The sequence below is a fragment of the Nonomuraea recticatena genome, from assembly GCF_039533245.1.
Taxonomy (GTDB): Bacteria; Actinomycetota; Actinomycetes; order Streptosporangiales; family Streptosporangiaceae; genus Nonomuraea; species Nonomuraea roseola.
In genome coordinates, this window is the sequence record NZ_BAAATE010000046.1 from 1 (window position 1) to 57,172 (window position 57,172).

At 65.3% G+C, this 57,172-nt stretch carries 53 protein-coding genes and 2 pseudogenes; 33 read left to right on the top strand and 22 right to left on the bottom strand.

Going from position 1 to position 57,172, the window contains the following annotated elements:
- Positions 1–317: glycerate kinase (locus ABFX50_RS45535; RefSeq protein ID WP_346156212.1), on the top strand; the 317-nt coding region annotated here is incomplete at its 5' end.
- Between the two features lie 185 nt (positions 318–502).
- Here ABFX50_RS45535 and ABFX50_RS45540 read toward each other — a convergent pair.
- Positions 503–643 (bottom strand): hypothetical protein, encoded by a 141-nt coding sequence (locus tag ABFX50_RS45540; protein WP_346156215.1) that lies wholly within the window; start codon positions 641–643, stop codon positions 503–505.
- Positions 644–998: 355 nt separating this feature from the next.
- On the opposite strand from ABFX50_RS45540, the gene ABFX50_RS45545 reads away from it, so the two are divergent.
- The 4 genes from ABFX50_RS45545 (at position 999) to ABFX50_RS45560 (ending at position 7,092) form a co-directional block, all read left to right on the top strand.
- Positions 999–1,439, top strand: coding sequence for a YbaB/EbfC family nucleoid-associated protein (locus ABFX50_RS45545; RefSeq protein WP_346156218.1), 441 nt, complete (start codon positions 999–1,001; stop codon positions 1,437–1,439).
- Between the two features lie 135 nt (positions 1,440–1,574).
- On the top strand, positions 1,575–3,758 hold the full coding sequence (locus tag ABFX50_RS45550) for a hypothetical protein (RefSeq protein ID WP_346156220.1): 2,184 nt from the start codon (positions 1,575–1,577) through the stop codon (positions 3,756–3,758).
- The gene (locus ABFX50_RS45555; protein ID WP_346156222.1) at positions 3,755–4,879 is read left to right on the top strand and encodes a DUF58 domain-containing protein; all 1,125 of its coding nucleotides are present in this window, start codon (positions 3,755–3,757) and stop codon (positions 4,877–4,879) included. The genes ABFX50_RS45550 and ABFX50_RS45555 overlap by 4 nt, the downstream gene beginning before the upstream one ends.
- A gap of 20 nt (positions 4,880–4,899) precedes the next feature.
- Positions 4,900–7,092, top strand: coding sequence for a transglutaminase TgpA family protein (locus ABFX50_RS45560; RefSeq protein WP_346156225.1), 2,193 nt, complete (start codon positions 4,900–4,902; stop codon positions 7,090–7,092).
- Between the two features lie 4 nt (positions 7,093–7,096).
- Here the strand turns inward: ABFX50_RS45560 and ABFX50_RS45565 are convergent, their stop codons facing one another.
- From ABFX50_RS45565 to ABFX50_RS45575, 3 genes are read right to left on the bottom strand one after another with little or no spacing between them, the layout of a single operon-like run.
- Positions 7,097–8,830 (bottom strand): protein kinase domain-containing protein, encoded by a 1,734-nt coding sequence (locus tag ABFX50_RS45565; RefSeq protein ID WP_346156228.1) that lies wholly within the window; start codon positions 8,828–8,830, stop codon positions 7,097–7,099.
- Positions 8,827–10,074 carry a hypothetical protein gene (locus ABFX50_RS45570; RefSeq protein ID WP_346156230.1) on the bottom strand — a complete coding sequence of 416 codons (1,248 nt, stop codon included), beginning with the start codon at positions 10,072–10,074 and terminating at the stop codon, positions 8,827–8,829. The genes ABFX50_RS45565 and ABFX50_RS45570 overlap by 4 nt, the downstream gene beginning before the upstream one ends.
- On the bottom strand, positions 10,071–10,442 hold the full coding sequence (locus tag ABFX50_RS45575) for a hypothetical protein (RefSeq protein WP_346156232.1): 372 nt from the start codon (positions 10,440–10,442) through the stop codon (positions 10,071–10,073). Before ABFX50_RS45575 ends, ABFX50_RS45570 begins: the two co-directional genes overlap by 4 nt.
- Positions 10,443–10,952: 510 nt before the next feature.
- On the opposite strand from ABFX50_RS45575, the gene mycP reads away from it, so the two are divergent.
- The 8 genes from mycP to ABFX50_RS45615 all read left to right on the top strand — a co-directional run bounded on the left by mycP (position 10,953) and on the right by ABFX50_RS45615 (position 16,041).
- Positions 10,953–12,017 carry a type VII secretion-associated serine protease mycosin gene (gene mycP, locus ABFX50_RS45580; RefSeq protein WP_346156345.1) on the top strand — a complete coding sequence of 355 codons (1,065 nt, stop codon included), beginning with the start codon at positions 10,953–10,955 and terminating at the stop codon, positions 12,015–12,017.
- Between the two features lie 131 nt (positions 12,018–12,148).
- Positions 12,149–12,466 carry a WXG100 family type VII secretion target gene (locus ABFX50_RS45585; protein ID WP_346156235.1) on the top strand — a complete coding sequence of 106 codons (318 nt, stop codon included), beginning with the start codon at positions 12,149–12,151 and terminating at the stop codon, positions 12,464–12,466.
- Between the two features lie 60 nt (positions 12,467–12,526).
- Positions 12,527–12,826: a WXG100 family type VII secretion target gene (locus tag ABFX50_RS45590; protein ID WP_346156238.1), complete on the top strand. Its 300-nt coding sequence runs from the start codon at positions 12,527–12,529 to the stop codon at positions 12,824–12,826.
- A 24-nt stretch (positions 12,827–12,850) separates the two neighbouring features.
- A complete protein-coding gene (locus ABFX50_RS45595; protein ID WP_346156239.1) occupies positions 12,851–13,240 on the top strand; it encodes a hypothetical protein in 390 nt (129 codons plus the stop codon).
- Between the two features lie 8 nt (positions 13,241–13,248).
- Complete coding sequence (locus ABFX50_RS45600; RefSeq protein WP_346156242.1) at positions 13,249–14,526, top strand: WXG100 family type VII secretion target; 1,278 nt, start codon at positions 13,249–13,251, stop codon at positions 14,524–14,526.
- 2 nt (positions 14,527–14,528) lie between these two features.
- The gene (locus ABFX50_RS45605; RefSeq protein WP_346156244.1) at positions 14,529–14,897 is read left to right on the top strand and encodes a hypothetical protein; all 369 of its coding nucleotides are present in this window, start codon (positions 14,529–14,531) and stop codon (positions 14,895–14,897) included.
- Positions 14,897–15,598: a hypothetical protein gene (locus ABFX50_RS45610; RefSeq protein WP_346156247.1), complete on the top strand. Its 702-nt coding sequence runs from the start codon at positions 14,897–14,899 to the stop codon at positions 15,596–15,598. The genes ABFX50_RS45605 and ABFX50_RS45610 overlap by 1 nt, the downstream gene beginning before the upstream one ends.
- Positions 15,598–16,041, top strand: coding sequence for a hypothetical protein (locus ABFX50_RS45615; protein ID WP_346156250.1), 444 nt, complete (start codon positions 15,598–15,600; stop codon positions 16,039–16,041). The genes ABFX50_RS45610 and ABFX50_RS45615 overlap by 1 nt, the downstream gene beginning before the upstream one ends.
- On the opposite strand, the gene eccCa is transcribed toward ABFX50_RS45615, so the two are convergent.
- Complete coding sequence (eccCa, locus tag ABFX50_RS45620; RefSeq protein WP_346156251.1) at positions 16,014–19,940, bottom strand: type VII secretion protein EccCa; 3,927 nt, start codon at positions 19,938–19,940, stop codon at positions 16,014–16,016. The two genes, ABFX50_RS45615 and eccCa, sit on opposite strands and share 28 nt — an antisense overlap.
- Positions 19,941–20,151: 211 nt before the next feature.
- On the opposite strand from eccCa, the gene eccD reads away from it, so the two are divergent.
- Together eccD and eccB are read left to right on the top strand one after the other, a co-directional pair.
- Entirely contained in the window at positions 20,152–21,543 is a 1,392-nt protein-coding gene (gene eccD, locus ABFX50_RS45625) for a type VII secretion integral membrane protein EccD (protein ID WP_346156252.1), read from the top strand.
- Positions 21,544–22,034: 491 nt separating this feature from the next.
- Complete coding sequence (gene eccB, locus ABFX50_RS45630; protein ID WP_346156255.1) at positions 22,035–23,447, top strand: type VII secretion protein EccB; 1,413 nt, start codon at positions 22,035–22,037, stop codon at positions 23,445–23,447.
- A gap of 113 nt (positions 23,448–23,560) precedes the next feature.
- Here the strand turns inward: eccB and ABFX50_RS45635 are convergent, their stop codons facing one another.
- The 4 genes from ABFX50_RS45635 to ABFX50_RS45650 form a co-directional block, all read right to left on the bottom strand.
- A complete protein-coding gene (locus tag ABFX50_RS45635) occupies positions 23,561–24,283 on the bottom strand; it encodes a mycothiol-dependent nitroreductase Rv2466c family protein (protein WP_346156257.1) in 723 nt (240 codons plus the stop codon).
- A gap of 306 nt (positions 24,284–24,589) precedes the next feature.
- Positions 24,590–25,582: an agmatinase gene (gene speB / locus ABFX50_RS45640; protein WP_346156259.1), complete on the bottom strand. Its 993-nt coding sequence runs from the start codon at positions 25,580–25,582 to the stop codon at positions 24,590–24,592.
- A 47-nt stretch (positions 25,583–25,629) separates the two neighbouring features.
- Positions 25,630–26,568, bottom strand: a complete 939-nt coding sequence (locus ABFX50_RS45645; RefSeq protein WP_346156261.1) for a polysaccharide deacetylase family protein — start codon at positions 26,566–26,568, stop codon at positions 25,630–25,632.
- A 211-nt stretch (positions 26,569–26,779) separates the two neighbouring features.
- Complete coding sequence (locus tag ABFX50_RS45650; RefSeq protein WP_346156263.1) at positions 26,780–28,240, bottom strand: purine-cytosine permease family protein; 1,461 nt, start codon at positions 28,238–28,240, stop codon at positions 26,780–26,782.
- A gap of 156 nt (positions 28,241–28,396) precedes the next feature.
- Between ABFX50_RS45650 and ABFX50_RS45655 the strand changes: the two genes are divergently transcribed.
- A complete protein-coding gene (locus ABFX50_RS45655; protein WP_346156267.1) occupies positions 28,397–29,989 on the top strand; it encodes a PucR family transcriptional regulator in 1,593 nt (530 codons plus the stop codon).
- Positions 29,990–30,418: 429 nt separating this feature from the next.
- On the opposite strand, the pseudogene ABFX50_RS45660 reads toward ABFX50_RS45655, so the two are convergent.
- A pseudogene (locus ABFX50_RS45660) lies at positions 30,419–31,217 on the bottom strand (IS5 family transposase).
- Between the two features lie 280 nt (positions 31,218–31,497).
- On the opposite strand from ABFX50_RS45660, the gene ABFX50_RS45665 reads away from it, so the two are divergent.
- From ABFX50_RS45665 to ABFX50_RS45675, 3 genes are read left to right on the top strand one after another with little or no spacing between them, the layout of a single operon-like run.
- Positions 31,498–32,496: a winged helix-turn-helix domain-containing protein gene (locus ABFX50_RS45665; RefSeq protein ID WP_346156269.1), complete on the top strand. Its 999-nt coding sequence runs from the start codon at positions 31,498–31,500 to the stop codon at positions 32,494–32,496.
- Positions 32,497–32,507: 11 nt separating this feature from the next.
- The gene (locus tag ABFX50_RS45670) at positions 32,508–32,798 is read left to right on the top strand and encodes a hypothetical protein (protein WP_346156271.1); all 291 of its coding nucleotides are present in this window, start codon (positions 32,508–32,510) and stop codon (positions 32,796–32,798) included.
- Entirely contained in the window at positions 32,795–33,943 is a 1,149-nt protein-coding gene (locus tag ABFX50_RS45675) for a transglycosylase SLT domain-containing protein (protein WP_346156273.1), read from the top strand. The genes ABFX50_RS45670 and ABFX50_RS45675 overlap by 4 nt, the downstream gene beginning before the upstream one ends.
- A gap of 169 nt (positions 33,944–34,112) precedes the next feature.
- Here the strand turns inward: ABFX50_RS45675 and ABFX50_RS45680 are convergent, their stop codons facing one another.
- Positions 34,113–34,643, bottom strand: a complete 531-nt coding sequence (locus ABFX50_RS45680) for a transposase family protein (RefSeq protein ID WP_346156276.1) — start codon at positions 34,641–34,643, stop codon at positions 34,113–34,115.
- Positions 34,644–34,892: 249 nt separating this feature from the next.
- On the opposite strand from ABFX50_RS45680, the gene ABFX50_RS45685 reads away from it, so the two are divergent.
- From ABFX50_RS45685 to ABFX50_RS45700, 4 genes are all read left to right on the top strand, one after another.
- On the top strand, positions 34,893–35,240 hold the full coding sequence (locus ABFX50_RS45685; protein ID WP_346156279.1) for a YbaB/EbfC family nucleoid-associated protein: 348 nt from the start codon (positions 34,893–34,895) through the stop codon (positions 35,238–35,240).
- A 90-nt stretch (positions 35,241–35,330) separates the two neighbouring features.
- On the top strand, positions 35,331–35,594 hold the full coding sequence (locus tag ABFX50_RS45690; RefSeq protein WP_346156282.1) for a hypothetical protein: 264 nt from the start codon (positions 35,331–35,333) through the stop codon (positions 35,592–35,594).
- 57 nt (positions 35,595–35,651) lie between these two features.
- Complete coding sequence (locus ABFX50_RS45695; RefSeq protein ID WP_346156285.1) at positions 35,652–36,248, top strand: hypothetical protein; 597 nt, start codon at positions 35,652–35,654, stop codon at positions 36,246–36,248.
- A gap of 118 nt (positions 36,249–36,366) precedes the next feature.
- Positions 36,367–36,864 (top strand): helix-turn-helix domain-containing protein, encoded by a 498-nt coding sequence (locus ABFX50_RS45700; RefSeq protein WP_346156288.1) that lies wholly within the window; start codon positions 36,367–36,369, stop codon positions 36,862–36,864.
- A 589-nt stretch (positions 36,865–37,453) separates the two neighbouring features.
- On the opposite strand, the gene ABFX50_RS45705 is transcribed toward ABFX50_RS45700, so the two are convergent.
- Genes ABFX50_RS45705 through ABFX50_RS45740 form a run of 8 tightly spaced genes read right to left on the bottom strand, consistent with a single transcriptional unit; the run spans position 37,454 to position 43,739 of the window.
- Positions 37,454–38,695 (bottom strand): MFS transporter, encoded by a 1,242-nt coding sequence (locus ABFX50_RS45705; RefSeq protein WP_346156292.1) that lies wholly within the window; start codon positions 38,693–38,695, stop codon positions 37,454–37,456.
- Positions 38,692–39,393 carry a polysaccharide deacetylase family protein gene (locus tag ABFX50_RS45710; protein WP_346156296.1) on the bottom strand — a complete coding sequence of 234 codons (702 nt, stop codon included), beginning with the start codon at positions 39,391–39,393 and terminating at the stop codon, positions 38,692–38,694. The genes ABFX50_RS45705 and ABFX50_RS45710 overlap by 4 nt, the downstream gene beginning before the upstream one ends.
- Positions 39,390–39,683 (bottom strand): hypothetical protein, encoded by a 294-nt coding sequence (locus ABFX50_RS45715; RefSeq protein WP_346156298.1) that lies wholly within the window; start codon positions 39,681–39,683, stop codon positions 39,390–39,392. Before ABFX50_RS45715 ends, ABFX50_RS45710 begins: the two co-directional genes overlap by 4 nt.
- Positions 39,680–40,534 (bottom strand): class II fructose-bisphosphate aldolase, encoded by an 855-nt coding sequence (locus ABFX50_RS45720; RefSeq protein ID WP_346156299.1) that lies wholly within the window; start codon positions 40,532–40,534, stop codon positions 39,680–39,682. Before ABFX50_RS45720 ends, ABFX50_RS45715 begins: the two co-directional genes overlap by 4 nt.
- The gene (locus ABFX50_RS45725) at positions 40,525–41,478 is read right to left on the bottom strand and encodes a 1-phosphofructokinase family hexose kinase (protein WP_346156301.1); all 954 of its coding nucleotides are present in this window, start codon (positions 41,476–41,478) and stop codon (positions 40,525–40,527) included. Before ABFX50_RS45725 ends, ABFX50_RS45720 begins: the two co-directional genes overlap by 10 nt.
- 19 nt (positions 41,479–41,497) lie before the next feature.
- Entirely contained in the window at positions 41,498–41,833 is a 336-nt protein-coding gene (locus ABFX50_RS45730) for a hypothetical protein (protein WP_346156304.1), read from the bottom strand.
- A 2-nt stretch (positions 41,834–41,835) separates the two neighbouring features.
- On the bottom strand, positions 41,836–42,741 hold the full coding sequence (locus ABFX50_RS45735) for an SIS domain-containing protein (RefSeq protein WP_346156306.1): 906 nt from the start codon (positions 42,739–42,741) through the stop codon (positions 41,836–41,838).
- A complete protein-coding gene (locus ABFX50_RS45740; protein WP_346156309.1) occupies positions 42,738–43,739 on the bottom strand; it encodes a carbohydrate kinase family protein in 1,002 nt (333 codons plus the stop codon). Before ABFX50_RS45740 ends, ABFX50_RS45735 begins: the two co-directional genes overlap by 4 nt.
- Between ABFX50_RS45740 and ABFX50_RS45745 the strand changes: the two genes are divergently transcribed.
- The 10 genes from ABFX50_RS45745 to ilvD all read left to right on the top strand — a co-directional run bounded on the left by ABFX50_RS45745 (position 43,738) and on the right by ilvD (position 54,292).
- A complete protein-coding gene (locus ABFX50_RS45745) occupies positions 43,738–44,292 on the top strand; it encodes a Rossmann-fold NAD(P)-binding domain-containing protein (protein WP_346156312.1) in 555 nt (184 codons plus the stop codon). The two genes, ABFX50_RS45740 and ABFX50_RS45745, sit on opposite strands and share 2 nt — an antisense overlap.
- 233 nt (positions 44,293–44,525) lie before the next feature.
- On the top strand, positions 44,526–45,818 hold the full coding sequence (locus ABFX50_RS45750) for an extracellular solute-binding protein (protein WP_346156314.1): 1,293 nt from the start codon (positions 44,526–44,528) through the stop codon (positions 45,816–45,818).
- Positions 45,819–45,959: 141 nt separating this feature from the next.
- A complete protein-coding gene (locus ABFX50_RS45755; protein WP_346156316.1) occupies positions 45,960–46,796 on the top strand; it encodes a carbohydrate ABC transporter permease in 837 nt (278 codons plus the stop codon).
- 14 nt (positions 46,797–46,810) lie between these two features.
- Positions 46,811–47,644 (top strand): carbohydrate ABC transporter permease, encoded by an 834-nt coding sequence (locus ABFX50_RS45760; RefSeq protein ID WP_346156319.1) that lies wholly within the window; start codon positions 46,811–46,813, stop codon positions 47,642–47,644.
- 10 nt (positions 47,645–47,654) lie between these two features.
- Complete coding sequence (locus tag ABFX50_RS45765) at positions 47,655–48,656, top strand: D-2-hydroxyacid dehydrogenase (protein WP_346156321.1); 1,002 nt, start codon at positions 47,655–47,657, stop codon at positions 48,654–48,656.
- Positions 48,656–49,423: a DeoR/GlpR family DNA-binding transcription regulator gene (locus ABFX50_RS45770; RefSeq protein ID WP_346156323.1), complete on the top strand. Its 768-nt coding sequence runs from the start codon at positions 48,656–48,658 to the stop codon at positions 49,421–49,423. The genes ABFX50_RS45765 and ABFX50_RS45770 overlap by 1 nt, the downstream gene beginning before the upstream one ends.
- A 20-nt stretch (positions 49,424–49,443) precedes the next feature.
- Positions 49,444–50,805: a family 4 glycosyl hydrolase gene (locus ABFX50_RS45775; RefSeq protein ID WP_346156326.1), complete on the top strand. Its 1,362-nt coding sequence runs from the start codon at positions 49,444–49,446 to the stop codon at positions 50,803–50,805.
- 21 nt (positions 50,806–50,826) lie between these two features.
- Positions 50,827–51,675, top strand: coding sequence for a fumarylacetoacetate hydrolase family protein (locus tag ABFX50_RS45780; protein WP_346156330.1), 849 nt, complete (start codon positions 50,827–50,829; stop codon positions 51,673–51,675).
- Complete coding sequence (locus ABFX50_RS45785) at positions 51,672–52,649, top strand: amidohydrolase family protein (protein WP_346156333.1); 978 nt, start codon at positions 51,672–51,674, stop codon at positions 52,647–52,649. Before ABFX50_RS45780 ends, ABFX50_RS45785 begins: the two co-directional genes overlap by 4 nt.
- A complete protein-coding gene (gene ilvD, locus ABFX50_RS45790; RefSeq protein ID WP_346156335.1) occupies positions 52,646–54,292 on the top strand; it encodes a dihydroxy-acid dehydratase in 1,647 nt (548 codons plus the stop codon). The genes ABFX50_RS45785 and ilvD overlap by 4 nt, the downstream gene beginning before the upstream one ends.
- Positions 54,293–55,074: 782 nt before the next feature.
- Here ilvD and ABFX50_RS45795 read toward each other — a convergent pair.
- The 3 genes and pseudogenes from ABFX50_RS45795 to ABFX50_RS45805 all read right to left on the bottom strand — a co-directional run bounded on the left by ABFX50_RS45795 (position 55,075) and on the right by ABFX50_RS45805 (position 57,033).
- Complete coding sequence (locus ABFX50_RS45795; RefSeq protein WP_346156337.1) at positions 55,075–55,314, bottom strand: hypothetical protein; 240 nt, start codon at positions 55,312–55,314, stop codon at positions 55,075–55,077.
- Between the two features lie 299 nt (positions 55,315–55,613).
- Positions 55,614–55,799 (bottom strand): annotated as a pseudogene (locus tag ABFX50_RS45800) (hypothetical protein); the annotation flags it as partial.
- 724 nt (positions 55,800–56,523) lie between these two features.
- Positions 56,524–57,033, bottom strand: coding sequence for a GNAT family N-acetyltransferase (locus tag ABFX50_RS45805; RefSeq protein WP_346156340.1), 510 nt, complete (start codon positions 57,031–57,033; stop codon positions 56,524–56,526).
- Between the last annotated feature and the right edge of the window lie 139 nt (positions 57,034–57,172).

Here is a 57,172-nt window from a genome sequence, read left to right on the forward strand (position 1 = left end):
ACTACCTGCTCGACCTGCTCGGCTTCGACGAGCAGGTCAAGGGGGCGCGCCTGGTCGTCACCGGCGAGGGCTCGCTCGACGAGCAGTCGCTGCGCGGCAAGGCCCCCGTCGGCGTCGCCCAGGCCGCGGCCAGGGCGGGCGTCCCCGTGGTCGCGGTCTGCGGACGCCGGACGCTGTCGGACGAGGAGCTGCGCGCGGCCGGCATCGAGGCCGCCTACGCCCTCACCGACCTCGAACCCGACCCCGAGCGCTGCATGGCAGAGGCGGGGCCGCTGCTCGAACGCCTCGCCGCCCGCGTCGCCGAAGAACGCCTCTGACCGTCACCGATCGTCCACCGTGAGAAGGCAGGAGATGACCGAGTACGACCTCGTGGTCCGGTCCCGCAGGGCCGTCACCCCCGACAGCGAGTACCCCCACGTCGCCGCCCTCGCCGCATGCCGGTTTGCTTGAGAATCTGGCCGAACAATCGACGAGTCCGGTCTGGAAGATCTGCCCGCCGACGTCAGCCGCCCGCGATCGAGACGGTCCGGTCCCCGGCGAGTTCCTTGGCCAGGCGCACGGCATCGGTCACGTTGTCGACGAAGTGGAACGGCGCGGCGGGATCCCATGGTCTCGAAGTCGGGATCGTGACTCTTTCCAGCACTTGGTGCGCTGGAAGGTGAGGGCGTGCCGGTGCAGCAGGGCGTAAGACCTCCGGGCCGAGAGTGAAAGCGCGGTTGGGTTGGCGGTGCAGGTAGTCGAGGAGTTCGCGGATGGACCAGCGGGTGAACGGCTGGCCGAGCTTACTAGGGCTTCGGCGGCGCCAGGCAGCTCTGGCTCGTCGCCCTGAGCTCGCCGGGCCCAGGTGGATTCCTACCGCTCACAACACCTCCTCTTCAGGTGCTGCTCGCTCCCTCCAAGGATCGCTGAAATAGTCGCTCAATCAGCGACTTTTCCAACGCTTCGATTTTCTGGGAAGTGGGATAGCTGACAGCCGGATCTCTGCCAAAGTGCGGTAGGTGGACACCTTTGACATGAATCCTGCTGCCTTCCGGGAGGGTGACCTGGAGAGGATTGCTGCGCAGGCGGAGGAATTGCTGGCCCGAGCCGAGGGTCTCAAAGATGAGATTGAAGGCGTCGTTGGCACCGGTGAGAGCAGGGACGGGCAAGTACGCGTCAGCGTCGCCGCGTCCGGCAGAGTCACTGAGATCGCCCTGGCTCCTCGGGCGATGCGCATGGAAAGTCAAAAACTCGCCGAGGAATTGCTGATCGTCGCTCAGCAAGCCCACGACGACGCCGAGGCCAAGGTCAAGGCGCTGATGGCCGACGTGCTCGGAGACACGCCGTTCGCTGATCCTACCGCTATCGAAGAGCGCTTCGCCGGCGTCCTTGACTCCTACACCGCGACGATGGATGAGCGCCTCCAGGTCATCCATGATGCATACAGGGATCGTGGCTGACACTTCGAATTTCTTCGAAGGATGACCGCTTTGCGAGCGCATGCTTTTAGGGTATCCGCGGATACGCATAGCTCAATATCGCGGAGCGTGAGTCGAGTGGCTATTGGCTGGGAAACGGCAATAAAACGACGCCTTGTGAGCGCCGTGGTGCTCGGCCTCGTCGGCCTGCTGGTAGGTGTATGCCTCCTACTGGGTGCCGGAGTCTCCAGTGCCAAGCCCAAGCTGGCCGACGTCGGCGCATGGCTCGCTAGCGCCCTCAACGGCGAGGTGGTGCACGCCAACGGGATGTCTGGCCAAGTGGATGGTCGTGTAGACCTCGCATCGGCAAAAGGGCGTGAGCTTCAGGTAGTGCAGGACGGTAGCAGCGTGATCGTTCTTGATCAGGCAAGCGGTCAGATCAGCCGTATCGACCCGACACAGCTAGATGTGAATCAGACCAAGACGCTTGGGGCCGGCGGTATGCAGCTCGCGATGGGGGCGGGGAAAGCGTACGCGATAGACCCACAGGCAGGTACTGTCCAGCAGCTCGACCCATCAACACTGGACATTATCGGCGGCGTGATAACCCTTAAAGCTCCGTTCGGCCATGCCGGAGTCGACAAGAACGGCACGCTGTGGGTGCCGCTTCCGGAGACGGGTGAGCTGGCCCATATCAGCGGTGGCCGTCAAGGAAAATCTGTCACCGTTGGCCAGCCCGGCGACCCTCTCACGCTTACCATGGCGAACGGCGTCCCCCTCGTCACCAACTCCGCCTCGGCCTCCGCGATGTTGGTCGGTCCGACTGGGAGCAGGCTTACCGTCAGCTTGCCCAGCACCGTGACCGAGGCGGGTCCCGGTGGGATGCTGGTGCCTGTCGTAGCCGAGGGCCAACTCGTGCCACTCCTGGCGGCCAAGCAGGGCGCCCTGGTTCTGATCGACGTTGCAAGCGGTTCTCTCAGCACAGTTGCAGTGAAGGGCGTCAAGCTTGGCAAGCCTCAGGCACTGGGGCGGCGTATCTACATTCCCGACGAGCACAAGGGGCGGCTCATCGTCTATGACGCCTCCGCGAAGAGGTTCGAGGCTGACCAGGTAGTCACCGGCAAGCCGGGCCCATTGGAGGTCTTCGTCAAAGACGGTCTGCTGTGGGTCAACGACCAGTTCAGCGAGACCGCCCTCGTCATCGAGTCGGATGGCAAGGCGCACAGGATCGGCAAGTATGACGAGGCGCTCGGCCAGAGCGACATCCCCAGCCCCCTGCCCGTGCCGACCACCGTCCCCACGGCCGCACCGCCGACTCCCGCGGCCACGCCGACGAACAGGCCGCCAACCGTCCGACGCACCGGCAAGCCGTCCACGAAGCCGAGCGCAACTTCCACCTCCACGACGCCGGTCCCGACTGTGACTGTGACTGTGACCCCTACCGCCACCCCCACGCCGACCCCTACCCAGACGCAGACAGTCACCCCGAGCCCGACCCCCACACCGACCCCCACACCGACCCCCACACCGACGCCCACGCCCCCCGGACCACCCGGATCCGTCACGGCCAACTCGGGCCCTGGCTGGATGGAGGTGACCTTCACCCCCTCGGGAGGGGGAACGGCCCACGGGTATGTACTGAAGGGCGCTCCCGAGGGGGCAGACGTCACCCCGGGCAAGGTCCAGCCTGATGGCCCCTTCCAGTTCAGGATCACGGGCGGCCAGTGCAACCAGGAGTACACCTTCAGAGTCGCGGCCGAATATGGGAGCGGCGAAGTAACCTCTGAGCCCAGCATCCCGGTACGGCCATGCGTCGCGCCGGGCAAGCCGGCAAGCTTCGAAGCCAAGGGTAAAAACCACGGAGCAGACCTCACGTGGTCGGCGCCAGATAACGCCAAGGACGGCGGTGTCACCTATCTTCTGGAGGGCCCAGGCCAGCACTCTACGTCCGTTGAAGGCACCAGCGCCGAAGTCACGGGGCTCAGCAACGGCCAGGAATACACCTGGACGCTGCGGGCCAAGAACGCTGCGGGCGAAAGCCAAGAGCGCGCGGAGGCCAAGGCCAATCTGCAACCGCCTTCAGGGCAGTATTCCAACGCGCACAACGACCACAGGGACACCCTTATCCGCTCCGCTCCTTCGGCCGCGGCCGAAGCTGGCAGGATCCCCAAAGGCGTCTACATCACCATGACCGTGCTGTGCCAGACGAAGGGTGCTTCATTCACGGACAGCGACACCGGTCTCAGCAGTGATGTTTGGAACCGGGTCGAGTCCAGCCATGGCAGTGGCTGGCTCAACGATGTGCTGATGGCCACGCCGAAGGGCGGGTTTCCAGCTGCTCCGTTGTGGGAGTGTCAATGATCACAAGAGCAGGGTGGGGCACGCTCGCCGGCTCCTTGCTGCTCTACGGCATCGGCGCACCGCTGGGCTACTACCCGTTCGCCCTGTTGGCCCTGGCAGGGTTGGGCGCGGTCGGAGGGGGCCTGCTGTGGACGATTGGTCGTCCCCGGCTGCAGGTCAGCCGCGATGTCATGCCGATGAAGGTGGCAAGGGGCGAGGCGGCGATCGCCATGCTAAGGGTCACCAACGCTGCTCGATGGAGTCAGGGCAACCTCATCGCCCGCGATGCCTGTCGGTCCACCTGGATCACCGTACAGGTGCCATCGCTGGCGGGGGGCGCTTCCAAGACGGCGACATATCGGCTACCCACCACCAAGCGCGGTGAGATGCCGATCGGACCTCTAAGACTGGAGCGCGCAGACCCCTTCGGGCTGGTCCGTCGGACGACGCCGTGTGGGCAAGCTGACACGCTTCTCGTCAGACCGCGCACGGTGATCCTTGAACCCCAGGCGTCGGGGCGCCGGCGGCACCTCGACGGGCTCACCTCACGTTCCGCGCCGCGCGGGGCAACGTCGTTCAACGCAGTACGGGAATACGTGGTTGGCGACGACCTGCGGCACGTCCATTGGCGATCGACAGCGCGTACCGGCGTGCTCATGGTGAAGGAACTCATCGACGTCAATTTGCCGTACACAACCATCGTGTTGGACACGCGCCGAGACTCCTACAGCGGTGATGACGACTTCGAAATGGCCGTGGACGCGGCCGCGTCGGTCGCATGGTCGGCGGCACGCGACCGATTCCCTGTGAGACTGTTTGCCGGCTGGGACAAGCCGCTGGATGTGAGAGGTGGTAACGAGGACGCCGAGCTTGTACTGGACAGGCTCGCACTGGTCGAGAGAGCGCAGGAAGCAGAAGACACGGCTAAGACGCTGCGCAGGACAGGCACAGGCGGAACACTCGTCCTCATCAGTGGCGCCCGCTGGGCACTCACGGCCGCGGCTTCGGCTCGGCGTCGCTTCGACAAGGTCGTTTGCGTCTGGATCAGAGATCCTGACGAAAGCGATCCGCTCCTCATACCTGGTGTGACGGTCATCGAGGCCACCGGATTGGATGAGCTGGCGGCCATGTGGCCTCGATAGCCAGCGGCTGGAGGCGATCGATGGCCTCGCCCAGGACTGAAACAGCAGCAGGTGAAGGCTTGCCCATGCTTCGCCGAGTGGCCTCAGTAGCCTTGACAGGTCTGCTTGCGGGCACCTCAGGCCTGGCGTTCGACGGGGTGTTTCCTCTCGACGCACTTGTGCCCGTGGTCGTCGTGGCATCGCTGGTGCCGTCGTTGTTGGCGCTGCTCATATCGGGATGGCTCCCACTGTGGGCGTCATTGGCAGTCAATGCGTTCGCATGGCTTGTCGCGGTGTCGATCATGGTGTTCAGAACTGAGGCGTGGGCCGGCTTCTTACCAAGCTTTGCGAGTGTGCGTGGCGCGTTGCTTGGCGTGCGGGATGCCTGGAAGGCACTGCTCACGACCATTCTGCCGGTGGAGGCGGACAGCGAAACAGTCGTGCTCGCGCACTTCCTGGTCTGGGCGGCGGCGATGGCGGGAGCGGAAACCGCCTTGCGGACAAGAGCAGCCGTACTCCTGATGGCACCGGCCTTGCCCGTGCTAGCCGCCGCCGTCGTACTGGGCGTGGCAGGACCAGGATCCTCACTGCCCGTCGCGACGGCGTTCGTCGGACTCGCACTACTCCTAGCGCTGGTCAGGTCCGCCAACTCTGCCAGGACATTCATGGCCGGCATTCCAGTGCTCGGCAGTTTGCTGGCGACCGCCGCACTGATCGCCCCTGCACTACCGATGGCGGCTGAACCGTACGACGTGCGGGAGTTGGTCAACCCTCCGCCGCCCACGCCGCTGCGCGCGGTCAGCCCACTTGACCAGATTTCCGCTTGGTTGCAAAACCCGCGCAGGAAGCTCTTCACGGTCAGTTCAGCGACGGCGACGAACTGGCGGCTGGCCACTTTCGACCGGTTCGACGGTGTTACCTGGTCCTCGAGTGCTGGCTACCTGCCGACTGGCGGCAGAATCCCCGCCCAGGCCAACGACAGGCCACGTGACCTTCTGGATCAGCGCTTCACCCTGCAGGAGTTGCCCACTCCTTGGCTCCCTGCGGCAGACCGGCCAGTGCGGGCGAGCGTAAAGGGCCTCATGGTCGATCCTGCGACCGGGACGCTGGCGAGCATGCTCGCGCGTGAGAGCACCACCTATGAGGTGACCTCGGGACTTCCCCGCTACTCCGCTCAGGAATTGCGCGAGGCAGTTCCCGCCGGCAACCCTTCCGCACTACTGCTTCCTGAAGGGTTGGACGGTCGCAACACCACACAGTGGGCACGGCTACGGAGGATCGCTCAGCGCGCCACTGCAGGCGCGATCAGCCCCATGCAGCAGGCCGTGCAACTCGCCGCTTACCTGCGCAAGCACGCCGTCAACGACGTGAACAGTCCACCGGGGCACAGTTATCGCAGTATCGAGTTCTTCCTGACCCACGCCCGCAAGGGCACGACCGAACAGTTCGCGACCTCTTACGCGCTCCTGGCCAGGAGCCTAGGGCTGCCCACTCGGGTGGTAGTGGGCTTCAGACCCGGCACGCCGATGGGTCCGGGAGATGTCAGGCAGGTGTTGGGAGGACATGTACTGGCCTGGGCTGAAGTGGAGTTCAAGGAGATCGGCTGGGTGCCGTTCTACCCGACCCCTTCACGTAGCCGTTCCGGCGAGACCGGAGATGCAGCCGAGGGCGTGTCCAAACAGCGGCAGGAAATCGAGCGGCAAATCAGCGCCGAACCCGCCCCCGCTATCCCTTCCCCAGCACCCTCCGCGACCCCCACGCCAGCGTCCCCGTCACCTCCGGACGGCCGCGGCAGGCTTGACACGTGGAGCCATGTTTCGGCAATCACTCTCGCCGGCGCGGCGACCGCATATCTGCTCGGGGTAGCGGCGCTGCCACCGCTCAGACGAGCGCACCGACGCCGGGCCGGCGTACCTGCAGTACGTGTCGCCGGCGCATGGCGGCAGACCGTTTCGCGACTGCGGGTCGTCGGAGTTCTCGCCTCGCCCGAGGCCCTAACGGCGCACGAGGTGGCTTCCCTGGCAGCGTCTGCGCTTGGCGTACAGGCGCATAAACCGCTGGTAGCACTGGCCGAGGTGGCCAACTTGAACCGATTCGGCGGGACGGCCATGAGCCAGGAGGAAGCAGATGCGGCATGGCGGCACTACGAGACGGTGGATGCGCTGGTAAGGCAGGCCATCCCGGTCTATCGGAGACTGATAGTACGGCTGAGGCCAAGTTCCTTGATCCGCTGAGCTGTCAAGAAGGCGGAACGGTCGCGGGAGGGAACACGATGGGCGGTTGAACCTCGCTGTCGTGGTGGGTGTTCGGGTCGGCAACGGCCGCGCCTCGGATGCAAAGGGCAGTCGACCAAGCAACTACAGAAGGCTGTCCCAGGCTCACCACCGCCCCCACCTTGAAGCAATAGCCAATAGCGGGGTCAAGGTTACCGACGGTGAATGTAGTACTGCCGCTTTCCAAGGGAACAAGTCGTTCCCCAGGGGATTGCTGGATCACCATGGGGTAGTCGCTCTTCCGTGCCGTCTTCCACGTAAGCGTGACGGTGGAACCGCTATCGGTGATCATGGTCAGATTCGTCGGACGGTGAGCCGCGACAGTGGCAGGATCGACGGGCTTGACGTGAGCCGAGTGCTTGGCCGCCGGCGTGGTCGAGGGGGCGGCTGGTTGGGTCGTCTTCCCCACAGTGCCTTGCGACTGATCGTCCTGGAGATGGCCGGCACCCTCGGTCGGATCGATGATCGCGGCATCCTGACGGTGCCCGATGGGGGTCATTCCGCTGTTCATGGCGGCGGCGATGCTGCCTACGCCGATGAGCACCACGAGTGCGCCGATGCCTCCGATGAACAGCAGCGTCCTTCTTTCACGTCTCGCTGTTGGCTGTGGCTGTCGTGTGACGACCTCGGGGTGGTGGTACGGCTCCGGCAACGGGGGCGGGGTTACCGGCTCCTGGGAATTGACCGCCCATACCAGTTGGGTGGTCGCCTCATCCGATGCCGCGGGTCGAGCCGACTCAAGTTCGGCCGACCGGGTGCCCGCGACCCACACATCGCTCGGCAGCGATCGCCAAGCCGGGCGGCCCTTGTCACCTCTCGTATCGCCGGTGGGCTGGTCGCCAGGCTGGAGACGTTGAGTCGCTGGATCGGTGAGCGGTAACCGCCGAATGCGGTTGTCTACGTCGAAGAGGGCGGCGGCAAGGGCGGCCGAGGTGGGTCTGGTCTCCGGGTCTTTGGCCATCGCCCACGCGACCGCCTCCCCGAGTCCTGGTGGCAAATCGTGCCGAGTCAGCGGCCGGGGCTCGGTGCTGAGGACGGCCAGCACGAATTCTGCCGTCGTTTCGGGCCCATCCTTTGAATAGGCCGGGCTGCCCGTCAGCAGTTCGTACAGCATCGAGCCGAGGGCGTACACGTCCGACGCGGGCGAAGCCGCGCGCCCCATGAATACCTCGGGCGCGGTGTGAACCGAGGCTGACGTCCCGTCGGGCAACTGGGCCAGCGACATCAGACTCGCCGTCGCGAATCCGGTGAGCATGGGCTCACGTCCCGCTGGGAGGACTACATGCTCCGGCCTGACATCTCCATGAATACTCTCGGCCGCGTGAGTGGCCGCAAGAGCCGATGCCACCGCCTTAGCGACGCTGAGGGTTTCGCCCAGTGGTGTCGGTACCCCTCGAGCGCGCCACTCGGCGAGGATGGAGCCGTCTAGGAGCTCTGTGACCACGTACGGCCGGCCTGCCGTTGTCGCACCGATGTCCAGCACGGGAACAACGCATGGATGGACGGCTAGATCGTGAGGAAAGCGGAAGCCACGTGTGAGCCGTTTGAACGCACGCTTGTTCACACGCTCGCATGCGAGCGTCTTCAGCAGGACCTCACTGTCTGTACGGTCGGCAACCGCCAGGTAGGCGGTCCAAGGGCCGTCATGTCCCACGCGTTCCAGCAGCCGATAGCCGCGAACCTTCTCCCCTATGGTCATGCGATCACTGCAGGACCGCCCAGGTCGTCGGTGTCGAACACCTCGTCCTCGACGTAGGGGAACCTAGCGCGTTCACGGTCCTGGTCCTGGCCAGAGGGTGCGCCGCCCATGGGCGGGATCATCCCCATCGGCATGCCCAGCGCAGCGGCGCGTCCGTGGCCGCCTTGCGGGGTAGAAGGGCCAAGGCTCTGCGCGACGGTGGAACTGCCGGATGGGTTTTGAGGGCCGGCGGTCGGCAGGGACGTGTCGGGATGCATCACCGGTGCAGAGGGTGTGGTGAGCGTCGGCAAGCTGGACAGGTTTGTGGCGTTGGCCTTGGGCATATTCGGGGTATCAGGGGTGTTGAAGTCGGGAGTTTTGGTGTCCGGCGCTTTGAAGTCGGGCGCTTTGAGGTCGGGCGTGTTAAGGTCGGGCGTTTTCAAGGCCGGTGTTTTGAAGTCGGATGGCTTCATCTCAGGCGTCTTCAGGTCAGCGGGTGCTCTCAGCTCGGGCGTCTTCAGGTCAGCGGGTGCTCTCAGCTCAGGAGAGGTTCCCGTTGGCGGTGAATACAGGTCCGAGGTTTTCAGATTTGGCAGGTTGCCAGCGCCTAGCGGATCCCGACCGGCCAACCCAGCGCCCTGATAGGGGTCATGCAGCCCGTCCTGACCTCCCTTGTTGAAGGGCACGTTGCCATCCGTACCAGGAGTAGACGAGGAACTCTGCTCCAGCTCGGGATCGATAGCGTCATAAACGGCGCGAATGAACGTGTTGAGCTGGTGAAGATGGTGGCGGGCGAGGGCGTGCGCATTGGTATGGGTGCCGAACGTGTCGCCGATGGCGTCATCGGCGTCAGCTACCAGCCACGCCTCACCCGTCCTGGGCACGTTCCGCTGGAACCAGGGCAACACGTGTTCGCCATACCAGACAAGCGGCGTACCGACGGACCGCGCGGCCTGCTGTATACGCGTGAGGTCCTTTTGCAGTTCATCGATCTTCTTGAAGATCCCTTCAAGGGGTTCGCCTCCAAGGTGTTCGGCGATACGCTGTGCCTCCCTGTGCAGGATCTCCACCGAGTTGGCGCACAGCGAGGCGATGCTGTTGTAATTGGCGCCAGCTGCAGCGACCTTGTCGGGATTTGTGGCCTCCAGCAGTTTCACGACGCCTGCGCTGGACTCAGCGTCGCCTTCAGGTGTCAAGGGACGGACGCCCTCGTCCGGTTGAGGTGCCGCGGCGTCCCTGAGCGGATAGAGCGTGTACTGGCTCACGCCGTTTGCTCCTTGCGCTGCTTCAAGCCTTCCGCAGTGGCCCGATCGGCCGCCTTCGCTGCTTTCACGGTGTCCTCGAGCGTCGTCACGATGCTCTCGTAGACAGTGAGGATGTGAGTGATAGCGGTGGAGATGCTGCTGTGGGCGGTGTCAGTCGTGGCTCTCAGATCGGCCGCTGCCTGCCAGGCCCCAAGGTCTCTGTCGATCAGACGGGATCGGTCGGCGGAGATGAGCCTTCGCAAGCCGGGTTGCTGGGCAGAGCTTCCCTCCTGAAGGTAGGTGAGGTCGCGCTTGAGACACTCGATGGGCGAATCATGCAAAGGCTTGCCCGTGGCGGGATCCTCGAATGCGCCGATGTCGATGAACATGTCTTTTTTGGGCGCTGGGGGATCGACGCGGTTGAGGAGCGGCTGGGCCTGGCTATCGCCAGTGGATAGGCCAGGCGGCGCTGGCGGCGGATAGTCGCCCTCGCGGTACTGGTGAATGTAGTCAGCGTACGCGTCCTCGACAGAGTCCGGCGACCCGGCGACCGCGGTCCCTGTCTCAGTCCGGACCGGACGCTCGGCCGCGGGAGTGCCAATGCCGTCTCTGCTTGTCCCGTCCGGATTGCCGCCCTCTTGTGGCGCCGGCATGAGTTCCTCCCACGATGTCCACCTATGCGGTAAGAGCACATACCGCCATCTATCATCCGTTTCGTATCTCGCCACATCCGGCATTGGCGGCCATTTCAAGATATTTCTAACCAAGTCGGGATCTCTAGGGAGAGCCTGTTCGATGCGGCAGACTGCGTTGCTGTGCTCACCACTTGTGGCGCAGCGGCCTTGGCTAGCGTGCTTAGCTTGATCCCGGTCCAAGTAAGCGTGGACGGCACGCCGCCCATGTGCGCTCCCGAGCCCGGAGTGAGGGACATCAGCGGCAAGCCGTGGCCTCAAGAACGACTGAGATTCCAGCAAGTGTGGCGGCTCAGCAAGGGAGAAGGCGTGACCGTCGCGGTCGTCGACAGCGGCGTGGATGCCGACCACGCACAACTCACTGGCCTCATCGCCGGATCGCTCGACCTCACCGGCACGGGAAATCGTGACTGCGTAGGCCATGGCACGGCGGTGGCGGGCATCATCGCCGGACGCGACCTCACATCGCGTGGCGTCGCTTTCATGGGCGTGGCTCCCCGTGCTCGCATCCTGTCCATCAAGCACACCGCCACACAGCACGGCGATGTCAACAAGCTGGCGGAGGGCATCAGACGGGCTGTTGATCTTGGGGCCTCGGTCGTCAACGTGTCGGCGCAAGCCCATGATCAACCTGCGCTGAAGGCGGCCGTCGTCTACGCGCAGAGGAGAGACGTGGTGATCGTGGCGGCCGCAGGAAACGTCAGGCAGGAAGACGGTGCGATCACGCCTGCCTATCCGGCCAGCTATCCAGGGGTGATCGCGGTGGGTGCCGCCTCGCCCGACGGGACGAAGTCGAAGTTCTCCAACGATGCCACCAGCGTCTCGGTCACCGCGCCGGGTGCTGGAGTTACAAGCGCGTGGACAGGGGGCGGCTATCGGACCGACCTTGACGGCACTAGTTTCGCTGCGCCCTACGTTTCGGGCGTCGTGGCCCTGGTGCGGGCCAGACATCCGGAACTCGATCACTGGCAGGTCAAGCGCAGGGTGGAGATGACGGCCGAGGGAGGCGGAGCCAGCGGCACCGGCGCGGGCATGGTGAATCCGCTGCTCGCTGTGACCGCCATGATCGCGCCTTCAGAGCAAGCGCAATCGGACGCCGCTCCTATTGTCGTGACCAAGGTCGCTGTTCCAGACATGAGAGCCAGGATGGCTGCCTACGGCATCGCCGGGGCGGCGAGCGGTCTCACCTGCTTGGTGGTCTTCGCAGCGCTGACACTGCCCAGAGCGCGGCGGAGGAACCGGCGCACGGGCCACCCCTCGATTGAGCAGTAAAGCGATTCCGACGTTTACAGGATCATTGAAATCGTGGCGATCCGCAGCGAGACATGCTGTTATGTGTACGCCAGCATGGCACCTGTTTTTCAGGTGCCGATACCGACCTGTTCAAGCTCTCGAGGTGAAAAGTGTCACAGCCGACGCAGTTTATCGAAGGCAGCCAGCATGATGCGGCAGCGCGCGCTCTGCTCGCGTACGAGCACATCACGCAAATCCATAATAGGCTCATTCAGATCCCTGAACAGCTCGGCGCTTCATGGATGGGGCAGTCGGCGAGCGTCTACACGCAGGTTCTCAACGAATGGAATCCGCAGTTCAAGAACGTCGTCGAGGCGCTTCACAGAATTTCAGAGAACCTCAAAGACTCCGGAATCCAGTATCAGGAAGCCAGCACATCCTCACACGCGGTAACGCAAAATCTTATGGCCGCGCTCAACGCCAGCTAGGCTCCATAGTCTGCCCCACTGAGCACGAACTGCCCAAGACTCAAGAACGGAGAAACAACGATGGCAGGTGGCGGAGACATCATTCTCGCCAATTTTGACACGATGGACGAGATCGCGGCGGAGCTCGGTCGTGCCTATACGAATCTGGTCGGTGAGCTCACCGACCTGGAGAATGACCTGAAGATTCTCGAGACGTGGGAGGGCTCTGCAAAGGTCGTCTATATCGAGGAGAAGCAGAACTGGAATAAGGCCATTGTCGCCATGGGTGACACCATGCAGCGTTTCGGCCCTGTACTGCAGAACGCGACGCAGATTATGCGAGAGGCCGAGCACAACAACGTCAGACGATGGGGCACCTGAGCCTGACTTGACCGGAGCTGAACCATGGCCGAAGGCCAGAGCGGCGTACCCTGCGCGGGCGGTCTGTCCAGCGAGTACTTGATCGACCCCGCCCAAGCAGGTGATGTAGCCCGGTGCAGGCCGGATGCGTTGCTCGAGGTGGCCGGGAAGATCGCGCAAGACGTACTCCCTTTGCTGGAGTCGGCTGGGCGCAAGATTCCCGATCTTTCCGTCGCTGCCGTTGGCCACTGGGATGTGGCGCGGGCTTACGTGGAGACCGCAACGAATGCCCGAGTGGCCACGGTTGACGCCATGAACTTAGTCGTCAAGCAGGTCAAACGGTTCATCGACGATCTATGTGCCACCGCCAATAGTGCCAAAGACGCCGATCATCAGGCGAGCGAAGAGGTACGGCGGACCGGGACATCCGGATAGAGGAAGACATGGGGGAACCGAAGGCAGTCAGGGTCGGCGACCTACCTGCAGGCGCGGCCGAGACTTACGGCGGACGCGAGGAGATCAGGGCACTCCTCATGGCCACCATGCCTGAGGAGTTCAGCACTGTAGCTCATGCCTACCAGTCGACGGCCGCCCTGCTCGGTGACACCGTCAAGCGGCTCAAGGACTACGCCACGCGACTCGTCTCCGACGGCGACTGGGGCGGCGAGTCGGCGCGAGCGATGCTCGGTCGTATGGCACTCCTGCAGGAGTACCTCCACTCTTTGCAAGCGGGACTCACTCACATTCCCGATGCGCTTGAGATGGCAGGAGGCGAGCTGTCGGTGGCCAAGGAGAAGTTCGACAAGGCCACCGAGCAGCAATACGTCACCGTGGACGCGGGAGCGACCGTGTCGGCGGAGTTCGTGAACGACCCGAACGCCGATGCCAGGGAGTTCATGCGGCAGCTCAATGGGCGCCTGGCTGAGGCCCACCGCAAGTTTCCCGAACGGCTGCCATGGGACGCAGAGCTGGCATCGGCCGCTCCCGCTCCAGACATGCTCACGCTACGTGAGGGCGAGCCAACGATGCCATCTCACCTGTCTATGCACGCGACCCACCACCCCCTCCTGGACGACACGATCGCAGGGGGTTCGGTAGCACATGCGGCGCCGTCATCCGCTGCTACGTCTCTGGCAGGAACTCTCCCGGTTCTCCTGCCAGAGGACGCACCAGGCGGAGCGCCGTCTGTCGGGTCGTCCGGCGGCTCTCACGGCGCTCCTACCGGAATTCACTCGGCCCGCCCGCCCGGCGGGCTGGTCAATGGACCGCCGGGCGGGCTCCCTAGCGTTGCCATGGATGCGCCACACACGACCCCTTCCCCCGCTCCGCACGAAGCCGCTTTCCATGCACCGCCTCCCCGAACAGGTACTCAACGAGCAGACCGTTCGTGGTGGGCCACAGATGATGGAGGCCCGTCCGTCATCGCAGATGCGGCCGCCCCCTCGCAGGGGCGTCGGCCTCCTGGTATGTCCGAACCTGAGACAAGTCCCTCATTCCGGCCGAACATCGTGCCGGTCGTGGACGGAACATCCCCTGCGCTCAACTCGTCGCCGGGAGGCAGCGCAAGGCCCGTGACCATGATGAGCGGCGCGCCATTTATGCCCCCTATCACACAATTCGGCAAGGACGACGTGGTGGAACAACGCTTGTTCTCGCTCCGCGGCGACGATGCGCGCTTCTTCCAGTCAGACGATGACACCGGCACCCCTGTGGTGGCGTAGCCATGAGCGATGACTCAAGAAAGCTGGAAGTGGAAGTCGAGTCGGTCCGCCGGCTGGGTCGAGAACTGACCAACGCTCCCATGCAGCTTCTCGACTCACTTGGCAAGACCATCGCAGCTGCCGAGCTTTCATCCGCCGCCTATGGCGCCTTCAGCGTCTTCGGCGTGATCGGCGGATCCCTTGGAGATGCACACGACGAAGTCAAACGGGCTGCGGAGCAATATATACAGGCCCGCAGGAAAGAATTGTCAGACATGCATAAGAAGGCTTTCGAGACGGCCAACACCTACGTAGAAGGAGACGCTCAGGCTATTGCCGCGTCACCGGAAAAGCCCGCCTCTCCAGCCACGAGGCAAGAGGGAGCGACGTGATGGAACAACCCTGGTCTGTCGTAACGGGATCCGCACAGGCGAGACTCGGTTCCAACCTGCTGGGTATGGGCCGCGCACAGAAGGCCGCGCTACTTCTTCCTCTCCTGGCCGCATTGCCCGCGCTCCAGCGCGAGGCAGCACAAGCTTGGGATGATCTTGGTAAGGAGATGCTCACATATCCGAACACGATGGCCGGAACCCTCGATAACGTCAACTGGACCAGCCCCGCCGCGGCCCTTTTTGAGAAAAATGCCACTTCTCACGCCGACGGCCTGGCGGATAAAGCCGTCTCGCCGCAGGCCATGGCCGACACCCTACGCGCAACCGCCACCGTGTTTGAGGCGCTCGGGTACACAGTCTTAGTGTTCGGCTCCACCGTCTTGAGCTTCGCGATCTTGAACAAGGTCCCGCAGATCAATCCCTTCACCAGAGGGATCGCCGAGGTCGCCGCGACAAATTTCGGCATTCAGGCCGACCGCCAGGCGGGTATGACCGCAGCCAGAACAAGGGCGTTCCTGACGACCACGAATGCCTTGCTCACCAAGATCCTTAACCGACTAGGCCCGAAGAAACTTATTCTGATCGGTGGTGCCGCAGGCGTGATGGGAGGGCTAACCGCTACTTCCGCCATGGCCGACGACCTTCGCGCCCACCAGATCCAGGACGACGACGCGGCCGCCCTTCCTTCGCAGGAGCCGTAATGGACGAAGCCGCCATCGATAAACTCATTGCCCTTGCACAGCAGCCCACAGAGGGCTTGGACCAGGTCTATCAGCAGATGCTCGCGGTGACGGGCGCCGCCGAGGATTCGGAAAAGCTAGTCAGAGTGGAGTGCACTGCCGAGGGGGTGACAGGGCTGGATATCGATCCACGCGCCCTCCGCTGGGGCTCCCGTCGTCTGGCCGAGGTGATCAAGTGGTTGATCGCTGAAGGACTGGACGATCTGCAAAAGAAGTCGGCCGCGTTGCTGTCACAGGCTCTCGGCGCAGACGCCCTCGACCTCTCGGCTCATGGTGATACCGCCGAGCTGCGCCTGCGTGCGACGCAGGAGATCTACGAGCAAGCCATGGACAGTGCGCTGGCCGAGCTGGCCAGCATTGAGCGGCGCCTCGCCAGTCAGCCAGGGTCGGGCGGCGTCAGGTAGGCAGTCTGGATGAGCCGCGAACCCGCCCGCCTGTCCACATACTGCCCGCGCCCTGGAGGCAGAGGCTGGGGCCGCACGTTGCCGAAGAGTTGACCCTCCTCTCTCGGCCCAGACAGCATCACGGCGGGCGTGTTCATCTCCTTCAGCCTGCGTACGACCGGGTCGATCAAGCTGCGACCCGCACCACCCATGGCGCGTGCCAGAATCAGATGGAGTCCGATATCACGGGCTTGAGGTAGCAAGTCGCCAAGTACGGCAAGAGGGTTCGCCGCTGTGGCGACCAGGTCGTAGTCGTCCACGATGACGTACAGCTCCTGACCGACCCACCAGCTCCTGTTACGCAACTGCTCGGAAGTAAGATCAGGCGGCGGCATCCGAGTTTGCATGACCTCATGAACGCCCTTGAGCACCGTTGCGGCCGCCGTAGCCGAGGCCGCGTAGCCGATCCTGTGCTCGGTATCCGCAGTGTCGAGCAGCGAACGCCGGTAGTCGATGACGATGATACGCGCCTGCTTCGGCGTATACCTGGCCACGAGCCCCTCCGCGACGACGCGGAGCAGATTCGTCTTGCCGCTCTCGGTGTCGCCGAATACAACGAAGTGGGGGTCGGCATCGAAGTCCAGCCAAACTGGCGCCAGTGCGGCCTCGTCGATGCCGATCGGGACACGCGGGCCACTCTCCTGCGGACCAGGCAGGCTGAGCACAGGAAGCAGATCAGGTAGCTGTCGCACAGGCGGCGCTGGATGCCCGTGCCAAGCGTCTCCGACCGCCTCTACCAACGCCGCTACGCCATCGGCGAGGTCGTCGACCGTGTGACGGCCATCCACGCGTGGTAGCGCGGCAAGGAAGTGCAGCGACTCGCGGGTAAGCCCTCGCCCTGGCGCGCCCTCGGGTACGTTGGCTGCCGTCTTGCGGTCGATCTCGGACTCGAAGGCGTCGCCAAGCCGCAGCTCGAGGCGGGTGCCGAACATGTCCCGGACATTGGAACGGAACTCCGACCACTTATTGGCGGTGCCGATGACATGGATACCGAAGCCCAGCCCCCGGCTGACCAGGTCGCTCAGCGTCGCTTCCAACGTCTCGAACTCCTGCCGCACGGTCGCCCAACCGTCCACGATGAGAAAGACGTCGCCCCACCCGTCGCCCTCATACTCACCGGAGGCGACCAACCGGCGGTAGCTGGCCATGGTGTCAATGCCTTGCTCGACGAACAACCGTTCCCGCCGCTCCAGGAGAGCCGTTACTTCGGCGACCGTTCGCCGTACACGGTTAGCGTCCAGCCTTGTGGCTACCCCTCCCACATGGGGTAGTTCAGACAGCGCTGATAGCGTGCCACCCCCAAAGTCCAGGCAATAGAACTGCACCTCGCGAGGCGTGTGGGTGAGTGCGAGAGAGGCGATCAACGTGCGTAGCAGCGTGCTCTTGCCCGTTTGGGGTGATCCGACGATCGCCGCGTGACCCGCCGCTCCCGACATGTCGAGCCAGTAGGGGTCTCGGCGCTGGTCAAATGGGCTGTCCACGACTCCTACAACGGCTTGCAATCGTCCTGGTCGGCTGACGTCGGTTCCCGAGACGGTCAAACCGTGCATGGGTGTGACTTCAATCGGGGGAAGAAGCTGGTCGAGGGAGGCCGGTTCCTTGAGCGGGGGCAACCAGATGCGACGGGCTGCGGGGCCCTGTCCCGTCAACCGTTGCACGACCATGCTGAGGAGGGTGCCATGTTGTTCACTGGCGTCGGTGGGTTCGGTGGGCTCAGCAAGGGGAGGGGGCAGCGGCACGTGTTCCGATCCGAACCACACGATTTTACCCTGGTGCCCCTCTCGGACGGCTGATGTTCTGCCCTTCCTGGGAGCAGGCTGGTAGGTGCCCGAAACATAAGCAGCCTTGAATCTGGTCATGCCGGTTGTCTCGAACATCAGGTAGGCGTTGCCCGGTTCGGGCGGAAGCGTATACGCGTCAACAACGCCCAGGACAGCCCTGCTCTCGGCCGCCGAGAACGTACGGAGACTGATGCGATAGGACAAATGGGTGTCCAGGCCGCGCAATCGTCCGGCCTCCAGACGCTGAGACGCGAGCAGTAGGTGCACGCCGAGTGAGCGGCCAAGGCGCCCGATCATGACGAACAGCTCGATGAACTCAGGCTTGGCCGACAGAAGTTCGCTGAATTCATCGAGGACGAGGAATAGCGTCGGCAGTGGACGCAACGGCGACCCTTGCTCCCGCGCCTGCTCGTAGTCGCGTAGCGAGGCGTAATTGCCGGCCGCCCGCAACAGTTCCTGCCGACGAACCAATTCGCCATGGAGTGCGTCATACATTCGGTCCACTAGCGGCAACTCGTCCTGCAAGTTGGTGATGACCGCCGAGACATGAGGGAGGGCGTCGAGACCGAGGAATGTGGCGCCGCCCTTGAAGTCCACAAGGACGAAGTTGAGCGTTTCTGGAGAGTGAGTGATCGCCAGCGCGAGCACGAGCGTACGCAGCAGTTCGCTCTTGCCTGAGCCCGTCGCGCCGATGACCAGACCGTGCGGGCCCATACCGCCCTGCGCCGCCTCCTTGATATCCAGCTCGACCGGTCTGCCGTCGGCGCCGAGGCCGATCGGTACCCGCAGTCGGTTCCGGATCGGGCGCGGCTGCCAGGTGACGGCCGGCGTGATTCGCCGGACATCGCCGAGGCGTAGCAAGTCGGTCAGCGACGTGTCCTGTGCCAGCGCGTCGCGTTCCTCCTCCGTGCCCTGCCGCGTACTCGGCCGTAGTGGCGCAAGCTGCCTGGCCAGCGCGGCGAATGCGGGCAAGCCCATCTGGTCGGGGCGGCCGAGCTTGGTCCTGACTTGTTTGCCTAGTTCGTCCTCTGCGACTCGGATGACCTCCTGGGCAGTTACCTCAACGTGAAGAGTGAGGTGTGCCGGCCCGGCGGGAGCCGACCCGCAGAGGTCGATCACCGTGACGCCCTCAATAACGTCGAAACCGAGCTGACTGCCCGGCGGTATCGCACCTCCGTCGAGGACTACTACGTGGTACGGCAATGAGTCCGCCGACAGCCCCTTGCTGAACCTCGGTCTGTCCTTCACCTCGAAACCCAGCAGGTCATCGAGCTCACCGAGGTCTCGCATGATCAATCGTACAGGGCCGGCGCCATCAGCTTCCGTGGGGTGGAGTGCATGTGGCAGCCACTTGACGTCCTCCCATTCGTGGGCACGATCATGTCCTACGCATACGGAGATTCGCAGGTCCTCGGGCGAATGGAAGGCGGCGGCTTGGGCAAGTGCCGCGCGGACCATCCCGCGAGTGGCTTCTGGGTCCCCTGTCAGCATGATCCTGGCGAAGGAATGCAGCGCCAGCGCGACGGGTAGATCAGGCACCGTGGCATGGGTGCGCACAAAGCGTCGTAGCGCTCCCGCCGACATGGGGTCCAGGTCTTCGACGGGCCGGCTCTCTGGCGGAATGAGAGGCAGCGCCAGGCGCTGCGCAGAGGTCGCAATCCGCAGCAAGCCGAAGTCTTCGTCGCGGGGTCGCCGCTCCCACAATCGCGTGGTCATCACTAGCGACCAAAGCGTCGCGGGGTCGGGATGATCCCACATCATCGCCTTGCGCTGCTGCTCAGCCGCTTTGCGGACACGACGCCGGACCTGCTCCAGATATCGGTAGTAGTCGCGGCGCTGACCATTGATGCGGTTCTTGCGCTCCCCTGAGTTCCTCAGCATCTGGCCCAGTGTCATGCCGACCATCGACACCGCGAACAATCCACTGGAGACCATCATGAGGGGATTGCCGGTCCCGCCGCCGGTGAACATCAGCGCCATGGCGCCCGCTCCGGCGAGCATCGGCAGATATGTCAAGACTTGGGTCAGGCCACCCCCTGCGGCGGCTTCGGGAATCTCCGGTGGTGATTCGAACAGCACCTCCCCGCTCGGTTGTGCGGGCGCTTTGCGTCGCTCAGGACGGTGGACCGTTATCGTGTTGCCGCTCAACGTTGCCGGTCACCGAACCTCTTTGACGAATACCGCACAGAGCTCATGAAAACGCGCCGAAGCGCGGGATCAGCGACATTTCAAACTTTCTGGAACCTTTCAGCTCGCGCGTGGCCTGTGGTCGTTCTTTACACTCATCCGGGTGAGCGCCACCGGAACCAACCTGTGCAAGGTCACCGTCATCACCCCACGGCGGTCCCTTGATCTCGGGCTACCTTCGGACATGCCACTGGCCGACATCGTGCCAACGCTGCTGCGGATCGCGGGAGAAGGGCTAGCGGAGGCGGGCCTCGCCCATGGTGGCTGGGTGCTTCAGCGTATGGGTGGGAAGCCCTTTGATCTCAACGAGTCATTGGCTGAGCTTGCCGTTCATGACGGAGAGCTCCTTCACCTGCGGCCGCTCGGGTATGAGTTGCCCGAGGTGGCCTTTGACGATGTGGCGGACGCGATCGCTACCGGGGTTCGTGAACGCACCATCCGGTGGGCACCGTTTGCTACCAGGGCCTGTGGGCTGGGAACCACAGCATGCGGGCTAGGTGTGGCCGTTGTCACACTCCTGTTCGCCGGACCTCCCTGGCCTCCCGTCGCCGTGATGGCCGGGGCAATCGCGCTAATTCTGCTGATGGTGGCATTGGCGCTGTCCAAGGCAGTTGGTGACCCTGGTGGCGGCGCGGTGCTGGGATACGCGGGCCTGCCGTACGGCTTCCTCGCTGGCCTGCTCGGACCGGCGTCGATTACGCCACTGGCTGGACTCGGCGCGCCCCACCTGCTTTCAGCCTTTGGGGTGACGCTGATGGTCGCCACGACAACCGGATTCGCCGTCACCGAGGCACTGGCCACATTTGTGGGCATTGCTGCCGCCTCCTTCTGCGGATTGGCCGGTACCGCCATAGTGCTGATCTTCGATATGTCCGCCGCGGGAGTGGCCGCAGTACTGGCGACGCTTGCCCTAGCCATGACGACGGTGATCCCCTCGCTGTCGTTCAGGCTCGCGGGCCTGCCCTTACCCACGCTGCCGACGACGGCCGAGGAATTGCGGCGTGAAGTAGGCGAGCTGGACGGCCAGATGGTGATCGATAAGACAGTCGTCGCCGACAGGTTCTGCACAGGGCTGCTTGGTGGGGTCGCCATGGTCGGCATCGGCGCGCAGATCATCCTGGTGGCGGAGGGAACCTCGGTGACGATGGTGACAAGCCTTGCAATCTCCGCCGGATTGCTGCTGCGCGCGCGCGTTTTCGAGGGTCGAGGTCAGCGGCTGTGGCTGCTGACCGCGGGCCTGCTCGGGCTCAACCTACTGGCCATCGCCCTGGCGGTGAACATTTCTAGTGAAGGAGTGCTCTTTGGAGTCGTCCCTTCGCTGGTGGTGATTGCGCTTGTCGTGAGCGGCGTGGCGTTGGGGCTTACCAGAGCCAAGCCCTCCCCCTTGTGGGGTCGGCTCGCCGACATCACCGACATCCTGCTGATGATCTCCCTGATCCCCCTAGCGCTGGCGGTCTTCGACACCTACGAGATGATCAGGGGATTGGTGAGCTGAAACCGATGCGCATCGTCGACGTGTGTATCTGCCAGCGCAAGCCGCCGCGATAGAAGGCGACCTCCCACAGGACTCCTCCTTCACCGCCCATGTTTCCGTGCATGTATTGAAGCTGCCAGAGGGCGAGGACGCCGCTGCCTTTCCACGGCACTGTCGCCGCTCATCCCGTTGCTCGGGAGCATCTCCGCAGTAGCTGGGTTCAGTCGCACCTGCCCCAGTCACTCATTGGTGGTAAGTATGGCGCGGGCAGCTCCATCTTGAGCTCCAGCAGCGCTCATACGGCTTGCTCACTGTCGCCCACCAATCACCCCCATCCTGGTAGCTCCAATCACGACTTCTCTTCAAGAGTCCCTTTTACGGAGGTGAGAATCAAAAGGCGGCATGGCTCATAGGCTTTGGCCGGGCTCCACGGCCGCCCCGTAAAGGACATTCATGAATTTTGCGCGTCGTCGAGCGATACCCCGATATCTTGTTTCTGCTAGGCCCCGAGAATGGGAGGCGGAGTGCACAGCCAGCGCGACCTCTATCAGGCGTACCGGCTCACTGTCCAGAGGGTTGGGCTGGCGCTAATGCGTGCCCAGCCGAACCAATCAGAGTGGCCGCTCAGGCGACAGAACATCGGGTTCCTGGCTGGCGTGATGGTCGCTGTGCTACTGCTGGGCGGCTTCGCGGTGTATGGCTTGCTCAGACCTGGAGGCACCGCAGCTCTTAAGGAACCAGCCACTCTGATCATTGAGAGAGAAACCGGTGCCAGGTACATCTACAGCCAACCTCAGCGCAGACTGATCCCCGTCGCCAACTATGCCTCGGCGAGACTTGTTCTAGGTTCGGCGAAGATCACTGAACGGGTAGTCGCCAGAGAGGCACTGAACGCCTACGAGCGTGGCCCGCAGATCGGAATTGCCGGGGCTCCTGACTCCTTGCCAGCTGCGGGGCAGCTAGCTGGCGGCCCGTGGTCAGTGTGTGTGCAGGAAAGGGACGAGGCGATGGGGCGCAAGGCTTATGTCTCGCTCGTGGCAGGTCGGCAGGTCGACGCCGTCCCCTTTCCTGAGGACACCGCGATATTGGTGGACGTCGGAGGGCAAACATGGGCAATCTGGCGTGGCACGCGTATGCGTGTGTCGGCGGGTATCGCACGCGGCTTGATCGATACCGTTCCTGGGGCGGTGCCCGTGGCTTGGCTCAGCGCGTTGCCTGAGGGACCCGATCTGGCCGCGCCGCAAATCCCTAGCCGGGGCCGACCCGTTCGGAGCCCTGGCGGCGGGACTGCCGCTGTGGGGCAGGTCTTCAGAGCTGATCCCGTCGCTGGAGGCGTGCCCCGCTGGTACGTGCTGCTGGAAGACGGGCTGTCACCGATCACACAGGCGCAGGCTTCCCTCCTGCTCAGTGATCCGCTGAGCAGGGCCGCGTATGTTGGCGGCGCGGTCAAGGAGATCGCCATCGACGCTGCAACAGCCAACGCAGCGCCGCGTTCACGTACGAGCCTGCTGACAGACGGCCTGCCCTCGTCAATGCCGAAGATGGTGTCCTACGATTCGGCACGACCTCTGTGTACCGTCTACGCGGACGCCAACAAGGGCTCCACCAGAGCGAAATTGATGATAGCCAAATTGCTTCCTGTCCAGAGCGCCGACACTCCTCGCCTCGTCCACCTGCCTCCTGGCAAGGCCGTCGTGGCAGGCGTCTTGCCAGGAGACGGGCAACTCAACGCCGTTCAGTCCTACCACATCGTGACCGAAGAGGGGCGACGGTATCCGGTGCCGAGTAGCGAGACCCTGGCCATGCTGGGCTATGACGCGGCTCGGGCGACGCCGGTGCCCGCACACGTGCTGCAACTCATTCCTGAAGGACCAGTCCTCGATCCGGCGAGGGCGGCGAAGCCAGTGAACGAGCAAATGCAATAGCTGGCCTGTGAGTCCAAGCGCTGTGGGATTCGGCTACGGCGCTCGTGAAATGGAGATCGCCGTCCTGACGGACGGTCTGCTTGTGATCGGGATAGCCGTCACGGGTGTTGCGGCTACGACTTGAGGCGGCGACTGCCGCCATGCCAATCTTGCTGGATGCCGATTTGGTCAGAGCCGACCCCAAACGCGGGCAGCTGCGGCAGCTCACGGCGGCTGCGCTTCAGCTCGGCGAATCCAGGGAACCGCGCCAGCCCGATCACGTGATCCCATAGCTGCGCGGCCTGTTGCTCGTTGGGCAATCGGCTGATCACGGGACCGAAGAAGGCGAATCCGTCTGGCGGCTCGAAGTGCAGAATGGGGGTGCCGACGTCCCTGCCGGTCAGGGCGAGCGCCTCGTCGGTCTCGGCTTTGAGTTGGGCGTCCCATCCGGAGTCGTCCAGTGCGTCGGCCAGCTCGGTGGGAAGTCCAGCATCGGCGAGAGCCGGACAGACGAACTCCGGGGTGCCTCGCCGCCCCACGCTGGCCGCGTCGTCCGGAACGAGCTCGCGTTCGAAGGCATGCTCCCCCAAAGCGGCATAGAGCGTACCTACAGCCTCGCGGCCGTGTTCGGCGCGGGTACGCGCGGCGACCCGAAGCAGTCGCAACCCAGCGGTATGGCTGGCCTCGTACTCCGGCGGGAAGTGGGTGTCATAGTCAACGTGCGCATTCAGCAGCCGCAGCGAGATGAAGCGCCAGTCGACCGAATAGTCACGCTGCACTTGCACCATGCGGACCCATTTACTTGTCAGCCAGGCGAATGGGCAGGTCGGGTCAAAGTAGAAATTGATGTCAGCCATGGCTATCAGTAGCTTCTCCTAGGTAGTGGTCAGACGCCCTTTGGGCGCGGGCACAGAGGATGCCGACTTGCCTCCAGCCCTGGATGCCTTCGGGGGACTTGGAGATGTATAGCAGATGGCGGTGAGCCGGTCGGCTACCTATCCACCGCTGGAGCGGCACAGGCGGAACACCAGCGGACCGGTCGACATCAAGCGACTGACTATCGCTGACACTCATCGCGCGGAGCCCTGTGGGGCAACTGGTGCAACCTGAAAGAGGCTTTCGGCGATATGACCGGCCGACACTCCGGCCGGGCCCGGACTGCGTCACGGATTCGCATTCGGTCCAGCACCGGCCATGAGGGCGATGACGTCATAGACGATCGTTGCTGCGGCCAGAGAGGTCACCTCCGCGTGATCGTAAGCCGGGCTCACCTCGACCACGTCGGAGGCGACCAGTGAGTCACCGGGCAATCCCCTCAGGATGTGAAGAAGCTCGCGGGAGCTCAGACCGCCCATTTCCGGGGTGCCGGTGCCCGGTGCGAACGCCGGGTCCAGCACGTCGATGTCCACAGAAAGGTATATCGGCGCGTCGCCGACCCGCGTGCGTATCCGATGCACTACGCCCTCGATTCCAAGCCGGTCGAGCTCGCCGGCACGGATCACCTGGAACCCGAAGCTCGCGTCCTCGACAAGGTCCTGGCCGCTGTACAGCGGTCCGCGGGTTCCCACATGGATGGAGTGGTCCTCGATGAGAAGACCTTCCTCGAAGGCCCTCCGGAAGATCGTGCCGTGGGTGCGGGGCGCGCCGAAGTAGGTGTCCCAGGTGTCGAGATGGGCATCGAAGTGGACCAGTGCGACCGGACCGTGGACCCGGGCCACTGAGCGCAGCAAGGGGAGAGCCACTGTATGGTCGCCGCCGATGGTGATGAGCCGGTGACGCTGTGATAGGAGGTCCGTGGCATACCGGTCGATCTGCTCCAACGCCTCGTCGATCGAGAAGGGGTTGCAAGGAACGTCACCGGCGTCGACGACCTGGAGCCGTTGGTACGGTGCCACGTCGAGATCAGGATGATAGGCAGGCCGGAGGTTACGGGACGCCTGCCGTACCGCGGAGGGACCGAACCGGGCACCGGGACGGAACGAGGTCCCACCGTCGAACGGGGCGCCCAGCACGGCAATCGAATAGTCGGAAACCTCATCGTGGCGAGGAAGACGGGTGAAGGTAGAACTGCCTGCAAAGCGCGGCATCTCTGTGCCCGACACCGGCCCGACGATGCCGACGTTCCCCGAGGCGTGCCCAAGGTCGTTGTTTGTCATGTCATATCCGTTTTGCATTACGTTTCTTTGGCTGTCTGATTTCTCGCTCATTCGATGATCGCTGGAGGGAAGGATCGCGGTTGCAGGTCGAGGGATCGAATGTGACAGGCAACCTCTTCTGCTGTGGCGATCCATAGGGAGGGCAGTGACCGCATCATCTCGATAAGTTGTTCGAGGGCGCGTAGACGTGCGGGTCGGCCGGAGAGGAAGGGATGATTGGTCAGCGAGAAGCAACCACCCTCGCTTGCGAGCGATTGCAACTCCAGCGACCACATCTCCAGTACCTTGGCCGGGCTCTCGATAAGTCCCGATCCGAACACCTCGGGAAGGTAGGCGTACTGCTCCCAGTCGTCCAAGGCCCAATGCACCGGGATCTCGGCCAGCGAACGCGCGCCCGGACCGGCGTGCTCAGCGAGGATGTATGGGACGTCACAGTCCATGAGGCTGCTGTCGTACATGAAGGCACGGTCCATGAGCAGGCTTGGAGTGGCATACGTGGTCTCCCACATGGGTGCTCGGTAACCGGCAGGTCGAAGACCCGCGACACGCCACAGTGCGGCGAGGCCTCGATCGAGCATCTCCGCCTCCTCGGAGGCCGACATGCCGCGGACCCTTTCGTGCAGATAGCCATGGTGGGCGATTTCGTGTCCGGCGTCGACGATCGTGGCGATCGTCTCCGGATAGCGCTCGGCGGTGTACCCCGGCACGAAGAAGGTCGCGCGCAGATCATGTCGCTGCAGCAGCCGCAGAATCCTCGGTACGCCGGTGAGCGGCCCGTATGCCTGATGGGACATTACCGACAGCCGCGTCGCATTAGTGACATCGGAGCTGAGCACCACGGCCTCGGCGTCGAGATCGAAGCTGAGGATGGCGGCCGCGCTCGTGTTTCCGGGCCACGCTATCGGGTCCGCGGAGCGCGTTGCGTTGTGGGCGACGGGAGAGCCCGGCGCGGTATCTGTGGACGTGACTGGTGCCGACTCGCTCATCGGAGCAACTCCGACGCGGCCGGATCGGGGACTCGGATAGCGAACAAAACAACCCCTTACAGTCTGGTCGGCGTCGCCGACGAAAATCCATCGCACTGATCTTTGGGCGGCGTTGCAGCACCGGCTCGACTTCAGCCGATGGACGGGCGTTGCGTACGAGAGATCCGCGACTCCCATGTTGTTCATCAAGTTGGTCAGGGCCGGGGTTCCTTCATGCGGAGGGTGTTGACCGTGCCCGGTCCGGCCTGTATCGGCTACGGCGCCCGCGGGCCGCTGACCGAGGACCAGTGACGTAGTAAATGAGACCCGCGACGACCGATCCCGCCAGCCACGACAGATCGATGTTGCCGATGGCGCGGGCACCCGGCCCCTGCAAGAAGCTTGGAACGGCATAGGAGAAGGCCCAGGTCGTGACGATGCCTACGAGGAAGGCCAGGAGCGCGGACCAGCGAATATTGGGAAGGCGGCCCGTCCCCGGCGGGTCGAACAACGCGTCCACGTCGATGCGTTCGCGGGCGAAGACCCAGTAGTGGATGAGCATCACTGCTCCCCAGGGCGCCACCCAGGTGACCATTCCCGCGAGCCAGCTGTCCAGGGTTTTCGCGAAGTCGTGCTGGTAGATCAAGAAAATCGTGAAGGCGGTGGCGAGCACACCTACCGCGTATGTGAGCTTGCGGCGGTCAATGCTCCAGTCGAGGGTCTGTGCGCACAGGCAACAGGAGTAGACGTTGAGGATATTTGTGGCGATTGGCCCGTGAATGACGAGCAGGATCAGCGGAATGGCCAGCGCACCGAAGGCGTTCACGACGAGCTCTCCCGGGTCGACCTTCTGGCTTACTGTGGCCAGCGTCGCACCCAGCACGCCGAGCCAGACGACCGGAATGAACTGCCCCAATACCGATGCTGCGAACAGTTTTCGTCGAGGCATGTGACGCGGTACGAAGCGAGAGTAGTCAGAGGCATAGGCGAACCAGGTGATGCCCCAGCCGATGCCGATCGCCGTCATGACGGTGCTCATGGCCGACAGGCGGGCGGTTCCCGTCAGATGCTCGCCGGCCCAGTTCCAGTCCACGCCGGCTTGGCCCCAGGCGATGATCGTCATGGCCAGGACGACGACAAGGGTAAGCGGAACCGTCCAGCGTTCGAAGGCAGCGATCGCGCGGAAGCCGTAGGCGGCGATCAAGATCTGAGCCGCCATCACGAACAGCGCCACACCGATCTTGAGACCGATGCCGCCCGAGATGCCGACCATGGCGAACAGCGCGATGAGGAGATCGAGGATGATCCATGTGTTGATTGCGCACCAGCCGATTGCGACCAGACCTTGGAGTGCAGCCGGGAGGTAAGCGCCGCGTCGGCCGAATGCCGCGCGCGAGAGCACCATCTGGCTGACGCCGGTGCGTTGGCCCATGAGGACGAAGAACCCGAACCCCGCCATGCCGACCAGGTTGCCGACGACAAGCACGGCGATCGTGTCCCACAGGCTGAGACCCAGCCCAATGCCGAGTGCGCCGAGCACCCAGTTGATAGGTGCCAGGTTTGCGCCTGCCCAGATCCAGAACTGGTGGGCGGCCGTGGAGACCCGTGACTCATCAGGTACGGGGAGCAAGCGATGTTCTACGGCTTGTGCGGAGTCGGTCGCCCGCGAGGAGAGATCTGCTGAGACGTTCATGTGTGCTCCCAGAACGCTGGGATATTGGCAGGAAGTGACGTACGTCACTCCGTACGGGCCAGTCTCATGCCGGGCTAGTACCTAGACAAGGGACGATCTGTCCATATATGCGGCTCACTCGAGGGACAATCTGTCATGGCCATACGTTTGGCGGACATGATCGGGGACTCGGTTTTTCAGCGGGGCGATCCAGTGGTTCTGTGCGGTGGTGACCTCCTGGACCGGCCAATTCGCTGGTTGCACTCCGGCGACATCTACGAGATCGCCTCACTGCTCCGCGACGGTGACGTGCTCCTGACCACTGGTCTCGGCCTGGCTGAACGGACCGAAACCGAGCGCCGCGCGTACGTTCGGCAGCTGGCCGACCGCGGCGTGTCTGGCGTCGTCCTTGAGCTACGCCGCTTCTTCATGACGGCACCACCAGAAATGCTTGACGAGGCCGAGCACGTCGGACTGCCGATCATCGGCTTCCGTGCCCTTGTGCCCTTCGTCGAGGTGATCGAGGCAGTGAACAGCGTGATCATCGACGTCACGGTGCATCGGCTACGCCTGACAGATCACGTCTCACGCGCCCTCTCGGAAGTGCTCGCGGACGGAGGTAAGGTCGGTGAGCTGCTCGTCCGATTGAGCGCCATCCTCGATCGCCCCATCGCCTTGAACGGGCCGTCTGGTGAGAGGTTGATCGACGCTGGTTCGGGGCCAGAGGGGAGTGAAACCGAGCAGGACTTGCCCGTTCGGACGCCGGTCGTCGTCAACGGAGCTGTCTGGGGTTGGCTGCTCACCAGCTTCACCGACTATGACAGCTCGGTGGGGCAAGCGGCGCTCGAGCGCGCGGCCGAAATCGTGGCCCTCGGACTGCTGCGTGGCGGATGGGGGGCGATGTCTCGCAGCGCGAACCACTATCGGCTGATCTCTGCGCTTCTCTCCGGCGAAGGTGAGCGTGAAGGCCTGAGGATACGAGCGAGCGCCGCGGGGCTGCCGCTGAACGCGGCGGGCTACATTGTGGCCCTGGTGCGCGACGATGATCCTGCCGAAGCGCTGGCCACGCTGGACCGGTCGGCCAGGGCGGCATACGCCACGACACATCGGGACAGCGGGCGATACAAGCCCACACCGACAATCACGGCGGAGGCGGAAGGTATCTGCTGCACGCTTCTCGCGACGGCGGTGTCACCCAGACAGATGGCAGCCCGGCTAGCTGCCGAACTCGCCGACACCCTGACGGCCACGGGCGTGGCGGCGGTGGGGCCACCAGTCCGTACCGTTGAGGAACTGGTCCACTGCATGGCGGAGGCGCGACTCGTGCTCGGAGTCGCGCGCCAGGTGGCGCCACGCACTCATGTCGCCGAAGCTGCCAAACTCGGCGTGGAGCGGGCGCTGTTGCGAGCCTACGGCGTGGACGGACTGGCCCGGTATGTCCACGAGAAACTCGGACCGCTCATCGACTCTGACGATCAGCACGGCACCCGGCTGATTGACACTCTGGATGTGGTACTGACATCCGCGGAGGGCAAGACTGAGGCGGCACGCCGACTCCATTTGCGGCGACAGACGCTCTATCAACGGCTACAACGCATTGCCCAACTACTCGATGCCGACCTCGCGGAACCTTGCACACGGGCCGATCTCCTCGTAGCGCTCCGTGCGCGGCATCTGCTGGGCAACGATCCGGTATCCAGAAGTGTAGGAGTTTCCGCTAATCAGAAGGAAGTGAATTCAGAACACGGTCCCGTCGAGAAACCCGCATAGCAGGCGTCCTCACCGAGCCATTTCCATCCTGAAATGCCAGGTCACAGGCTAATTGCAGGCACCCAAACTTGATCTGTAAGTAGAGAAGCCCCTGGTAGCTGCGTTGTCGACCCAGAGCAACAGCATGCCCGAGTTCAAGAAGCCCAAGGCGTCGAATTGTGGGCGGGGTCGACACCATGCCGACGCTCATCACGCCGCGGTGGTGTTGATAAACGGGCGTCGGGTCGCCGATCGCGAGTTCCCTGCGACCAGAGCGGGATACGCGGACCTGCTGGAGTGGATGCGTTCCTTCGGCCGACTGCATGCGGTGGGGGTCGGAGGTGCCAGCTCCTACGGTGCCGGCCTGACTCGCCACCTGAGCAGCCGAAGGTCAAGGTGGTCGAGGTCAATCGCTCTGACCGGCAGCAGTGCAGGGCTTAAGACGCCGTCTCATTTGGTGAGTCGGCGATAGCAGATAAGGGCCGCGGCGATGGCGGCGAAGGAACCAAAGTGGTCGGCTCGGCGTTCATAGCGGCGGTGCAGACGGCGGCAACCGGCCAGCCAGGAGACGGTCCGCTCGACCATCCAGCGGTGTCGACCCAGGCGGCTGCTGGATTCGATCCCCCGGCGGGCGATAGGTGGAACGATGCCGCGGCCACCCAGGAAGGCTCGCAGATGGGGGTAGTAGCCCTTGTCACCATGGAGCTTGCCAGGCCGGCGACGCCTTGGCCCGCGCCTGGAGCGGATCGGCGGAACGCCGCGCGCCAGCGGCTCCAACGCCAGGCTGTCGTGCGTGTTGGCTGCGCTGATCGCCACAGAGATCGGCAGGCCGGTCCGTTCGGTGATCACGTGGATCTTCGAGCCCTTCTTGCCACGATCGAGCCGATTCGAACCCGTCAGGTCCCCCTTCGGCCGCCCGGACACTGACCGAGTCGATCACACACCGCGACCAGTCCAGCTCACCGCGGGAACCGAGCTCATCCAGGATGACCCGCTACAGCTTGGCCCACACCCGGGCGGCGCTCCAGTCAGCGAAGCGGCGAAGCACCGTCTGCCAGGAAGCGCCGAAGCCCGGTGGCAGCTGCCGCCACGTGCAGCCTGTAGTGGCCACGAACACGATGGCGGCCAGGATCAAGCGATCACCGGCTCGCCGGCGGCCACCACCCTGCGGCCGCTTCGGGGGCGGCATCACGCGCTCAAACAGCTCCCACAACTCGTCAGGAACCAGCTGATCTAGGAACGCTTCCATGATCGATCCAACGAATGATCACCGATCAATACACGGTCTAAAGCCGAAGCCGTCCGCCAGGGCGCGAATGTGACACAGAGACGCCGACCGGTGGCATCTACGGCACGGTCTGACCGCCGCGGTGGAGAAGCCCATGATCGCCCCCAGCCGCTGCCGCTGGCACCCCGGACCGCCATGCCGCACTGGTGCTCACGAACGAACCCGCCGCAGTCCATTCCGGACATTTCAACCTTATTTGAAGCATCCTGCACATAGTTCCAACTGTGACTAGAGTCGACTCGTGGGGGTCCCGGTACTTACAACGAATGTGTGGAGCGAGCTTCGCTTCACTTCCACACCACGCATTGATATCTCCATCTCGCCGAACCTGACCGCGCTCGCCATGATCGCCGACGCTCTGGCAGGCCGTAGGCGAGGCCTGCCCGAGCTATGGCGGCGAGCGATTCAGTCGCGGGTCAGCTCGCCCGGCCATGCAGCGGTTCAGCCGCTTGCGGCGCGCGGCTACTCTGTCGTCCCTGACAGTGTGATGCCTATCACACCTACGGATGACGTCTCTGTACAGGCCCAAGTCGACCTGCTCTGTGATATTTCGCCTGATTCGCTAATTAAAGATCTTGAGCAAGCCTTCGGCCCGGCTTCTCTGCCTGAGCACTGGCGGCTAGCCGCCAGTAAACCCGCGTGCTGGCTGCGCGGGTACGCCACTGCTTTGTCTGATGTATGGAACGCGACTAGCCCTCTTTGGCATCATGCCCGACCACTCCTGGATAAGGAGATCGAGCGCGTGGGCATTGCTTCGGTTCGCGGTGGCCTGGAATTGCTGCTGGGCTCTCTCAGCGAGCGTATCCAGTACGGCGAGCACGGCCTGCAGATCGCCGACATCGAGCCCAGCGTTTACGATTTGGGTAACCGTCGGCTGATCCTTGTGCCAATGCTTGCGGGTAGGGACGCCGTAATCGTCAATCTGGACCATCATGAAGCGGTATGGCTTGCCTATCCCGTGCGAGGAGCTGAGTCGCTGTGGCGCCGTCCTGCAGCACCGGCGACCGACGAGCTCTCAAGCCTGATGGGGCCCATCAGAGCGCAGCTACTCTCATCGCTCGAACAGCCGATGACGATGAGCATGCTTGCGTCGCAGATGAAAATTGCGGCGAGCGGCATCACCTACCACTGTGACAAGCTCTACTCGGCGCGGCTGATCAAAAAGGAGCGCCGAGGACGCGAGATGTGGATCGCCCGCACGAATCGGGCGGAAAACCTCATAGAACTATTTCGGCATTAGGGGAGCGTGCGATGGTTCTTGAATTTCATCGCGACGCATTAGATGGATGTTGCGCAGCGATGAAGAACGCGTCAAGTGCGTTCGCTGGGCTGGTGGATGTGGTCAAAGGCGTGAGTGGAGGCGAGGTGCCTTATGGCCAACTCGATTCTGCAAGGGTGATGTCCGCAGCCGTCGAGAGGGTGATGGAAGTGGTCAGCAACACCTCGGGCAGACTGAGCAGGACTCTGGCAGAGGGAGAGACGGCACTCGAAGCCGTCGAAGCCACCTTCACTGCGGCCGACGATTCAGCGGTCGAGCGATGAGCGCAATAGAGGAGGTGCGGGAAGTGCCGGGCGGAGCGGCGGTCGCCGACGAGGCGGCCAAGCTCATTGGCGACGCTGATGCCGTTGCTGCTGCTGCGGCTTCATGGCAGACCGCAGCAGAGAGCGGAAGGCAGTACATCAATACCGTCAAAATCGCTGTCCGGGAGGTGGATTTCGCCTGGCAAGGTGCGAGCGCTGACGCATTTGTGAACTACATGGGTGATGTCGCACGTCGCGGTGACGCGCTGGAGCATTCCGTGGGCTTGTGCGCGGTTCAGCTCGAGAATGCGGCCGAGGCGTTGCGCCACGCCAAAGATCGAGCGTATGAGATCTGCAGGGGATATGCCGCCGCGGTAGGCGACCTTAGGGCCAAGAATCCGCAGGCCACTCCCGAGCAGATTCTCCAAAGCGTCCAGCCGGTCGCTGGCGAGGCGATCAGCGCGCTGCGGGAAGAGGCCGACACCGCCAATAGCGCTCTCGCCAATGCCGCCATCGGTATCAACGGGTCGCTTGACGCGCTGGAGAAGACATTTGCTGGCCTTCAAGGCCCCAGTGGTCAGTCCTTCGTGCCAGCCGAGAGTCGCTCGCTCGATTGGACGCCAACACCTCAAGACGTGCGTACCGATCGCAGCAGGTCGACGGAACTGGCGGGAACGACCTCCGCTAGCTCGGGCGGCGGTGGAGGCGGGGTTGGTTACGGCGGTGGCGGTGTTTCCTCGGCCGGTGACGTGCCGGCCCCGCGCGCCCAGGTGGTCGAGTGGATCAAGGAGGCGCTCAAGGTCATCAGGTCGCCCGAGATGGCCGGGGTCATGCGTGCGCGCGGTATCGACGTGAGCGATCTCGATCTCAACGATCCCAAGGACATCGAGCGGATCTGGACGATCATCCATCACGAGTCCGGCGGCAACCCGAGCGCGATCAACAACTGGGATATCAACGCCCAGAACGGCGTGCCGTCGCAGGGGCTCATGCAGACGATCCCGCCGACCTTCGACACCCATAGCCTTCCGGGCTACAAGCAGATCCTCGAGCCGGTCGACAACATCATCGCGGGCATCCTCTACACCTACAAACGTTACGGCGACCTGACCCATCACCCCGGCATCGCCTCTCTGGAGCGTGGCGGCGGATACCAGCCGTACTAGGCGAGGCTCGACTGGGCGGAGCTTGACGTCCAGCGCACCACGGACGACGACCTCATGGTGACACATGACGCTGTCCTGCCGGACGGGCGCTACATTGCCGAGATGACCAGCGGCCAGACCGTCCAGCAAGGTCTGGTCCGGCTGGACGACCTTCTGGAGGAGCTGCCGCTCACCCTGGGTGTTCTTGCTGGGTGTGCAGGGCGTCGGCGGTGACCACGACGCTGGTCAGGTCGAGCCCGGACAGCAGGGGTGTGAACGTGGGGATCTCGTTACTCTTGGCCTCGACTTGCCGTTGGGCCACGACGATCTGGGTGTCGTGGCGGGTGGCGGCCAGCAGGTGGACGGTGCCATCCTGGGTGCGGCTGCCGCGCAGGGTCTTACCGTCCACGGCCAGGCCGGTGAGCGGAGTCCGGTGTGGGGGCGCGTTGCCGGGCAGGCCGGCGCGGGCGCGCAGGTCGGGGTCGTACCCGGCGATGAATCGGGTGATCTTGGCCAGAGAGGTCGCGCCGCCGAGGACGGCGAGCAGGGATAACGCCAGCAGGGGGCCGAGCCGGTAGCGGCGTCCCCGGCGGCTGCGCGGATCCGGGATGGTGTCCAGGAGTTCGGCGAGCGTGGGCAGATCGAGTGGCTCGGTGGGCAGGTCGGCGACGGTGACGTGCTCCAAGTGGCGCGAGAGCACGTCGATCGGGGATGATGGCACGCGAACGCGGCCCCTGTTCTTGATCGACTGGCTAGACACCGACGATCATCAGGGGTCGCGTTTGTCATGTGCACCCCGGGGTGCCCTCAACACCTGCCCTCATCGAGCCAGCGAACGTCCATCAACCGAGAACGCAACGGCCCTGCCTCTGAAGGTACGCCGTGCTGAAGATCAAAGGAGCAAAGCGTTCCTACTTCGCAATTTTCTGAAGTGTTCTGCGGCTGCGACATAGTATGAAAAGTTGTGGGTATGCACGAGGTCGATCTAACCCCATCATCTGATCCCTATGGCGGCGTAGTGGCACATGGCCAGGCAGCAGATGGCATGGTCCGGGTCACGGTCAGTATCAGCGGTGGCGCGGACGCCGTCGCCTTCGATCCGCGAGTGATGCGCCTCCCGGCTCCCCTGCTCGCCAAACACGTCTGCCATGCGATGCAGGCAGCTCACCGGGAGTTGCTGAAGCTGATTGCCGGAAAAGCGAGAGCCTCGGCCAACGATCTGCAGAGGCAGATCGAGCAAATACATGTGGATCACATCAATCAGATGGAATATTTTCGCAGTGTTCTTGATCGGATCCAATCTAGAGTGCGAGACTGATATAGAATGAAGATAAATAGAGATGCACTCGAAAGAGCCGCCACTGCAATTGAACACCAGGACTCCCGCGGGAGCATCGACGGAATATTCGTGAAGGAGGCTACCCACTCACACATAACGGCCATGCTAAAAGACGTACAAGTATTTAATACATGGCGCCACGATCACGACTTTATTGAGGAGATAGCCGGGGTTTTCGGTGAAGTGTTTTTTTACAGTAATCGCATCCACTCCGAGATTCGTAACCTAAAGATCGATACCGCCCAAGGGTTGCGCAAGATAATCGAAGCGGTCGAGCGTGGCGAAAGTGAAATCAGCACAAACATCTTCCAAGTCTTGCCGCATCAGAAATAGCCCAGTGGGCGATATCGAGACGACTCTCAGTCCACATAAGGAAGGTTGTTGGGTATCGTGACAGGCGACGCGCCAATCAAACTACCCGAAGAGTTGTTCGGAACGACCGTAGACGTAGATTTCCTGTTCCCGAACGCGAACGAATGTATGTTTGGTCATTCCGCAGAGAAGTGGCTGGAATTCAGTGACATCTGCGCGTCGGTGCAGAGCGGTCCAGCTGCTGCGGTCAAAGAGCTACTTGACACTAGCCAGAGTGAATCCATCGCCGCATTTGGCGATTTCTGGAATAACCATGTGCTTGTGCAGAGTGCGGCGGCAGCGGATACCGCCCAGAAGTTCGCCACTATCCTTACCCTGACGGCCAGCACTATATCGACTTACAAGACTAATGCCATTCGCGAACTGGATGCCCTACACGACTTTTTAGACCGAGCTGTTTGGTGGACATGGCTGCCCTTCGCAGATAGCGCGGAAGAAGTGCAGCAACAGAATAAGGCGACCATTGACATTGCTCGCGATAGGTTGGCTAAACAGACAGCCGACGCGAAGGAGCTGCTGAACCTGTATGCCGATCAAATGCGCGCAGTACAGGAGTCGGTCAAGCAGATAGCGGTGCAGATCCATCAGCTGCGGAAGAATCTCCAGCTGGACTAGGTTCGCATTATGTGCTGCTTCATTGGGCCCTTTTCGTGCGCCCAGCAGGCAGGGCCGAAGCGTTCTCATGTTGTGAAACCGAGTACAGAGGTTGAAAGGTTTAGGTGCCTCGGCGTGGTTGCGTGCCTTTCTGCTGGTCGGTGAGTATGCCGGTGGGATGCGGTATCCGGATGGTGGTGGCCTGCCCTCGGCCGCCCGGGCCAAGCGCGAGCAGGTGCGCCTGCAGGGAGTTATTCGCTGCCGGCGTGGCACCGGCGCAGGTGGCCAAGCGGCTGAGAGTGTCGCGGAAGTCTTCTTATGTCTGGTATCGAGCTGGCAGGCACACGCGTTGGACGCCGGGCCGGCCGCCCATGGGTGGGCCGAGGACCAGCGCTGGACGCTGGCCCGGGTGACCGCGCTGATCGAGCAGTTGTTTCGGGTGTCCTACACCCTGCGCGGCACCTCCTACCTGCTACACCGGCTCGGCTGGAGCCCGCAGATGCCACAGCGCCGCGCCGCCGAGCGCGATGAGGACGCCGTCGCCACCTGGATCAAGGAGACCTGGCCAACCGTGGAAAGACCGCCCGGCACCAGGACGCATGGATCTGCTTCGAAGACGAGGCAGGCCAGTCGCTGAGGCCGCCCAAGGCCCGCACCTGGTCCCGCCGGGGGCGCACCCCGGTCGTCACCGTCACCGGCAAAGGCTCCGGACCCTTAGCCGGGCTGATCTGCCTCAAGCCAGGGCAGCGTACCCGCCTGATCTACCGCATGCTCCTCTAGCGCGCTCGCCGCGGCGAGCCGAAGGGCTTTCGCGAGGCCGACTACGCCCGCCTGCTCGATGCCGCCCACCAGCAACTCGGCGGTCCGCGCCGTAGATGCCACGCGAGCGGCTGTGCACCTCGGCGATACGCCCGCCGAGCTCCATATCTCGTATCGCGCGAGAACCGGGCACGGCCTGGCGCCGCGCGTAGAAGGTGGCACGGGAGACTCCCAGCAGCTCATAGGCCCCTTTGACGTTGTGGCCGCCTGCTTTCCGTCTCGATGAACGGATCAGCGCTCACCGGGTCTCCTCGAAGAAGGCTGTGGCTCGCTTGAGGATGTCGACGTCCTCACGCAGTCGGCGGTTCCCTCACCTCAGTGCCGCCAGTTCTCCCGCTCGGTGCTGGTCAGCCCCGTCGCTGGCGCGCGGTGAAGGCGGAGACAGGCGCCTGCGATACCCGGAGGGGTCAACGGTTACGCCGGCCGGCACGGAGTCGGCACCTTGCCGCGGCTACCTCACCTCGACTGCCTGGGGCGACCGCACTGGACAGGGCTGCGGCTGCCGCCACCCCCAGGAGCACCACGTAGAACGACCGCAGCAGTCCGATGTGCTCCCCCAAGCACCCGAGAAGGGGTGGCCCGACGAGGAAGGCGGTGTAGCCGAGGATCGCGACGGCGCTGACCCTCATCGCCGCGTGGTTCTGGGTATCGCCTGCGGCGGAGATGCCGAGCGGGAAGCCGAGCGCCGCACCTGCTCCCCACAACGCACAGCCGATCATGGCCGGTGCCTGCGCTCCCGCGACGATCACCAGCGACGTGCCTGCGAAGGCCAGCGTCGCCGCAACCCGGAGAACGACGACACGGCCGAAGCGATCCACCAGCCGTCCTCCCAGCAGACGGCTCGCCGTCATGAAGGCGACGAAGACGCCGTAGGACAGCGAGGCCGTCGCCGGGTCGGCGCCGTATCCATCGACGATCGCCAGCGGGAGCCAGTCACTGGCGGCTCCCTCCGCGAACGCCATACCCAGCACGATGAACCCGATCAGAAGCGTGCGGGTCTCTCTCCAGACCACCTGGCGCGGTCCGGCGTCCGCCGCGGGGCGCCCGTGGACGACCGGCTCCTTGCCCGTCGCGTCCGGCAGGCGCGAGATCCCGTACCCGCAGGCGGCGATCGCCGCGGCCCCCAGCACTCCCAGATGGACGAGAACGGGCACCGCGGCCCACGCGGCCGCCGTGCCCAGGGCGGCGCCGACCAACGTGCCCACACTGAAGGCACCGTGCAGAGTCGGCACCACGCTCCTGTCGAGGACGCGCTCGAGCGCCGCCCCCTCGACGTTCAGGCCCACCTCTCCGAGCCCGAACCCACCGCCCGTGATCGCCAGCCCGGCGAAGACGAGCGCGGGGCTGGGCGCGACGGCCCCCACGCCTGTGACCATGATTCCCGTGCCGGTCAGCGTGCCGCCGACGGCGATCATGCGGCGGGCCCCGTGGCGGCCGACGAGTCGCCCCGCCAGCAGCAGGCCCGCGATGGCCCCGGCGGAGAGGCCGAAGATGATCCAGCCCATCACGCTCGTGGTGACACCGAGCGAGGCCCGAATGTCGGGGGTTCGGGTCACCCAGGAGGAATAGGCGATCCCGGTGGCGGCGAAGATGACGAACACCGCGTTGCGCCACCGGGACACCGACGGGGAAACATCGGCGAGCGTCATGACGGGGTCAGGATGCCCCGCCCGATGCGCTGGATCATCGTGTTGCTGATCTGGTAGCGGTAGCCGGCGTCCCTGACCGCCGCGTCCTGGGCGGGACTGGTGCCGTACGGCGTGCCGTACAGCCAGACAAAGGCGGCGGCCTCGCGACCCGTGACACGTTCCACGTCTCGGCGGGGCTTGACGATCTCACGCTCGACGTCCTCGGCGGACAGGACCTTGGCGATCTCCTCATGGGAGCCGGTGTGCGGGATCACGACGTGCCGCTCGGCGATCGCCGCGACCTCGTCCCAGGTCATCGCGAGCCGATCCATGCCGAGCTCCTCCTCGACCAGGTCGATGTGGTGGGCTTGCGCGAAGGCGCGCTGGTCGGGGACGGGGCAGTCGATGAACCGGGTGATCACCGGGAACCAGGCCACGATACCCAGCTCGTCGCAGATGGGGGCGGCGACGGTGGCGTTGTTCAGGTATCCCTCGTAGAAGACGGGGATGAAACCGGGCCGGTCCAGCCGCCATTCCCCCGTGGCGTAGAAGTGGTCCAGGTCCTCGAGGGTCACACACGCGAAGGAGCTGGCGTATGCGGCCAGTTCCTCGCGCAGCTGCCCTGCCATGGAGTGTGGGGTGTTGTGGTAGTTGACCACGCGAAGGTACCTGCCTTCGCGCAGTGCCGTCCTGTGCTGCTCGAAGCCGTGGTCGGTCACGACCGCCCCTCCACGTCGAAGTGCGCCCTGGCCAGTACGGTGATTACCGAGGCCAGAGACTTCAGGTCGTCGTCGCCCGCCTCGGGACGCAGCAGGTCCTGGTAATGGCCGGTCAGCCGCTCCAGCTCCGGGCCCTCGGCCAGCGCCCTCTCATCGCGCACCGCCGGTAGGGCGCCGGTGAGGTCCTCCAGGGCGAGGAACATCGGGATGCCCTCACGTTCGAGCGCGCGCTGCTCGCAGTCGGCCAGTACCGCCGCCGCGTCCGGGTGGGGCGTGTAGCTCGGATTCATCCGTCTTCTCCTTCGTCTGCCGGGTCGAGCACCCGGAGCAGGTGGGCCACCTGTACGGCCACCGCCTCACGCGCCGCGCCCAGGTATCCACGCGGGTCCACGCTCCCGTGCCGCGCGATCAGGTGGTCGCGCGCGGCGGCTGTGAAGGCCTGGTTGAGGTGGGTGGCGATGTTGATCTTCGTCATGCCGTGCCGTACGGCCTCGGCAAGACCGTCGTCCCGCACGCCCGAGGAGCCGTGCAGCACCAGCGGCACGGGCACAGCGGCGCGTAGGCGGGCGATGAGTTCGACGTCGAGCACCGCTTCGCGCGTCAGCATGGCGTGCGAGGAGCCGACCGCCACAGCCAGGGCGTCGACACCCGTCGCGGCGACGAACTCAGCGGCCTCGTCGGGATCGGTCCGCGCCTCCGGCGCGTGGACCCCGTTCTTGCCTCCGACCTCCCCGAGCTCGGCCTCCACGTACCCGCCACTCGCGTGCACGCGGGCCGCCACTCGCGCGGTGGCAACGAGGTTCTCCCCGTACGGCAGCGCGGAGGCGTCGAACATCACCGAGCCGAAGCCGAGCTCCATCGCCTGGTCGATGAGAGCTGGCCCCGTGGCGTGGTCCAGGTGGACCGCCACGGGCACCTCAGACTCCTCCGCGACGGCCAGCAACGCCCGGCCGAGCGGCGCGAGCGACCCGTGGTAGCGGACGGTGTTCTCGCTGAGCTGCAGGATCACCGGCCGGTTCACCCGGCGTGCGCCTTCCACGATGCCCTCGGCGTGCTCGAGCTGGATCACGTTGAAGGCGCCCGCGCCGCATCCCCTGGATCTGGCTCGGGCCACGATTTCGGCAGTCGAGGTCAGCGGCACTGCGGCTCCTTCTCCTGTAGTGCGACGCGCGTCAGGTTGTCGCGGTAGGCGACAAGGTCGACGTCCCCTGCCAGCGGGGCCGGTACGGCCGCCGCCGACAAGGCGGCGGCGTGGACCAGCGTGCGGGGCCAGTCCCACCCCTTGGCCAGGCCAAGGGCGATGGCGGCCACGGCTGCGTCACCGGCACCGGTGGGGTTACCTCCCAAGGTTTGCGGCGGCACCGCCCGCCATCGACCATCGGGTGTGTCGGCATCGAGACCGCCAGGCCCGTCGGAGGCGACGACGGCGCCCGCCCCCAGCCGGCGAAGGCGCGCCGAGCCGTCGGCCAGGTCTGGCAGGCCGGTGGCCCTGGCCAGCTCGGCGGCGTTGGGCTTGACGACCTCGGGTCGCGCCGTGACGGCCAGGCTCAGCGCCCGCCCGTCGGCGTCCACGACGACCGGAACACCGTGCCTGCCAGCCTCCATCGTCAGGACGGCATAAGCGTCGGCGGGCAGACCCGGAGGCAAGCTGCCGGACAGCACCAGGACGGACGCCTCCGGCAGCCGCGCCCTGACCTGTTCGCGTAGGGCCGCCCACGCGCCTCCGCTCACCCTCGCTCCTGGCTCACTGAGCAGCGTGACGGTTCCCGCGCGGGAGTCCACGACCGCCACTGTGCGCCGGGTCTCCGCCTCGACCTGGATCAGATCGTGGGCGATCCCCGCCGCGTCGAGGTCGGCGCGCAGCACCTCGCCACACGACCCTCCTGCCAGACCGAGCGCGATCACCGGAACACCCGAGCCCTCGACGCCTTCGGCGTCCAGGCAGCGCAGCACTCGTGCGACGTTCAAGCCCTTCCCACCGGCCCGTGAGGCTACGGCTGTCACCCGGTTGACCGCGTCTACGTGCAGCTCATCGACCCGATAGGTGATGTCGAGCGCGGGATTGGCTGTAACGGTGACGATCACTCCTGTCCTCCTGACCGCGTCACGATTTCCCGCCGGTGGCGACGACGCCCGGATCGGGCCAGGAGACGAGCACCAGGTCGGGATCGAGCGCGAGCTCACGGGTGAGCAGCGAGGCCGCCCTGGTCACCGCCTCACGCATGAGGCCTGCGGCCCGTGGTCGACCGCGGATCACGGCCACGGCCCCCGTGTCGACCGTCGAAGGGCCCGGGCCTGAGGCGCCGGTCCTCGCTGTGACGATCCGCTGAACGATCACGGCGCCACCGGGCAGGCCGAGCGCCTGGGCGAGTTCCTCCGCCAGCCGCGCCGCGAGTTCGCGAGACACCGGCGCCGTCGTGGTGAGCTGGACGAACGGCACAGCTACTCCACCACGACGGAGCGGGACAGGTGCTCGGGCGCGTCACAGTCGAGTCCGCGGTACCTGGCGTGGGCGACGGCCAGACGATGCACGCGTACCAGCTCGGCCTGCGGGTCTGCGGTGGCCACGCGCAGAGTCGCCCCGGTTGCGCTGACCGCTTCCACGACATCCTCGGGCAACGGCGACAGGGACCAGACGAGGCTGCGCGGGCCCGCGCACGCGATCGGGCCATGGCGGTATTCCAGCGTCGCGTAGGACTCCGTCCACAGGCGCGCCGCCTCGCGGCACTTGAGCGCCGCCTCCTCGGCCAGGCCACGAGCCCACCCCGAGCCCAGGAACACCAGGTGGTCGTAGTCGGCGGGATCGGCCACCAGTGGCTCGGCCAAAGCCGCCCTCGCCTGGTCGGGCAGGCCCCGCAGATCTTCGCCGATCGAGGCGCGCAGGAGGGTGAGCGCTGACGTCGCGTACCGCGTCTGGACGACCGACCGCTCGTCGGCGAAGTCCAGCAGCACCTGGCGGTGGGTGGCTTCGACGATCGGGGACGAGGGCGTCCCCGTGATCGCGATCGTGGTGGTGTGCGACGACAGCTCTCTCGCCAGCCGTACCAGGTCACTGGTGGTGCCCGAGCGCGACAGCAGCACCACCGCGTCGTAGCGGTCGGGGTCGTCCAGCTCGGTGGCGATGGCGGCCCTGGTCTTGCCGTGGCCCAGCACCTGCCGGCGGCGGGCATAGGCGTCCAGGATGTAGTAGGAGGTCCCGCAGCCGACCGCCAGCACGGCAGCGCCGCTGGACGGCAGAGCGCCGCGGAGATCGTCGGCGGCGTCGAGTACCCGCTGCCAGATCTCGGGCTGGCTCCGTACCTCGCTCTCCGTGCGGTTGGCGAGGCCGTGGTCGGTCGTGGTGGTCACTGGTGCGTCTCTCTTCCTGGTTGGGTGGGTCCGGTGAGTCCTCGCTGCGGATGACGGGCGGCGACCGTGAGCGTTTCCGCGAGCGCGCCGGCCTGCTCTGCCGTCGCCTGCGCGGCGGTGCCGCCGATGCCCTGCGTGGACAGCGCGCCGCACGCCGAGGCTGTACGCAGTGCCGCCGCCAGATCACCACCTGCCAGCAGGGTGGCGAGCAGGCCCGCGTCGAAGGAGTCGCCCGCCCCCGTCGTCTCGATGGGGCTGACGCGGGGAGCGGTGACGGTGAGGACCGTGCCGTCGGGGTGATGGAGGAGCGCGCCGTCCTCTCCGCGCTTGACCACTGCGCAGGCGCCGCGAGCGGCCAGCGTGGCGGCCGCGGACTCGACGGTGCCCTCGCCGCTGATACGGAGGGCCTCCGCCTCGTTGGGCAGCAGGTAGTCGATCAGCGGCAGCAACTCCGGCAGGCCGTGCCCGAAAGAACGGGAGGGGTCCCAGTTGGGGTCGACGGACGTGGTCACGCCCCGCCGCCGGACACCGCTGAACAGCGCGGGCAGGCCCTCCCACAGGTCGTACTGAAGGAAGTAGGAGCTGACATGGACGTGTCTGACCGCCGACAGCGCCGCCTCGGGCACGTCGGCGGCGGACAATCGGCCGATCTCGCCAGGGAAGGTGAGGATCGATCGGTCGCCACGCGCGCCGAGCACGATGCTCATGCCGGTGCGCCGCCCCGGCCTGCGGACGCAGTACGTGGTGTCCACGCCGCGATCGCGTAGGTGCTCGAGCACGAAGGCGCCCAGCCAGTCGTCGCCCACGACACCCGCCATGGCGACGCGCGCGCCGAGACGTGCCGCGCCGCAGGCGGTGATCGCCCCCGAGCTGCCGAGCACGATGTCGGCGTCCTCCACAATGTCCTCGACCTGTCCGAAGGACGGACGCACATCGCCGCACTCGACGATGACGTCCGCGTTCAGCTCGCCCAAGACGAGGAGATCGATGTCAGCCATGCCACCTCACGTTCTGGTCATCGGGGGTACAGGCATCCTCGCGCCCGCCGTCGGAACCCTGGCGAGACGCGGGACGGTCGTGTCCGTCGTGTCCCGCTCGGCCGCCCGGGTGGCGGCTTTGCGGGACGGCCTGGCCACGGCCGGCGGCGCACGGGTCAACGGCGTGATCGCCGACGTCACGGATCCTCCCGCGCTTGCCGCAGCTCTCGACGAGGCGGCGGGGACATGCGGCCCGATCGGCCTCGCGTTGGTCTACCAGCCGTTCGCGCCCGCCGAGGCGTGGGACACGCTCGTCCCACGAGTCGGCGAGCTGCTGGTGACGGTCCTGGTCAGCAACTACGCCGCCGAGGACGCTCCCCCGCCCCCGCTGCGCGAAGGCCATCACGAGCGGCTGCTCGTGCGACACCTGTTGCTCGGCTGGCATCGCGATGTCAATGGCGTGCGCTGGCACACCCCCGAGGAGGTGTCCACCGCGGCGGTCGGCGTGGCCGACCGCCGGGCCAGCACAGTGCTGGGTGCGGTACGTCCCTGGACCGAACGCCCAGGAAGCTGACACCACGTGCACCCCCCGCATGCTTCTACCCGGCCATCCAAATCAAGCATATTCCTTCAAAACGCTCAAAACTCTCAGCAGGAAGACGCTACGAAGGGAGACTCGAACTGTCAAGCGCCACGACTTTCGGATAAAGAGTCAAGAACGTGACGATCAAATGAAAGGTATTGACGTTTTCTGGATGAAGTTGATAGGACGGGCCCTACCTGGTTGTGCCAGCCGAGGAGGCCCCCATGCATCTCAACCGTCGCCAGTTCCTGCGAGCCGCCATCGGTACGGCCGCGGCGAGCTCCCTTGCCGCCTGCGGCGGATCATCGTCGACGGGAGGCGCCTCCGCCGACACCCTGACGTTCTCCGTCTGGGGCTCGGACGCCGAGCTCGGCTCCTTCAACGCCATCGCCAGGGCTTTCGAAAAGCAGAACGCCGGCATCACCATCAAGGTTGAACAACTGCCCTACCAGCAGATGCGCTCCACCCTGGACGCCCGCCTCCAGTCCGGCCAGGGCCCCGACCTGTTCAGGGTGACCTACAACGACATCGGCATCTACAGCTCCCAGGGCGTCCTGCAAGATCTCAGCGCCACGATCGGCGGTGAGAGCTCCGCCTTCATCGACGCCCTGTGGGCAGGCGTTCAGTACGAGGGCAAGCCGTACGGCGTGCCGCACCACACCGACACCACTGCCGTGCTCTACAACAAGGAGCACTTCGCCAAGGCCGGCATCAAGGAGGTGCCCGCCACCCTCGAGGAGGCGTGGACCTGGGAGCAGTTCCTAGAGGTGGCCGGAAAGCTCAAGGCCGCCAACCCCGGCGGCACGGCGTTCGGTGTCAACTGGCAGCAGTTCGGCGCCTTCCGCTGGTTCAACTGGCTCTGGCAGGCGGGTGGCACGGCGCTGGGCGCGGACGGGAAGACGCCGACCCTGGACTCTCCCCAGGCCCGAGAGACGCTGGCCTTCACCAAGTCCTTCTACGACAAGGGCCTGATGCCCAAGAACATGCTGGTGAAGACCAACAACAGCCCTGACCTGGTCTTCCCCTCCGGGAAGATCTCAATGGCATTCGTCGGCGACTTCCTGCTGCCCGACATGTCCACCAGGGTCACCGATTTCGAGTTCGGCGCCACGTACCTGCCGCGCGGCGCGGGTGGGGCCGCGACAGACCTTGGCGGCAACGCGGTGGTGGTCACGACGCAGAGCAAGAACCCGGAGGCGGCCGCCGCCTTCGCCGCCTTCCTCGCCTCGACCGACAACATGAAGCAGTTCTGCGAGAAGACCACCGTCCTGCCCGCCCGAAAGGACCTCGCCGGCCAGCAGTTGGACTACGCGGTGCGGCCCGACCTGATGCCGGTCTTCCAGCAGCAGGCCACCACGATGCCGCCCGACCTGGTGAAGCTCGTCACGCTGCCTGCCTTCTCGGGTGTCAACGATGCCCTCGTCCAGCATCTGGAGGCCTTCTTCGCCGGAGGCCAGTCACCCGACGACACCATCGCGGGGCTGACGACGGCCCTCAAGAAGGCCGTCGCGGCCTAGCCACAGAAGGGAGCCCTCGGGCAGATGGCATCAGTGACCAGCCCTGCGAGCACGGCTCCGCCGGTCCCACCTCCGAAGAGCGCGCGATCATGGGCAGCTGCGCTGCGCACGCGCAGAGGACGTGAAGCGGCAGCGGGCCTCATGTTCGCCGCTCCCGCCGTCGCGGTGTTCGCGGTGTTCATGTTCTGGCCGCTGATCAAAGTCGTATGGATCAGCTTCCAGAAGACCAGCGGCTTCGGCGTCGCCCGATGGATAGGGGCGCAGAACTACCAGGACATCATGGCCGACCCGATCTTCTGGACGGCCCTGACCAACACGGTTCTCTACACCCTGTTGTCCGTACCCCTGTGCCTGATCGCGGGGCTGGCGGCGGCGCTGCTGCTCAACAAGAAGATGCCGGCACGTGGACTGATCCGGGCGATCTTCTACATGCCCGCCGTCATCTCCGGCGTCAGCAGCGCGCTGATCGCCGCCTGGATGTTCAACGAAGACCTCGGCATCGTCAACAGGATGCTCGGCCCGCTAGGCCTCGAAGACGTCCCGTGGCAGTCGGAGGGACTGCCGGCCATGCTCTCGCTGGTGGCCGTCAGCCTGTGGATCGGGCTCGGCTTCAACATGGTCGTCTATCTGGCGGCACTGCAGGGCATCCCACGCCAGGTGTACGAGGCCGCCCGCTGCGACGGCGCTTCCTGGTGGCAGACACTGCGCTCCATCACGATCCCCTCACTGGCCCCCACGACCTTCTTCCTGGTCGTGATCGGGATCATCAACAGCTTCCAGGTCTTCGACATCGTCTACGTCATGACCGGTGGCGGGCCGGGCAACTCCACGACGATGCTCGTCACCTACGCCTACTCCACCGGTTTCGAGCAGCGTCAGCAGGGCTACGCCTCGGCGATCGGCGTGCTGCTTTACCTGATCGTTCTGGTGCTGACGGTGGTCCAGTGGCGGATCGGCCGCCGCAGGGACACCGCATGAGGAGGGAGGGGGCCATGACGGCCGTGAACACCCACGAGCGGCGTGCCGTACGGCTGCGCCTGGCCTTCGCGGCGGCCGGAGCGCTGGCCATGCTGTTCCCGGTCTATTGGATGATCGTGACGGCGCTCTCCTCGCCCGCCGAGCTGCGCGGCTCACAGTTCAGCCTGTGGCCGACCGCCGCGAACTGGGCGAACTTCACCGGCCCCTGGAGCAAGTTCCCCTACCCGACCTGGATCCTCAACTCCGCGGTCATCGCGGTGAGCGCCGTGGCGCTGACCGTCGTCATCAACCTGATGGCGGGCTACGCCTTCGCCAAGCTCCGCTTCCCCGGCAGGAACGTGCTGTTCCTCCTGATCCTCAGCACGCTGATGGTCCCAGTCCAGGTCGTCATGGTCCCGCAGTTCCACCTCGTCGTGGACTTCGGGCTGCTCGGCTCGAACTGGGGCGTCATCCTGCCCCGGCTGGCCGAGGCGTTCGGCCTGTTCATGGCTCGCCAGTTCATGATGGCGGTCCCCGACGAACTGCTCGAGGCGGCCCAGGTCGACGGCTCGGGACAGTGGCGGACGTTCTTCAAGGTGGTGCTTCCGCTGTGCAAGCCGCTGATCGCCGTCCTGGTGATCTTCACTTTCATGTGGCGGTGGAACGAGTTCGCCTGGCCACTGATCGTGTTGAAGGACCCCGAGAGCTACACGCTGCAGGTGGGGCTGCTGTTCCTAAAGAACCAGTACGGCCAGGACTATGGGGCCCTCATGGCGATGTCACTGGTGTCGATGATCCCCATGCTGATCGTCTTCGCGCTCTTCCAGCGGCACTTCGTCGAGGGCATGGCCCGCTCGGGCATCAAGTGATGGGAATCAGATGATCAACGTCTGCGTGACACTCGACTTCGACGATGCGTGGCTGGCCGACGTGGCGGCCGTCTCGCCCGAGGTGCGTGTGCGCAAACACCTGGCCACCACCGCCGAGCAGATCCCGGCGGACGTGCTGGCCGGCGCCGACGTCCTCTACACCAATTCGGCCTTCCCCACGCGCGACCAGGCGCCTCGCCTGGGCTGGGTCCAGCTCGACACCTCCGGGTGCGACCACGTCACCGGCACCGACCTGTGGGAGGCGGGGACGCCGATCACCACGATCGGCGGCGTGTCGCCCAAGCCGCTGGCCGAGTACGTGCTGATGATGATCCTCGCGCATGCCCATCACCTGCCCCAGATCATCGACCTGCAGCGCCGCACGCACTGGCCCGATCTGGACCACCGATGGAACAGGCTCATGCCGCGCATGCTGCCCGGTTCCACAGTGGGCATCATCGGCTACGGCCGCATCGGCAGGGAGATCGGCAGGCTCGCGCACGCCTTCGGGATGAACGTGCTCGGTATGCGCAGGGGTTCGGCTCGCGACGGCCTGCGCTTCGGCGAGCCGTCCGACGAGGCAGCGGACCCGGCCGAGGTGGTCGGGCCCGAGGGCCTCGTCGGCCTGCTGACCCGCTCTGACTACGTCGTACTCACCGTGCCGCACACCGAGCAGACCCACCACCTGATCGACGAAGCGGCCTTCGCGGCGATGCGCCCCGGCACGACTCTGATCAACGCGGCCCGCGGCGGAGTGGTGGACGAGACGGCGCTGCTGGCCGCGCTGCGCTCGGGCAGGGTCGGCTTCGCCGCGCTCGACGTCTTCGCCGAAGAGCCCCTTCCCGCCTCCAGCCCCTTCTGGCGGGAAAGCAATGTACTGATCACTCCGCACGTGGCAGGATTCGCGCCCGGCTATCGCGATCAAGTGCGCGCTCTTTTCACCGAGAACCTGCGCAGATTCGTCGACGGCCGCCCCCTGTTGAATCTGGTGGACAGAAAGGCCGGGTACTGATGCTGAGCGAGAAGCGCAGGAACCAGCTCCTGGAATACGTGCGGCACAGGCGCTCCGTAGGTGTGGAGGACCTCGCCGAACTGCTCGGCGTCAGCCTCTCCACCGTCCGCCGCGACCTCGACGAGATGGACGAGCGCGGCCTGCTGCGACGCGTGCACGGTGGCGCGGTGGCGATCGACGACCACGCTCCTCGCGAGAACTCCGTCGACGAGCGCGCCGTGCGCAACCTCGAGGAGAAGAAACGGATCGCCGCGCGCGCCGTCGAACTCATCACTCCCGGCAGCACCATCCTGCTGACCGGAGGATCGACGACGGCCCAGATGGTGCCGCACCTGAGCGCCGTACCCGACATCACCGTGGTCACCAACTCCGTGGCCATCGCGCACGCCATCGGCACCACATCGGAGACCCTGCAGGTCCTCGTGCTCGGTGGGCTGCTCCGCAACCTGGAGCTCTCGCTGCTCGGGCACCTCACCTCCCAAGCCCTCGCCGACATCCACATCGACCTGGCCTTCTTCAGCGCCTACGGCATCGACCCCGGCTACGGCATTCTCGGCGCCAACCTCGCCGAGGCGGAGACGGACCGCAACATGATCAAGGCCGCCAGACATCTGACGGTCCTCGCCGACCACAGCAAGTTCAACCAGCGCAGCGCCGTCCGCATCGCCCCCATCTCGGCCGTCGGCACCGTGGTCACCGACAACCGCGCTTCGGACGAGGCGGTGGCCGCTCTGCGGGCGCGCGACATCACCGTGATCCAGGCCTAGACAGGAGAGTCGTTTTCAGCATGTCCGACACCCGAGTACTCGTCCTCATCGGCGCGGGCAGCGCCGTCTTCACCCGCGGGCTACTCGCCGATCTCATCTCCGCCGACGACCTCGGCGCGTGGGAGATCCGGCTGGTCGACGTGAACCTCGAGGCGCTGGCGGTCGCCACCCGCCTGGCCGAGCTCATGGTGCAGGCGAGGAAGGCGGGCGGCGCGATCACCGTCAGGTCCTCCACCGACAGGAGGGACATGCTGCCGGGAGCCGACTTCGTGGTCACGTGCGTCGGGGTGGGCGGCAGGCCCGCCTGGCAGGCAGACCACGAGATCTGCATGAAGCACGGCGTCTTCCAGCCGGTGGGCGACTCCATCATGCCAGGTGGCATCTCGCGGCTGCTCCGCACTGTGCCGGTCATGGTGGAGATCGCTAAAGATGTGGCCGACCTCGCCCCTGACGCGTTCTTCTTCAACTACAGCAACCCCATGACCGCCAACGTGGCGGCGATGACGGCCTACGCGGGCGTGAACGTGGTCGGCCTGTGCCACGGCATGCATCACGTCCAGCGGGAGTTGGCCGCCTTCGCCGGGCTGCCGTTCGAGGAGACCTCGACACTCTACGCCGGCATCAACCACCTGACCTTCATCTACGACTTCCGGCACAACGGACGCGACGCCTGGCCGATCGTGCGCGAACGCATGGAGCGCGAGTTGGCCCAGCCTGCTGATCCCGCCGACATCGGATCGATCTGGGAGAACGGCAAGGCCTGGCACAACCCGTTCTCCTGGGAGATCTTCCGCCGCTATGGCGCCTATCCCGCCGCCAACGACCGGCACGTGGTGGAATTCTTCCCCGAACGCTGGCCGTCGGGCGCTTACTACGGCAAGACATTGGGCGTCGACGCCTTCTCCGTGCCCGAGATCCTCACCTGGGGCGAGCAGCGCTACCAGGGCATGCGGGCGCAGGCCGAGGGCGAGGCCCCGCTCGACGAATCGATCTTCGAACGGTCGACGGGCGAGCAGGAGCAGCTCATCGCGATCATCCGGTCGATCGCCTTCGACCGCCGCGAGATGTTCTCGGTCAACGTGCCCAACCACGGCGCCGTACCCGGCCTGCCCAGTGATGCCGCCCTGGAGATCCCCGGCGTCGCCACTGCCCGTGGTCTGCGCCCCGTCAGCGTGCCGGACCTTTCGGCTCCGCTCACCTCCATCCTGGCTCGCAGGCTCACCTCCGTCTCCCTTGCCGTGGAGGCCGCCATGACCGGCAGCCGTGACCTCGCCGTGGAGGCGGTCATCGCCGACGGCGCGCTCACCCACCCGGACGCCGCGGCCCGGCTCATGGACGCGCTCATCGCCGAGCAGAAACGCTTCCTGCCCCACTTCGCCTGAACACCTTCCGGAGAACCTTCCATGAGAATCACCCGTGTCAAGCACGCGGACGGTACCGTCACCGCCGCCAGGATCGAGGACGGCGCCGCCGTCCCTGTGGCTCAGGAGAAACCCGCCTACATGGCCGACGCCCTGCGCGACCTCATCGCCTCGGGCGCCGACCTGTCCGCGCTACCCGCGACAGGGCCGACGGTCCCGCTGAGCGACGTGACCGTCCTGAGCCCGCTCAGCGCGCCACAGAAGATCATCTGTATCGGCCTCAACTACGCCGACCACATCCGCGAGACCGGCCTGGACACGCCGCAGCGTCCGCTGGCCTTCGTCAAGACAGCGCACACTCTCGCCGGGCCGTACGACGACGTGGTGGTACCGGCGGGAGCCACCGAACAGCTCGACTGGGAGGCGGAGCTTGCCCTCGTCATCGGCCGCCCTGCGCGCGACGTGCCCGCCCAACGCGCAATGGAGCACGTCTTCGGCTACACAGCCGCCAACGATGTCTCGGCGAGGGACGCTCAGTTCACCGACGGACAGTGGTTTCGCGGCAAGAACTTCGACGGTTTCTGCCCGCTCGGCCCATGGATCGTCACCTCCGACGAGCTGGGCGACCCACACGCCCTGGCCGTCCGGGCCCGCGTCGGCGGTGAGACCGTCCAGGACGGCTCGACCAAGGACATGATCTTCGATGTGCCCACGATCATCTCCTACCTCTCGCGGTACATGACGCTGAACCCCGGCGACGTGATCGCCACCGGCACGCCGCACGGCGTCGGCATGGGCCGCTCGCCCAAGCTGTGGCTGAAGGACGGCGACGTGGTCGAGGTGGAGATCGAGGGTGTCGGCACCCTGCGCAACACCGTGAGGTTCGCATGAGCCGCTGGGGGATGCCCGTCATCGACTTCCACTGCCACTTCCCTGGCCCCGAGCCCACGCAGGACCGGCTGGACGCCGAGTTTGAGCACGCCTGCGGGCCCGCGAAGCTGGAACGCCTCCGACAGAACGCGAGCGCCTACCACGAACGCGTACGACGGGCCCGCACCCTGCCGCCCACGCAGCCTGAGACGAGATCGGCCGAAGAGATCGCGGCCGCGTGGCGGAACGAGGCCGATGAGGTGGGCCTCACAAGGGTCGTGTTCATGAGCGGCGGCGGCAACGACCGGCTGGCCCAGGTGGTCGCCGCGCACCCCGACCGGTTCGTCGGCTTCGCCAACCATCAGCCCTGCGCGCCGGGCGCCGCGGCCGAGCTCCGCAGATCCGTCACGGAGCTCGGCCTGTCCGGCTACAAGATCATCGCCCCTTGGGTGAGCGTGCCGCTCGCCGACCACGCGCTGTGGCCGGTCTGGGAGGTGTGCGAGGAGTACGGCCTGCCCGTCATGCTCCACTTCGGCCCCGTCAACGGCGGCGGTGGGCTCGGCCACGCGCCCAACATGGACCCTCTTGCCCTGCACGATGTGGCCAAGGCCTTCCCCGAGGTGAACTTCGTCGTCGCCCACTTCGGCTGCGGCTACCCGGGCGAGCTGCTCCGCCTGGGCTGGGCGAACGCCAACGTCCACGTGGACTCCTCCAGCAACCACGAGTGGACGCGGTGGATGCCGTACGAGCTCACTCTCAAGGACCTGTTCCGCCGTTTCCACGAGACGTTCGGCCCTGAGCGGATCCTGTTCGGCACTGACTCCTGCGATTTCCCCTGGGGCTATATCCGGCAGTACGCCGATGAGCAGATCCGCATCCTCGACGAACTCAACATGTCGGCGGGCGACCGTGAGCTGATCGTCGCGGGGAACGCGGTCAGGCTGCTCGGCCTCGACCTTCCCGGCATCTCCACGACCCGGCAGGAGGCGGCATGACCATCGCCGACGACCCCGACCGCGCACCGGCCCGTTCGCACCTGTACGCCATGGGCCTGACCCGGGAGGACATGCGACGGCCGACCGTCGGCATCGCCTCCACCTGGACGGGCACCATGCCGTGTAACCTCACGCACCGTGAGCTGGCCGCGCACGTCGCCGAGGGGGTCCGACGTGCTGGCGGCCTGCCGATGGAGTTCAACACCATCGCCGTCTCCGACAACCTCACCATGGGCACGCCCGGAATGCGAGCCTCCCTGGTGAGCAGAGAGGTGATCGCCGACTCCATCGAGCTCATGGGTCGTGCGCACCAGTTCGACGCCTTGGTCTGCATCGTCGGCTGTGACAAGACCGTCCCGGCGGGGATCATGGCGCTGTCACGGCTCGACGTGCCCTCGGTGGTCCTCTACAGCGGCAGCATGATGCCAGGCCGCTGGCGCGACCGCGACGTTACGATCCAGGACATGTGGGAGGCTCTGGGAGAGCGCGCGGTCGGCAGGCTCGACCAGGACGAGGTCGACGACCTGGCCCGTCACGCGTGTCCTGGCCCCGGCACCTGCGCCGCTCAGTACACCGCCAACACCATGGGTGGGGTGGCCGACTTCCTCGGACTGGCGCCCTTCGGCGTCGGCGACATCCCCGCGGTCGCCGAGACCAAGCCCGCCGCCGCCAGGCGCGTGGGTGAGATCGTCATGGACGCCCTCGCCAGGGACGCCAGGCCTTCCCGTATCCTCACTCCGAACGCCATGCACAACGCCATTGTCTCTGTGGCGGCCATGGGGGGGTCCACCAACGCGGTGCTGCACCTGCTCGCCATCGCTAGGGAAGCGGGATTGCCGCTGCGGATCGACGAGATCGGCGAGATTTGCAGGAAGGTGCCGATCATCACCGGACTCAAGCCCGGAGGGCCGCACACCGCCGCCGACCTGTGGCGAGCCGGCGGCACCGCGCTCGTGGTGCGGCGGCTCCTGGAGGCAGGACTGCTGCGGGAGAACGTGACGCTCGTCGACGGCCGCACGCTCGCCGACGTGGCCGCCGGCGCTTCGGAAGCATCCGGCCAGACCACGGTGAAGACGGTGGCCGCTCCGGCGAAGCCGCCGGGCGCGCTGGCGATCCTGCGCGGCTCGCTAGCGCCGGACGGCTGCGTGCTCAAGCTCGGCGGTCGCGCGGACTTCCGCCGCGAAGGGCCGGCCAGAGTGTTCGACTCCGAGGAGGAGTGCTTCGCCGCCATCCAGAGCGGCGCGGTCGTGGCGGGAGATGTCGTGATCGTCCGTTACGAGGGCCCGGCCGGTGGGCCAGGCATGCGGGAGATGCTCTCCATCACCGGCGCCCTGGTCGGGCAGGGACTCGGCGACTCTGTGGCGCTGGTGACCGACGGACGTTTCAGCGGCGTGTCCCACGGGCTCGTCATCGGCCACGTCGCCCCCGAGGCGTTCAAGGGCGGGCCCATCGCACTGGTGCGCGATGGCGACACGGTCGCCGTCGACACCGCGAACGCCACCCTCGACCTTCTCGTGGACGAGGACGAACTCGCCGCGCGCCGCGCCGCCTGGCGGCCCCTGGAACGACCTGTGGAGCGGGGTGTGCTCGCCAAGTACGTGGCATCGGTCGGCTCCGCCTCCGACGGCGCCACCACCATCTGACCGCAGGACCGGCCTGGGCGGTCATTCCCCGGACGGGCCCGCTTCGTGCACGGGCCCGGAGCGGGGCCCACTTCGCGGTGCTTGATATCCATATGCCTTGACCTGGTGAAACACGCCCGCCAAGCACATTCGAACGAAAGTCACGGCAAGCCGCTGAGCTCGGCTCCACTCTAGGGCCTGTACAGACTTCGGATCTTCAGACGGGTTGAAGGCTTAGGATCCACATGATGGTCCCGCGGAGATGAAGGCTGGCGAGTAGCTGTCGGGAGTCTTGTGGAAGGTCAGCCCCCGGCACTCCTTGATCCGGTTGATGTAGCGTTCCGCGGTGTTGCGCTACTTGTAGAGATCTGGATCATGACTGACCGGGCGGACGCAGTGGGAGTCGCGCTTCTTACGGTTTGTCGCCTGGTCCCGCCACGGGCTGCCGGTACGAAACCGCCACATCACCGCGTTGAACTGCTGCCGTAGATCCGGAATCGGGCCCCGCTCGCCAAGGGTGACACCGTTGGCGAAGTAGATCAAAAAGCAGCGACCTCATGATCACAGATGTGATCATGAGGCCGCTGTTCTCGTTCTTGCTAGTGGAGGGAGTTGTGGGTGTCTCCGTGTTCAGCTGATCCCGATCAGATCCTGCTGACTACCTGACAGCGACCCGAACTGCATTCCTGCGGGCGGCCTGGCGATCCAAATCCGTGACACAGGACGGCCCCCGTCCGGATTCAGGACCGGGCGCGGGCCGCTCTATTTCTCCTTTTCGGCCAGACGAGAGCCTGGTGGAGGAGCTACCGGTCCCGCCAGTCGAACCACCAGGAGCCGTTGTACATGTAGCAGGCGCTGACCTGGTAGTAGCGGGCGTAGGTGCGCTTCTCGGAGTCGCACCAGGACCAGGTGCCGAAGGGGCCGCGAGCCTGCCAGTAGGGAGCCTGGATGGTGACAGGGTCGGTGGCCTGGCTGGCGTGAGCCGCAGTTCCCAGCGTGGAGAGAGCGGCAAAGGCGATAACGCCCACGGTAGCGACCCTCATTGCGAGATTCTTCATATTGCACCAGCTTGCTCTTGAGATGCTTTGCCGTTCATCATCATGTCGATCTAACCCGCGGCGAAAAACACCGCTTTTTGCCATTCATCGACGAAATCCAGCCGTGACGCCCTATGGGCCCACGATCACATCTGATCATGAGGCTACTGTCGTCGTTCCTGCTATGGAGTTCAGGTGTCGCGGCGTTCGACCGGACCAGATCAGATCCCAGCCGCCACCCTGGCAGTGGCCCAAGCCCGAAAGGCACCCTGGCGATCCGTATCCGGTACGCCCTGTCGCGTGACCTAATGACAATTTGCCAACAGTGATCTCTTTTCATCCTTGGTGCGATCTTCGTCGATGAGGTTCAGGACGAGGATGGCCTGCACGATCGCGGTGGCGCGTCGTGGGCAGCAGCGCTGCTTGGTCAGGACTTTCCAGGTTTTCAGCGTGGCAACGGCTCGCTCACCGAGGGCGCGGATGCGCGCGTGGGGACCTGGGACTGGTCCAGGCCGAACAGGTCCTTGCCGAACTCGAAACTCTTTCCACCGGCCAGCGCAGCCCAGCGGCGGCTATTACGATCTCGTGCGTAGTTGGGGATTGAGGCGCGACAGCCTGTGCTCAGGCTGTCTTACGCGGTCTGCTGGTCGGACAGGAGCCCGGCGAGGGTGGTGACGATCTCGGGCAGGTGGTCGCGGCGGCCGTGGTGCCGGGCCAGGGCTCCCAGGTCTTCAGGTGTGCGATGCCGTGTTCCGGTCGTCGGCAGGAGGCATGGGTCTGGCGGGCCGCTTCATGATGGGCCATCAACCACTGCACGTCTTCGAGGTGCTTGCCACGTCGTTTGGGCGGTGGGGTTGCGATCTGGCCTCCTGTTTGGCCGTCCAGGCCCTGATAGCCGACATTGGCCAAGATCTCCACGTTTCGAGGCAATCTACAATGTAAAGGCGCCGGACGATACTTGTGCAGACTCAACGTCCAACACACCATGACCGGCGACCTCATGGTGGCGCATCCAGCATCGATAACCATCGACCTTCGCAGTCGCTCATGGTCGTGGCCAGCAGTGCCGAGACCCGACGACAGTCGATGTCCCCGGGAAGGCCTCGACCTCGTTCCTGTCTCGTCCCGCCGGTCAATCTCCGTGCGACCCTGCTCTCTCGTCGGACCAAGACAGCTGACGTCCACCACTCAACGGGACATGGCAGGGTGCGCCCATCAAGGCCCAGCGTGGTCGGACGCCGCGAAGCGGGCGAGGTAGACCATGATCGGCCGCAAGCCGCGGCGCTCGTACAGCCGGCGCGCTCCCTCGTTGTCGATGAGGGTGCCGATGAGGAGGTCGCCGATCCCCATCTTGTCCAGCTCGGCGTCGACCGCGTCGAGGAGCAGGGTGCCGAAGCCCCGGCCACGCTCCGCCGGCGCGATCGAGAGGGTCTCCAGCTCAGCGATCCGCGCCCCGGTCACCCACGTGTCGTCAGGACCCGGCTTGATGTGAACGAAGGCATATCCGATCGGCTCGGCAGCCCGTTCGGCGATCAGCACGAACGAGCCCTCAGCGCGGATCCACTCCCGGTAGCAGGACCGGCGCAGCTCCCATGATCTGTCGTCGGGAAAGTATTTCAGGTCCGAGTTGAGCGACTGGTGATGGGCGTGCAAGGCGAGCCACAACGGCTCCAGACGGTCGATGAGCTCAGGTCCGCCCTTGCGGATGGTGACGGTGACGGACATGACGTGCCTCTCGTGTGTGCCGGTGGTCGCACCATCTTGCCCGACCCGGTCCGGCGGGCCGGCGGGCGGAGACCGGGCCCTGCGGCCACGGCTTCGGCACTCGCCCCTGAGCACCGGCGGACTCGCGGATGCGACGTTA

Bases quoted from the DNA above. Each gene is read 5' to 3' on its own strand.
- ABFX50_RS45555 (WP_346156222.1), top strand. From the start codon at position 3,755: ATGATCACAAGAGCAGGGTGGGGCACGCTCGCCGGCTCCTTGCTGCTC.
- ABFX50_RS45560 (WP_346156225.1), top strand. From the start codon at position 4,900: ATGGCCTCGCCCAGGACTGAAACAGCAGCAGGTGAAGGCTTGCCCATG.
- ABFX50_RS45565 (WP_346156228.1), bottom strand. From the start codon at position 8,830: ATGACCATAGGGGAGAAGGTTCGCGGCTATCGGCTGCTGGAACGCGTG.
- ABFX50_RS45575 (WP_346156232.1), bottom strand. From the start codon at position 10,442: ATGTTCATCGACATCGGCGCATTCGAGGATCCCGCCACGGGCAAGCCT.
- mycP (WP_346156345.1), top strand. From the start codon at position 10,953: ATGTGCGCTCCCGAGCCCGGAGTGAGGGACATCAGCGGCAAGCCGTGG.
- ABFX50_RS45590 (WP_346156238.1), top strand. From the start codon at position 12,527: ATGGCAGGTGGCGGAGACATCATTCTCGCCAATTTTGACACGATGGAC.
- ABFX50_RS45595 (WP_346156239.1), top strand. From the start codon at position 12,851: ATGGCCGAAGGCCAGAGCGGCGTACCCTGCGCGGGCGGTCTGTCCAGC.
- ABFX50_RS45600 (WP_346156242.1), top strand. From the start codon at position 13,249: ATGGGGGAACCGAAGGCAGTCAGGGTCGGCGACCTACCTGCAGGCGCG.
- ABFX50_RS45605 (WP_346156244.1), top strand. From the start codon at position 14,529: ATGAGCGATGACTCAAGAAAGCTGGAAGTGGAAGTCGAGTCGGTCCGC.
- ABFX50_RS45610 (WP_346156247.1), top strand. From the start codon at position 14,897: ATGGAACAACCCTGGTCTGTCGTAACGGGATCCGCACAGGCGAGACTC.
- ABFX50_RS45615 (WP_346156250.1), top strand. From the start codon at position 15,598: ATGGACGAAGCCGCCATCGATAAACTCATTGCCCTTGCACAGCAGCCC.
- eccB (WP_346156255.1), top strand. From the start codon at position 22,035: ATGGGAGGCGGAGTGCACAGCCAGCGCGACCTCTATCAGGCGTACCGG.
- ABFX50_RS45635 (WP_346156257.1), bottom strand. From the start codon at position 24,283: ATGGCTGACATCAATTTCTACTTTGACCCGACCTGCCCATTCGCCTGG.
- speB (WP_346156259.1), bottom strand. From the start codon at position 25,582: ATGACAAACAACGACCTTGGGCACGCCTCGGGGAACGTCGGCATCGTC.
- ABFX50_RS45645 (WP_346156261.1), bottom strand. From the start codon at position 26,568: ATGAGCGAGTCGGCACCAGTCACGTCCACAGATACCGCGCCGGGCTCT.
- ABFX50_RS45650 (WP_346156263.1), bottom strand. From the start codon at position 28,240: ATGAACGTCTCAGCAGATCTCTCCTCGCGGGCGACCGACTCCGCACAA.
- ABFX50_RS45655 (WP_346156267.1), top strand. From the start codon at position 28,397: ATGATCGGGGACTCGGTTTTTCAGCGGGGCGATCCAGTGGTTCTGTGC.
- ABFX50_RS45670 (WP_346156271.1), top strand. From the start codon at position 32,508: ATGGTTCTTGAATTTCATCGCGACGCATTAGATGGATGTTGCGCAGCG.
- ABFX50_RS45675 (WP_346156273.1), top strand. From the start codon at position 32,795: ATGAGCGCAATAGAGGAGGTGCGGGAAGTGCCGGGCGGAGCGGCGGTC.
- ABFX50_RS45685 (WP_346156279.1), top strand. From the start codon at position 34,893: ATGCACGAGGTCGATCTAACCCCATCATCTGATCCCTATGGCGGCGTA.
- ABFX50_RS45705 (WP_346156292.1), bottom strand. From the start codon at position 38,695: ATGACGCTCGCCGATGTTTCCCCGTCGGTGTCCCGGTGGCGCAACGCG.
- ABFX50_RS45715 (WP_346156298.1), bottom strand. From the start codon at position 39,683: ATGAATCCGAGCTACACGCCCCACCCGGACGCGGCGGCGGTACTGGCC.
- ABFX50_RS45745 (WP_346156312.1), top strand. From the start codon at position 43,738: ATGCCACCTCACGTTCTGGTCATCGGGGGTACAGGCATCCTCGCGCCC.
- ABFX50_RS45740 (WP_346156309.1), bottom strand. From the start codon at position 43,739: ATGGCTGACATCGATCTCCTCGTCTTGGGCGAGCTGAACGCGGACGTC.
- ABFX50_RS45750 (WP_346156314.1), top strand. From the start codon at position 44,526: ATGCATCTCAACCGTCGCCAGTTCCTGCGAGCCGCCATCGGTACGGCC.
- ABFX50_RS45755 (WP_346156316.1), top strand. From the start codon at position 45,960: ATGTTCGCCGCTCCCGCCGTCGCGGTGTTCGCGGTGTTCATGTTCTGG.
- ABFX50_RS45760 (WP_346156319.1), top strand. From the start codon at position 46,811: ATGACGGCCGTGAACACCCACGAGCGGCGTGCCGTACGGCTGCGCCTG.
- ABFX50_RS45765 (WP_346156321.1), top strand. From the start codon at position 47,655: ATGATCAACGTCTGCGTGACACTCGACTTCGACGATGCGTGGCTGGCC.
- ABFX50_RS45770 (WP_346156323.1), top strand. From the start codon at position 48,656: ATGCTGAGCGAGAAGCGCAGGAACCAGCTCCTGGAATACGTGCGGCAC.
- ABFX50_RS45775 (WP_346156326.1), top strand. From the start codon at position 49,444: ATGTCCGACACCCGAGTACTCGTCCTCATCGGCGCGGGCAGCGCCGTC.
- ABFX50_RS45780 (WP_346156330.1), top strand. From the start codon at position 50,827: ATGAGAATCACCCGTGTCAAGCACGCGGACGGTACCGTCACCGCCGCC.
- ABFX50_RS45785 (WP_346156333.1), top strand. From the start codon at position 51,672: ATGAGCCGCTGGGGGATGCCCGTCATCGACTTCCACTGCCACTTCCCT.
- ilvD (WP_346156335.1), top strand. From the start codon at position 52,646: ATGACCATCGCCGACGACCCCGACCGCGCACCGGCCCGTTCGCACCTG.
- ABFX50_RS45795 (WP_346156337.1), bottom strand. From the start codon at position 55,314: ATGAGGGTCGCTACCGTGGGCGTTATCGCCTTTGCCGCTCTCTCCACG.
- ABFX50_RS45805 (WP_346156340.1), bottom strand. From the start codon at position 57,033: ATGTCCGTCACCGTCACCATCCGCAAGGGCGGACCTGAGCTCATCGAC.